The sequence below is a fragment of the Myceligenerans indicum genome (assembly GCF_016742955.1).
In the GTDB taxonomy this organism is placed as follows: Bacteria; Actinomycetota; Actinomycetes; order Actinomycetales; family Cellulomonadaceae; genus Myceligenerans; species Myceligenerans indicum.
This window is the reverse complement of record NZ_JABBYC010000004.1, coordinates 1-56264: the sequence shown is the minus strand read 5'-3', so window position 1 is coordinate 56264 and position 56264 is coordinate 1. Positions and strand designations below refer to the sequence as shown.

Below are 56264 nucleotides of genomic sequence, written 5' to 3'. Positions count from 1 at the left end.
TCGGGCCGAGGTCGCCGCCGCCCTCCACCGGCGGCTGCCCGTCGTCGGTCAGGTGCACGGCGACCTCCCACAGGGACACGCCCCACTGCGTGGCGCGCTGCTCGCCCACGATCCGTACGTAGCGGCCCGAACCGGAGACGGCGTGGGACACGTCCCCGCCGGTCCCGTCCTCCACCCGCACAAGGGTGCTCCAGTCCGCGCCGTTGTCGGACACCTGGATCTCGTAGACGCTCGCGTATGCGGCCTCCCAGTTCAGGTCGACGCCGCAGACCTGCTGCGACGACCCGAGGTCGACCTGGACCCACTGCCCGTCGTCGAACGACGACGACCAGCGGGTTCCCGCGTCCCCGTCGAACGCGGCGGATGCCGCGAGGGCCGGGTTCTCGACGGACGACGCGGACGCGGGCCGGGACTCGGCCGCGTTCGTCCCGGAGCAGACGGCCGCTGCGGCACCGGTGGCTCCCGGGACCAGGAGAGCGGGTGCGGAGACCAGCGCGGCCGCCAGGGCGAGCGCGATCCCCCGTGATCTGTACCTCATGGCAACTCCTCGAGCCCGCAGCGCTGCGGGCCATTAGGTTACTTACCTGTCAGTTTGCAAACTGTAACGGAACTGCTCCACGAGCAACACCCCTGGTCGGAAACCTGACACCCGGTGCCCGCGCGACGATCCGGCAACGGTCGGCTCCCGTGGCTTGACCACAGGCCTGCAGGTTCCTACAGTTGCCTCGTTCTTGAAACGATTCATGGCCGTCATGCTCGGCCTGGCTCACCTCGATGAGGAGGTACCCACGTGCAGCCGGACACCCCATCGGCACCCCCGGCCCTGGAACTGGCCGGGGTCGCGAAGTCGTTCGGTTCCGTCGTCGCCCTGAAGTCGGCGGACCTGCGCGTCGAGAAGGGCTCGATCCACGCGTTGATCGGTGAGAACGGCGCGGGCAAGTCCACGCTCGTCAAGATCGTCGCGGGGCTCTACCGGCGCGACGACGGCACGCTGGCCCTCGACGGCGAGCCCGTCGACTTCCACACCACCGCGGAGTCCAAGGCCGCCGGCATCGCCGTCATCTACCAGGAGCCCACGCTCTTCCCCGACCTGTCGGTCACCGAGAACATCTTCATGGGCCGTCAGCCCACCCGCCGGTTCGGGCGGATCGACCGCCGGGCCATGCGGGAGGAAGCCTGCGCGCTCTTCGACCGGCTCGGCGTGCGGATCGACCCGGACCGGCCCACCGACGGCCTGTCGATCGCGGACCAGCAGATCATCGAGATCGCCAAGGCGATCTCCCTGGACGCCCGCGTCCTCATCATGGACGAGCCGACGGCGGCGCTCAGCGGCGTCGAGGTGGACCGGCTCTTCGCCGTCGCCCGCGCCCTGCGTGACGAGGGCCGCGCGCTGGTGTTCATCTCGCACCGCTTCGACGAGATCTTCGACCTGTGCGACACGGTCACGGTCATGCGCGACGGCGCCTACGTCGACACCCTGCCCGTCGCCGACACGACGGTGGACGGCCTCGTGCGGATGATGGTCGGCCGCGACGTGGCCGAACTGTTCCCCAAGCTCCCCGCCGAGATCGGCGACGACGTGCTCGTCGTCGACGGGCTCAGCCAGCCGGGCGTGTTCCACGACGTGTCGTTCACGGTCCGCGCCGGGGAGATCGTGGGCCTGGCGGGCCTGGTCGGCGCGGGACGGAGCGAGGTCGCACGCGCCGTGTTCGGCGTCGACCCCTACGCCTCCGGGTCGGTCCGGGTCGACGGCGAACCGCTGCCCCCGGGCAGCCCCCGCGCGGCGATCGGCCGCGGCCTCGCCCTCGTCCCCGAGGACCGGCGCAAGCAGGGCCTCGTGCTGGACCAGACCGTCGCGCGCAACGTCACCCTCGCCATCCGCGAGCGCCTGTCCCGCTGGGGGCTGGTCTGGGACGGCCTGGAGAACGCGGCGGCGCGCACGTGGGCGAGCCGGCTCGAGGTGAAGACCGCCGCGCTGGACGCGGAGACCGGGACCCTCAGCGGTGGCAACCAGCAGAAGGTGGTGCTCGGCAAGTGGCTGGCGTCCGATCCGAAGGTGCTGATCGTGGACGAGCCGACGCGCGGGATCGACGTCGGCACCAAGGCGGAGGTGCACCGGCTGCTGTCGCGGCTGGCGCAGCAAGGAGTGGCTGTCCTGATGATCTCGTCCGAACTGCCCGAGGTGCTCGGGATGGCCGATCGGGTACTCGTCATGCGTGAGGGGCGCCTGACCGGCGAGCTGGACCGCGCCGATGCCACGCCCGAGGCCGTGATGCACGCCGCGACCGCCGAGGAGGCCCTCCGATGACCGCCGGTACCGCACCCGCTCCCTCTCTCGTGGCGGGCGCCGCGCATCTGCTCAAGGCACGCGAGACCGGTATCGGGATCGCCCTCGTGGCCGTCGTCGTCGTGGCCACGGTGCTCAACCCGGCGTTCGTGTTCTCCTCCGACGGGTTCCGGGACCTGCTGCTGACGCCGTCGATCCTCATGGTGGTCGCGGTGGGGCAGGCGGCCGTGATCGTGACCCGGAACGTCGACCTGTCGGTCGGCTCCGTGGTCGGGCTCGTCGCGTATCTCACGGGAACGCTGCTGCGCGACGTGCCGGGGATCCCGATCGTCGTCGTGGTTCTCGCGGGCATCGGGTTCGGCGCGGCGCTCGGCCTGGTCAACGGGGCGCTCGTCGCCTACGCCAAGGTTCCGGCGCTCGTCATCACGCTGGGCACGATGTACGTGTACCGGGGCATCAACGTGGCGTGGACCGGGTCGGACCGGATCAACGCGTCCGACCTGCCGGGGGCCTTCCGGGCCCTGGGGACGGGGAAGCTGCTCGGCATACCGCTCCTGACGATCCTCGCGGTCGCCGTCCTGGTGGCCGCCGCCTGGTATCTGCGCAACCTGCGCGGCGGGCGGGAGCTGTACGCGATCGGGTCCGACCCCGCGGCGGCGCAGCTCTACGGCCTGCGCGTCACGCGGCGCGTGCTCGCGGCGTTCGTCGCCTGCGGAGCCCTCGCCGGGCTGGCGGGCGTGCTGTTCGCGGCACGGTACGGGACGGTCAGCTCGAACGCCGGGTTCGGCTGGGAGCTCCAGGCGATCGGCGCGGCGGTCATCGGCGGCGTCGCGATCTCGGGCGGCGTCGGCACCGTGTGGGGCGCGGCCCTCGGGGCCTATCTGCTGCTCACCATCAACCGCGCGCTGCCGATCATCGGCGTGGACGACTTCTGGCAGCGCGCCGTCGTCGGTGCGCTCATCATCGGCGCGATCGTGCTGGACCGGGTCCTCGCGGTGCGGCAGCACCGCCGGCTCGTCGGCCAGCGGGAAGCAGAACGGGAGGTTACGGCATGACCAGGGTCTCGACAGGCTCGACCGGCGAGGTCGCGGCCGGCACGGCCGGACAGTCGGCAGCCGGACAGGCGGCAGCCGGGCAGGGCATGGCCGCCGACGCCGCCGGCCGCGTGTACACGGCTCACTCCCGACCGCTGTGGCGGCGGGTTCTCCTGACGCGGGAGGCGTCGATCATCGGGCTGCTGCTCGCGGTCCTCGCGGTCGCCACGCTGACGGTGCCCAACTTCGACAGTCCCCTGACCACGACGTTCCTCCTGCGGGAGATCACACCCATTCTCCTGGTGGCGCTCCCGATGACGCTGGTCATCATCACCGAGGAGATCGACCTCTCGGTCGCCAGCGTCATCGGCCTGTCCAGCGTCGTCGTCGGCCTGTGCGTGCAGGCCGGGTGGCCGTTCCCGTCGGCGATGGCTCTGGCCGTGGCGGTCGGTGCCGTCGCGGGGGCGGTCAACGGCGCGCTGGTGACGTTCGTCGGGCTGCCGTCGCTCGCGGTCACGATCGGGACGCTGGCCCTGTTCCGCGGGATCGCGGTGGGCCTGCTGGGGACGACGGCGATCAGCGACCTGCCGGAGTTCTGGACCGGGCTGACCCGCCAGAACATCCCGGGGACACCGGTCCCGCTGGTCATGATCCTGTTCGTGGTGCTGGCACTGGCCTGCGCGGTGGTGCTGCACTTCACGCCCGTGGGCCGGTCGCTGTACGCGATCGGGCTCAACAAGGAGGCGGCGGCCTTCTCGGGGATCGACGTGGGGCTGACGAAGTTCTGGCTCTTCGTCACCTCCGGAGCGGTGTCCGGGTTCGCGGGCGTCTACTTCACCCTGCTGTACAGCAACGCCCGCGGAGACAACGCGATCGGGATGGAGCTGCAGGTCATCGCGGCAGTGCTGCTCGGCGGCGTGTCCATCTTCGGCGGCCGGGGCGCCCTGCACGGCGTGATCGCCGGCGTGCTGCTCATCGGCGTGCTGGGCAGCGCACTGCGGCTGTCGGGCGTGACGAGCGACCTCATCACGATCGTGACGGGCCTGCTGCTCATCGCGTCGGTCACGTCGGCGAGGGCGCTGACCTGGCTGCATCAACGGCGGGCCCGGCCCGGGCGCCGCTGAAGAACCTGAACCACCGGACCGGGCGGACCGCCGTCGTCGGCCGACGCCCGGAGACAGAAGTACTGCGAAAGGAAACGATGATGTTCTCCATGAGAAGGAATGCCCGCATCGGCGCGGTGGCGACGGCGGCGGCTACCGCCCTGCTGCTGGCCGCCTGTGGTGGCGGGAGCGGCGGGGGTGAGGACACCGCCGACGGTGGCGACCTGTCCGTCACCTTCCTGCCCAAGAACCTGGGCAACCCCTACTTCGACACGTCGAACGCGGGTGGGGAGGCGGCCGTCGGCGAGTTCGGCGGCACGTTCGCCGAGGTCGGTCCGACGGAGGCGAGCCCGACGTCGCAGGTCAGCTTCATCGAGACGGCCGCCCAGCAGGCCGTGGACGCGCTCGTCGTCTCCGCCAACGACCCGGAGGCGATCTGCGACGCGCTGAACGAGGCCTCGGGTGTCGGCGTCAAGATCGTCACGTTCGACTCCGACACGAACCCCGACTGCCGCGACGTCTTCGTCAACCAGGCCACGGCCGAAGGCATCGCCACGGCGCAGGTCGACCTCATCACCGAGCAGATCGGCGACGAGGGGCAGATCGCGGTGCTGTCGGCGTCGGCCAACGCGACCAACCAGAACGCGTGGATCGAGCTGATGAAGGCCGACCTCGCGGCGAACCACCCGGACGTCGAGCTGGTCGAGGTCGCCTACGGGGACGACGACGACCAGACGTCGTTCGACAAGACCGCCGCGCTGCTGCAGACCTATCCCGACCTGAAGGGGATCGTGTCGCCGACCACGGTCGGCATCGCCGCCGCGGCGCGCTACCTGTCCACGTCGGAGTACCAGGGCAAGGTCGCGCTGACCGGCCTGGGCACTCCCAACCAGATGCGCGAGTACGTCAAGGACGGCACCGTCGAGGCGTTCGCGCTGTGGAACCCGGAGGACCTCGGCTACCTGGCCGCGTACGCCGCGAACGCGCTGGCCACCGGTGAGGCGTCCGGCCCGGGCGACTCGTTCGAGGCGGGCAAGCTCGGCACGTTCGAGATCGACGACGACGGCGTGGTCCTGCTGGGCGACCCGTACGTGTTCGACGCCGACAACATCGACAACTTCGACTTCTGACATCAGACCGCGCACGACGCCGGAGCCCCGCGAGGATCTGCCCTCGCGGGGCTCCGGCATGTCCGGCGTGCGACGCGATCGAGTTCAGTAGACTGACGTTTAAGAGCTTAAGAGTCATTACACTGAGCGTCTGGGGGATGGATGTCACGACGACCGCACACCCTGTCACCGACAACCCGCGATGCGCTCGCGACGCTTGGCCTGCAGATCGCCGCTGGACGCCGAGAACGAGGGTGGACGGTAGCAGAGTGCGCGGAACGGGCCGGGCTTTCACCGAACACGCTTCGGAATGTCGAGCGCGGTGTCCCGACCGTGGCCGTCGGCACGGTTCTGGAACTCGCGGTGCTCACGGGCGTGCGCCTCTTCGGCGTGCCGCCGCAGGACCTTCCTGCGGTGAGGGCGAGGACGCGCGACCGTTTGGCCCTCCTCCCGTCCAGGGTTCGCAGGCGCACGGAGCCGGCCGATGACAACTTCTGACACATCACCAGACCACGCTTTCGTCTGGATCTGGCTCCCTGCCGCGGACGAGCCGGTGGTCGCGGGTCGCATCGACGCTCGCGGTCCGGTCCACGAATTCACCTACGGTCGGTCCTACCTGGAGCGGACGGACGCGATTTCACTGTATGAGCCGGAGCTCCCACTGATTCGTGGCAGACAGGTACCCGGCGCCGGGCTGGACATCGCGGGCTGTCTGGCGGACGCGGGCCCGGATTCATGGGGACAGCGGGTCATTCTGGCTCGACATCTGGGCAGGTTGAACAGAACGAGCGATACGGCAGATCTGACACCGATGACGTATTTCCTCGAGTCTGGTTCGGACCGGATCGGCGGTCTCGACTTCCAGGCGTCGGCGACGGAGTACCAGCCACGAAGCGCCGGGCACGCGGCGACGCTCGACGAGCTCGTACGGGCGGTGGACCGGCTGCAGTCCGGCGAAGTCCTCCCGCCGGCTCTGGCCGATGCGCTGGTCCGCGGAACGTCGATCGGAGGCGCACGGCCCAAGGCACTCCTGGACGACGGTGACCGGCGGCTCATCGCCAAGTTCTCGTCCACCACCGATCCGTACCCTGTCGTGAAAGCTGAGGCCGTGGCGATGAACCTGGCGAGAAGAGTCGGGATCGATGTGCCCGGCTCGTGGGTCGTCAGCGCGGCGGGGAAGGACGTCCTGGTGGTCGAGCGCTTCGACCGACCCGGCGGTGGACGGCGTCGGCTGATGGTCTCCCTGCTGACGATGCTTGGGCTCAGCGAGATGACGGGGCGGTATGCGACATATCCTCAGCTAGCTGACTTGGTGAGAGAACGGTTCGAACGACCGGGGGCGACTCTGCACGAGATCTTCCGGAGGATCGTCTTCAACATCGCGACGGGGAACACGGACGATCACGCCCGGAACCATGCCGCGTTCTGGGATGGGTCGTCGCTTGCCCTCACGCCCGCCTATGACCTGTGTCCCCAGGTGCGTAGCGGGAACGAGACGTCACAAGCGCTGGCGATCGGGCGCGATGGTGACCGCAGATCCCGCTTCGCGACGTGCATCGCCGCTGCCGAGATCTACCACCTGACGCGGGCCGAGGCCCAGGACATCGTCGAGAAGCAGGTCACGGTGATCGAGGAGGACTGGGAGACGGCGGCCGACGAGGAACACCTGACCGAACTCGACCGGAAGCAGCTCTGGCACCGCCAGATTCTGAACGAGTCGGTCTTCTACCGCGACTGATCACGCGTGCCACAGCTCATGCATGCTCGTCATGAGACATCCTGCCTGCGGGGTGGGCCGTGTTCGACGCCGACAACATCGACGACTTCGACTTCTGACATCAGACCGCGCACGACGCCGGAGCCCCGCGAGGATCTGCCCTCGCGGGGCTCCGGCATGTCCGGAGCGGTCGTCACGCCACCGCGGCCTGCTCGCGCGGCCCTTCGTACGCCCCGGGGTCGAACCCCCTGACGAGCAGCCACCCGGCCAGTCCGATCTCGAAGAGGCCGCCGGGGATCAGGAGCACGAGGCTGATCGGGACGCCGAAGAGCTCCGCGGCGGCGCCGGCCGCGTGCGCGACATAGCCGAGCAGGCCGAGACCGGCAAGCGGGCGCGGCACCAGACGGGTTCGGTAGAGCAGCGCCACCAGGACGAAGGCGCCGACGGCCAGGGCCAGCTGACCTGCCTGGTAGCCGAGCGCGTTGGCGTCGAGAGCCAGGCTCCCGAGGGCGGCCGCCCAGCCGTCGGCCACGTCTCCGGCGGCCGCGGTCTCCCGCGCCAGGGGGATCAGCATCAGCACGGCGAGAGCGCCCACCGCCATGAGGATCACCTGGATGATCATCGCCGCGAGGTAGGCCAGCGCGGTCCTCCGGCCGTGCTGCTCCACCACCGGGAAGAACAGGATCGCCTTGCCGATGTCGACCGCGGTGTTGAGCAGCATCAGGAAGGCGCCGAGCGTCAGCACCGTGGCGTGCGCGGCCACCGAGACGAGGAGGTCCTCCCCGCTCGCGACCGAGTTCACGAGCGCGTTGCCCGTCCCGTAGGTGAGGAACCCGGCGAGGAACAAGCCCCCGATCAGCCGGGAAACGAGCATGCGCCCGTCCAGGCGCGGTGGTGTGGTCAGGGTCGTCATGTCTGAGTCCTTCTCCGGGTGGACGGCGGGCCCGCGCGCGTCGTCGTACCCGAGCGCGCGCAGGTTTCGTACTTAGTACGACTGCTACCGTACACAGTACGAACACCTGCGTGAAGCCCTGAGAGAAGGACGATGACGGAATCACCGAGCTCCTCGGCGCCCGCGGCACCGACCCGGAAGCGGCTGACCCGCGAGCGCGTTCTGAACGCGGCGCTGGACATCGCCGACCGCGGGGGGCTCCAGCGGCTCACCATCCGCTCCCTCGCGAGCGAGCTGGGCGCCCGGCCGATGTCCGTGTACCACTACGTCTCCGGCAAGGACGAGCTGCTCGACGCCCTGGTCGACGCCGTCTTCGACGCGATCGACTCCCCGGACCCCGACGGCGACTGGCGCGAGGAGATCCGCCGGAGCGCGCACTCGGCCCGCGCCGTCCTACGGAAGCACAGCTGGGCGATCGGCCTGCTGGAGTCCCGTACGTCCCCCGGGCCCGCGACCCTGCGACACCACGACCGCGTCCTCGCATGCCTGCTGCGCTCGGGATTCTCCGCCGAGCTGACCGCACACGCCTACGCCCTCGTCGACAGCTACGTCTACGGCTTCGCCCTGCAGGAGGCGTCGCTCCCGTTCGAGGGCCCCGACGCCGTCGGCGGCGTCGCCGAGCCGATCCTGGAGCGAATGGGAGCCGGCGAGTACCCGGCGATGGTGGAGATGGCCACGAACCACTACCTCCAGCCCGGCTACGACTGGGCGGACGAGTTCGGCTTCGGGCTCGACCTCATCCTCGACGGCCTGGAGCAGCGGCGAGGGTGAAGGCACCAGCGACTCGGCCAGCGGCGCAGGCGCCGCCCGCGGGGTCAGCGGCGCAGGCGCCGCTCCCGGTGTCAGCGGCGCAGGCGCCGCTCCAGGCCGTCGAGGACGACGTCGAGCCCGAACTCGAACTCGGCCTGGTCGTCGCACCAGCCGAGGGTCGTGGACGCCTCGTGGGAGAGATGCTGCGCCATCCGCGCGAGGAAGGGCAGCGTCTCGGAGAGCGCGGTCAGGTCGGAGAGCGCCGCCTGCTCGTCCACGCCGGCCTCGGTCACCGCCGGGGCCCCCGGCTCGAAGAGTTCGGGTGAGAAGCCCAGCGCGCGCGGCCCGAACGTGTGCAGGGCGTGGTGCGCGAGGTCGAGGCTGAACCCGCCGTCGACCAGGATCGAGCCGAACTCGTCGAAGTAGCGCAGCATCGCGGGCCCGATCGTGCCGTGCGAGGCGATGAGGGCGGGCGCCCAGCGATGCCGCAACAGCGTGGCGCGGGCGGTGAGGACGCGTCGGCGCAGGTTGGTGCGCCAGTCGGCCGGGTCCCGAGGCGCGGGGAGCGCGTCGCAGGCGTCGTTGACCTCGGCGACGACGACCTCCACGAGGGAGTCGAGCAGGTCGTTCTTGCCGGAGACATGCCGGTACAGCGCCATCGCCTCGACCCCGAGCAGGTCGGCGACGGACCGCATGGTGACGCCCTTCAAGCCTTCGCGGTCCGCGACCTCCACGGCGGCCGCCCGCACGCGGTCGCGGTTCAGGGGACGACGCCGGTTCCGTGTCTCGGTCACGACCGCATTCTCTCCGATCGTTCACCCTTCCCCAGGGTTGTCACACTCACGCTTACAAGGTAAACATGTTTACAAGATAAACTTCGAGGTGAGGATCGATCACGATGGCCACATCCGTCTTGTCCCTGCTCGCGGTTCTCGCCGGGGTGGTGGTTCTCGTCCCCGCGGTGGCGCTGGCGCTCCTGGTGACAGGCATCCGCACGCAGAACCCGCGGATCCTGGGAGCGGTGCGGCGCTTCAACCGGTCCTACGGCAACCGCGCGCCGCTGCGTGTCGCCGGCAAGGAGGGCTCCGCGACGGGACTGCTGTACCACCGCGGCCGCACGAGCGGCCGCGAGTACGCCACGCCCATCGGCCCCGGTGCCGAGCCCGGCGGCTTCGCCGTCATGCTCCCCTACGGCCCCGGCACCGACTGGCTGCGGAACCTCCGCGCGGCAGGGTCCGCCGTCCTGCGGTTCGACGGCCGCACCTACCGCGTGGACCGGCCGGAGGTGGTACCGGTCGCGAACACCGTCCTCGCCGAGCGGGAGGCGACGATGATCCGGATCTTCGGGGCCAGGACCGCCCTGCGCCTGCGCGCCACCGAGATCAGCAGCGAGGAGACCACGCAGGGACCCGCGCGACCCACCACCTCCTGACACCCTGCGATGGCAGGGAGACCGTGGCGCCAGCATGCTGAGGGCAGGCGGACGGGGGGAACCGGTGGACGAACAGAGCTTGATGATGCTGACGCTGATCACGCTTGCCGCCGTCACCGCTCCTTTTCTGGCGGATCGCATCGAGCCGTGGCTGAAGGTCCCGTCGGTGGTCTTCGAGATCCTCCTGGGCGTCCTGCTGGGGCCCGCGCTTCTCGGCCTCGTGGAGAGGACGGACGTCGTCGACGCGCTGAGCGATCTCGGACTCGCGTTCCTGATGTTCCTGGCCGGGTACGAGATCGAGGTCGGGCGCATCGCCGGAGGGCCTCTACGGCGCGCGACGTGGAGCTGGCTGACCTCGCTCGGGATCGGCCTCGCCCTCGGGCTCGCCGTGGGCGGGACGGACACGGGTCTCGTGGTGGGGCTCGCACTGACCACCACCGCGCTCGGCGTGGTCCTTCCGCTCGTGAAGGACGCCGGCCTCGACGGCACGCGATTCGGTGGCCGCGTCCTCGCGGTCGGGACCATCGGCGAGTTCGGCCCGATCCTCGCCATCGCCTTCGTCCTCAGCGGTCGCCGGCCGGCACACACGCTCGCCGTGCTCGTCCTGTTCACCGCGCTCGCCCTGGCCGGGGCCTGGATCGCCCGGAAGCCCCGGCGCCCCCGGCTGGGCCGTCTCGTCACCGCCACGCTGGGGACGAGCTCCCAGGTGGCGGTGCGGCTGTGCGTCTTCCTGGTGATCCTGCTGTTCGCGATCGCGGAGTGGCTGGGGCTCGATCCGGTGCTCGGCGCGTTCACGGCGGGACTGCTCGTGCACATCTTCCTCGAGTCGAGCGACGCCACGGAGACGCGGATCGTGGGGTCCCGGCTGGAGGGGATCGGGTTCGGTTTCCTCATCCCGATCTTCTACGTCGTCACCGGAGTCGGTCTGGACGTCAGGTCGCTGTTCTCCGACCCGCGGGTCCTGGTCACGATTCCCGTCTTCCTCGTGCTCCTCCTGGTGGTCAGAGGCGTTCCCACCTACCTGTTCCACCGGCAGGTCCTTCCGCGCCGTGAGGTGCTGGCCCTGTCCACCATGGCCGCCACCGGGCTCCCGCTCATCGTGGTCATCACGACGGCGGGCGTCGCGGGCGGCGCTCTCGAGAAGGCGCAGGCCGCCGCGCTGGTCTTCTCGGGGGTGCTGTCGGTGCTGGTCTTCCCGGTCCTCGCGCAGCGGATCGGTGAGACCGCCCGCCGTGGCACGACGGCGGGCGAACGTTCGGAGGAGCCGGACGACCGCCTCTAGGGCACCCGGCGTGATCCCGGCCCGGCCCGCGAACCTGTGTCCGTTCCTCCGGCCGAGCGCTTAGTGTGTCTGACCATGGACGACGAGATCGTGGCCGAGACCCCCGCAGCCCCGACACCACGGCAGACCAGCCGCGCCCTCGCACGCGCCGAGAGGGGCGTCGCGCTGGACGTGGAGGAGACCGCCGCGCTGCTTGCCGCCACGGGCGAGGAGCTGGACCGGCTGTGCACGGTCGCGGCCCGCGTCCGGGACGCCGGCCTCGTGGAGGCAGGGCGCCCCGGAACGACCACCTACTCGCCGAAGGTCTTCATCCCCGTCACCCGCCTGTGCCGCGACCGCTGCCACTACTGCACCTTCGTGGAGACGCCCGGCCAGGCCGCCCGCGAGGGACGCGAACCGTACCTGTCGCCGGACGAGATCCTGGCCATCGCCGCGCAGGGCGCGGAGCTGGGCTGTCTGGAGGCGCTCTTCACGCTCGGCGACCGCCCGGAGGACCGCTGGCCCGAGGCCCGGCAGTGGCTCGACTCGCGGGGCTACGACTCCACGCTGGCCTACGTCCGCGCGATGGCCGTGCGGGTCCTGGAGGAGACCGGCCTGCTCCCCCATCTCAACCCCGGGGTGATGAGCTGGGAGGAGCTGAACCGGCTCAAGCCGGTGGCGCCGTCCATGGGAATGATGCTGGAGACCACCTCCCGGCGGCTGCACGAGACCAAGGGCCTGGCGCACTACGGCTCACCGGACAAGGACCCGCAGGTGCGGCTCCGCGTCCTGGAGGACGCCGGGCGGCTCTCGATCCCGTTCACGTCCGGCCTGCTGGTCGGCATCGGCGAGACCCTCACCGAGCGCGCCGAGACGATCTTCGCGCTGCGTACGAACCTGCGCCGCTACGGCGCGCTCCAGGAGACCATCGTCCAGAACTTCCGGGCCAAGCCGGACACGGCGATGCGGCACACCGACGACCTCCCGCTCGACGAGTACCGCGCCGCCATCGCGGTCACCCGCGTCGTGCTCGGCCCCAAGGCGCGCATCCAGGCGCCGCCGAACCTCGTCGACCTGGCCGAGTGCACCGCCCTGCTGGACGCCGGCATCGACGACTGGGGCGGCGTCTCGCCGCTCACCCCCGATCACGTCAACCCGGAACGCCCCTGGCCCTCGCTGGACCGCCTGCGCGAGACGGTCGAGGCGCACGGCTTCACCCTGCGCCCGCGCCTCACGGTCCACCCGCAGTACGTGCTCCAGGGCGAGCCGTGGCTGGACCCGCGGGTCAGCGCCCACGTCGCAGCCCTGGCCGACGACGACGGCCTGGCGCGGCCGGGCGTCAAGCCGTCCGGCATCCCCTGGCAGGAGCCCGACGACGGCTTCACCGCTGCGGGCCGCACGGACCTGCACGAGACGGTCGACACGGAGGGCCGGACAGCGGACCGCCGCACGGACTTCGACGCGGTCTACGGCGACTGGCAGGGCCTCCGCGACGAGGTGGCCCACCGCAACGAGGCACCCCCGGCCGTCGACCACGACGTCTTGGATGATGGAAACGCGACCACCATCGAGGACGTCGTGGCCGGCACCGAGGCGACGGCGGAGCCGGCCGCGGGCGGCGCCGCGATCGGTGCCGAGGGGAGGGCCGCACTGGCAGCGGCCGAGCGGGATCCGGGTGGGCTGTCCGACGAGCACGCGCTGACCCTCATGACCGCCGAGGGCGAGCTGCTGGACCGCGTGTGCGAGCTCGCCGACCACCTGCGGCACGAGACCGTCGGCGACGACGTCACCTATGTGGTGAACCGGAACATCAACTTCACCAACGTCTGCTACGTGGGGTGCCGGTTCTGCGCGTTCGCCCAGCGCCGCAGCGACGCCGACGCGTACTCGCTGTCGCTGGACCAGGTCGCGGAGCGGGCCGAGGAGGCCTGGAACCTCGGCGCCACCGAGGTGTGCATGCAGGGCGGCATCGACCCGCAGCTGCCCGCCACGGGGTACTTCGACCTGGTGAGTGCGATCAAGAAGCGGGTGCCTGGCATGCACGTGCACGCGTTCAGCCCCATGGAGATCGTCAACGGCGCCTCGCGCACCGGGCTGAGCTTCGAGGACTTCCTGATCAAGGCCCGCGAGTCGGGCCTGGACACCGTCCCGGGCACGGCCGCGGAGATCCTGGACGACGACGTGCGGTGGATCCTCACGAAGGGGAAGCTGCCCACGAGCACGTGGATCGACGTCATCTCCACGGCGCACCGGGTCGGGCTGCGGTCCAGCTCGACGATGATGTACGGGCACGTCGACCACCCGCGGCACTGGGTGAAGCACCTGCGCGTGATCTCCCGCCTCCAGGACGAGACCGGCGGGTTCACCGAGTTCGTACCGCTGCCGTTCGTGCACAACAGCTCGCCGATCTACCTCGCGGGCGTGGCACGCCCCGGGCCGAGCGCTCGCGACAACCTGGCGGTCCACGCGATGGCCCGGATCATGCTGCACGGACGCATCGACAACATCCAGACGAGCTGGGTGAAGCTCGGGGTGGACGGCACGCGCCGCATGCTGCGGGCCGGGGTGAACGACCTGGGCGGCACCCTGATGGAGGAGACGATCTCCCGCATGGCCGGCTCGGAGCACGGATCGGCCAAGACGGTCGCGGAGCTGGAGGAGATCGCCGCGGGGATCGGCCGGCCGGTCCGTCAGCGCACGACGACGTACGGCCGGCCCTGACAGGGGCCTTCCCCGGTCCTGGGGACGGCCCCCCGTGCGCACGCCCGTCCTAGGGACGGCCCGTGCGCACGCCGTCGACGTACAGCTCCAGGTCGCTGCTCTTCTCCGGCCAGAAGCAGAGCAGGCCGGCGATCCGCATCGACTCCGCCAGCGGCGTCTCGTACGTCCAGACCGTGTCGGTGAGTTCCGCGTCTGCGGCATCGATGGTCCAGTACGACGCCGCCCCCTTGTAGGGGCAGTGGGTCGTGGTACCGGTGGGGGTGAGCAGATCCATGCGCACGTCGACCCGCGGCAGGTAGTAGCGGGGCTCCAGGCCGGTCTCCGTCAGGACGACCGGCCGCCGCGACTCGGCGACCACCTGGCCACCCACGACGACACGGACGTGGCGGCTGGACGCCAGCGCGTCCACCCGCACGTACGGGCTGCGGGGATGGGTGTGCAGGACCTCGTCCTCCTCGAGCCAGGTGTCGAAGGACGACCAGGTCAGGGTGTACCGGTCGCGCATGGCCTCGACCGGGGCCTCGGGGTAGCGCTGCGCGGCACCCGGCAGCGTGCGGTCGCCGACGACGACGTCGAACAGCTCGCTGCGCCCGAGCACCTTCGACCGTGGCGCCCGGGCTGCGGCCGGGCGCGGCACGGCCCGGAGATCCTCGGGGGCGAAGAACAGCCGGGGGTAGTAGGGATGCTCCCAGACGAGCAGCGGGGCGTCGGAGTCGACGACGACGTCCCCCTCACTGAGAGCGCGGATCCTGGTCCGGCCTCGCTGCACCGTCCCCGGCGTGATCATGAACGGGTTGTCGACGACGTCGGGCATCTCAGGCACCTCTCGCTGCGGGTCACGGACCGGGCGGGGCGCACGGAGCCGCTGGACGACCCTTCCTCCGGACAACCGGAGGAGCCCGCACCGTTGTTCCCACCACGGGCCGGGAAATGCCCGGTTCGTCAGCCGCGCGCCGCCGCCGGCAGCATGGCGGGGTCGTGGGCGCAGACCACGTCGACCGAGCCGCGATGGCTCCGGGCGAGGTCCGCGAGCCGGATGTGCTGGGCACGAGCCCGGGCGGCGTCGGCCGTGACGAAGCGCTGGTGGAAGCGGAACAGCGGCGGGACGAAGCCCCCGGTCAGGTAGGCGTGATGGTTGAAGGCGTCACCCGCGTGCAGGATCCAGCGCTTCCCCACGTCCGCAGCCGCGCCGTCCGCAGCCCCGCCGCCCGTCGCCCCGCCGTCCGTCGTCGCGTCGACGGCGACGCCCGCGTGCCCGCGGGTGTGTCCCGCCAGGGGAACCAGCAGCACCCCGGGCACGATCTCGGAGACGCCCGGAAGCCCCCTCCACGTGGCCCGTCCGGGCGGGTGCGCCACGACGTCCGGCCGGTGCGCCCATTGCGCGGCCAGGTACCGCCGTCGTTCCATCCGATCCGGGCGCCGCAGGGCATCCGCCTCCGCCGCGGTGAGGTGCACGCGGGCGCGCGGGAAGTCGGCGATGCCGCCCGCGTGGTCGAGATCGGCGTGGGTCAGTACCACGTGCCGGACATCGGCGGCCGAGAATCCCAGGGCCTCCACCTGGCGCAGCGCGGTCCGGGCCTCGTCGAGCACGGGCCGCATCACGAAGCGCACCGGGCCGAGCCGTGCCGGGTCGCGGACGTCTGCCAGGCCGAACCCCGAGTCGACCAGGACCAGCCCGTCGTCGGACTCGCACACGAGCACGTGCGAGACGATCGGCGCGCCGGGAATGCGCATCGTTCCTGCGTCGAGGTGGTGTACCCGCATGCCGGGACCGTACCCCGGCCGGGCTCGTCACCCCAGGCCCCCGAGGTCTCGGACGCGGCGGCGGAATACGCCAGAATGAGTGTTCTACGCCATATGGCCAGTAGGAGGTAGTGGTGGAGGAGTCACGGACCGAACGACTCGCGGGCGCCGTGGCCATGATCGGCCGCGGCGCGTCACCGGAGGTCCCGGCGTCGCTCGGCGACTGGAGCACCGAGCACTGGCGTGACGCGCTGCTCGGGATCCCCGTCGACGAACGCACCTACGAGGACCGTTTCGGCAGAACGCGGCGGCACGACGTCGAGCGGCTCTGGTCCTGGTGGACGAGCCGGGGAACCACGCGAGGCCCGGCGGCGCGAACCACCGGCCGCCTCGGCTTCCTCCTCCTGACCCTGGCCTCGATGTACTGCTCGGACCGCGTCCGCTTCCACGGGGAGCAGGGTGAGGAGGTGCGGGTCGCGGGCACGACGTCCGCCGAGATCTGCCGCCGGATGGTCGACGACCCCCAGGTCCGCGCGTCGCTGCTGGACCTGTACGCCCCGGGCCTGGCGGTCCCGTCCGGTGACCGCCCGAGCCCTGCCGCGCGGTCCGAGTGGGCGACGGTGGAAGGAGCACGGCTGCAGTTCCACCACCACGGCACGACGTCGTTCATCCTGCGCGGAAGGGCAGCGCACTCCTCGCAGGGGCGGACCCCGACCTTCGCGCTGAAGTGCGTCATCTACCCATATCTCACGATCCCCGCGATCGCCGCGGCGACGCGCGACTATCTCGAGGACTACGGCACGCTCGACGAGGACTCGGCACCCGTGCCGCACGTGTGGGCGAGCCACGGCAGCTGGATCCTCATGGACTTCCTCCCGGGCCGGACGCTCGCCGAGCACCTGAGGGGTCGCGCGGCGGAGCGGCCCGCCCCGCGGCGCGAGATCCTGCGGGAGCTCGACGTCGAGGCGCTCGAGACGTACGGCGCGGCCGTGGTCCGCGCACTGGCGGAGCTGCAGCGGCTCGGGCGACGGCACAACGACCTCACGCCGTCGAACGTCATCGTGCAGGAGGACGAGGTCACGGGCGTGCGGGCTCGGTTCGTCGATCTGGGGGTCAACCACCTGCACACCCGCTCGGTCCCGGGGGTGCCGCCGGGCGAGACCGTCTACGTGGCGCCCGAGGTGCGGCGCGAGGGCGCCGGCGACGGCAACCTGTCGGACCTGTACTCGCTGGGCATGCTGCTCGTCGCCGTCGCCGGTGCACCGCACACGCCCGACGGGACGGTGCCGGACGCGTTCTACGTCGCCTCGACCGGCATGGCCCGGCTGCTGGAGGATCTGGTCGACGCCGAACCCGGCCGCCGGCTGGCCGTGTGCGGCGCGCACCGGTCGCGGGAGGGTGCCGGGTCACCGGCGGGCATGCTGCGGAGGCTGTACGACGACGAGGTCGAGGTGCTGTCGGCGAACAGGAGCGTCGACGCGGAACGCGACCTGCTCGACCGGGTCAGGGAGCGCGTTCCCGGCGCCGAGGCGGTGGCACGCCAGCGGCGGATCCTGAAGGTCCTCGCCCGGCAGGCGGGAAGCGGCCGCGCGGCTCGGGGACGGATGCGCCCGGGAAGCACGGCACCCCTGGGCGGCGCGGCGCTCCCGCCGTTGCACGCGAGCCAGCTCCGGCGGTCTCGCTACCTGCGGCGCTGGTCGCTGGTGTGCACGGTCGCGCTCTGGGCGGCGACGGCGCTGCTGCTCACGCTGTGGAGCCGCGATGCCGGTATCGGCTGGCAGGCCCGCTGGCTGGACGTGGCGACACGCCTCCCGGGCGTCGTCACCGACCCGCTCTCGGTACTCGACGGCCTGCGGCTGGACGGCCATCACGGCGCGGACTTCTGGGGAAACCTCCCCTCACGTCTGGTCGCCTTCACGTTCGCCCTGGTGGGCCTCCGGATGTATCTGGAGATCTTCGCCGCGCTGACTCCGCTTCCCCTCGGATCACGGCGCGGGATGCTGCGTGCGCGGACGGTGACCGCCGAGGTGGCGCTCCGCGTGCTCGCCGTCTCCCCCGCCGTGTACGTCCTGGCGCCCACGCTCCTGTCGCGGGAGTGGTGGCCGGCCCTGACGGCGATCGGGCTGTGGACGTTCTGCCTCGCCTTCTGGGCCTGTCTCTGGTTCGCGCGGGACGCGCTCCGGCGTGCCCGCCGGATCGGCCTCTCGACGGTGCCGGCCGGTGAGATCCCCACCCTCGGCAGGTTCGAGCAGTGGATACCGACGCTCCTGCTGTACGCGTCGGCAGTTCTGGTCATCGGCACGCTCCTGATGACCGGAGTGCTGCACGACGAACTGGCGTACGCCGCGTTCGCGAGCGTCATAAACATCGCCATCTTCTACGTGAAGAACGCGGGGACGGACGCGCCGCTGGTGCGCGTCGGGCTGAGCAGGGCGGTCCTCGCGGCCGAACGGCTGGACCGGACGGCTGCGACGACACCCGCCGGAGACACCCCGGCCCGAGGCGCGGGCGCGGTGGACGGCACCGGCCGGCCCGAACGGTGAGACGCACTCCCTACGATGGGCCCATGTCTGACACCCCCATCGCCGTCGTCGGCCCCGGCGCGATCGGCGGCCTGGTCGCCGCCATGCTCCAGCAGGCCGGGCACGACGTGACCGTGATCGCCCGCGAGAGGACCGCGGCCCAGATCACCGACCACGGTCTCGACATCGAGACCGACGAGTACGGCACCTGGCACGCGCCGTTGCCCGCGACCACGACCGTCCCGCCGGGCGCTCGGGTGATCGTGGCGGTGAAGGCCGAGGGCGTCTCGGCCGCTGCCGAGCTGCTCGCCGACGCCCGCCCGGTCGAGGTCCTCTCCCTGCTGAACGGCCTGGACCACCTGGACGTGCTGCGTACGGCCCTGCCCGGTGCGCGTGTCGTCGGCGGCACGATCGCCGGCGAAGCACTCCGCACGGGAGCCGGAGAGCCCCGCGCGCCCCGGGTCCGGCACCGCGGCGCGCTGCTGCGCGTGGTCGTGCCCGACGACGCGTGGGGGCTGGGCGTCGTGACCGCGCTGCGCGACACGCCGATCGACGTGCTCACCGGCGGCACGGACGGCGAGGTGCTGTGGAAGAAGCTGCGCTTCCTCGCCCCGCTCGCGCTGCTGACCTCCGCCTGGGGAACGAGCATCGGGGAGGCCCTGGCGAGCGACCCCGGGCTGACGGCCGGCCTGCTCGGCGAGGTCGCAGCCGTCGCCACCGCCGAGGGTGTCCCGACCACCGGGGAACAGCTGCGCGAGGTTCTCGCCGGCTTCCCCGCGACGATGCGCTCCTCCCTCCAGGCCGACATCGAGACCGGCAGGCCGGGCGAGCTCGACGCCATCGGCGGGGCCGTGCGGCGCCGGGCCGTGTTCCACGGCATCGGGACCCCGGCGCTGGACGACCTGGTGGCCCGCATCGGCGCGCGGCTCCCGGCGACCGCCTGATCACACCCGTGACCCGGGTCGGCGACGGTCCCGGGTCACGGTCCCGGGTCACGGTCACGGGTCACGGGTCACGGGTCACGCAGCGGGCAGCACCGGCCCGGAGCTCGATCCGGCCCCTGCGCGGAACGTCACCGGCCTCCACACGGGATCATCCGCACAGCACCTCGGTGCACAGTTCGTCGACGACGTCCCGCACCGCCTCCCGCGCGGGCGCCAGGTACTTGCGCGGGTCGGTCACCGACCCGTCGGCGTCGAGGAACCGACGCACCTGGGCCGTGTACCCGAGATTGAGCGCGGTCCCGACGTTGATCTTGCGGATGCCGTTCGCGACGGCGGCCCGGAGGGCAGGGAGGGGCACGCCGGACGAGCCGTGCAGCACCAGCGGCACCGGGACCAGATCGGTGAGACGGGCGATCAGCCCCAGGTCGAGCTCCGCGGTCGCGGTGGTCATCGCGTGCGAGCTGCCGACCGCGACGGCGAGACCGTCGACACCCGTACGGGCCACGAACGACGCCGCCTCACCGGGATCGGTGCGCACTCCGGGCGCGTGCGCACCGTCCTTGCCGCCGATCTCACCCAGTTCGGCCTCGATCCACAGGGACGCGCGGTGCCCCGCCTCGGCGATGTCACCCGTGGTCACGACGTTCTCCTCGTACTCCAGGTGCGCGGCATCCACCATGAGGGAGGAGATGCCGAGTCGCTCCGCGTCCCCGACGACCGTGCGGGCCAGGCCAAGATCCTGCACGTGGTCGAGGTGCACGGAGACCGGGACACCGGCCGACGCCGCGATCTCGCGGCACGCCGCGACCACGGGCGGCATCCGCCCGCCGTGGAACCGCACGGCGTTCTCGCTCACCTGGAGGATTCCCGACAGCCCGGCGGCCTCGAGTCCCAGGACGATGCCCTCGGCATGCTCCAGCGTGATGACGTTGAACGCGAGGACCGCACCTCCGGATCGCGCGGCGTCCGCGACAAGGGTGCCCGTCTCCGTGAGGCTCACAGCGCACCCGCCGGGACGGCGGCGCGCAGCGCCTCGGGCAGCAGGTCACCGTGGGCGGCCGTCAGCTCGTCGCAGACGGCCCAGATCTGCTCGGGTGTCAGGGTGGAGGCCGTGTTGGGGTCCATGAGCGCGGCCTGCCGGACCAGGAGCGGATCACCCGTGCGTGCCGCCTCCACGGTCAGCCGGCCGACGGAGACGTACGCCTGGTTGACCGCCGCGCACTGGACGGGCAGCGCACCCATCGCCAGCGGTGTGACGCCCGAGCCGTCCACGACGGCCGGAACCTCGACGACCGCGTCCTGCGCCAGGTTGTCGATCAGCCCGAGGTTGGGCACGTTGACGTGCACCTCGCGCCGGGCGCCGGTGACGATCGAGTGGATGATCTGCGGCGCGTACTCGCTCGCTCCCTCCTCGAGTTCGAGCTCGCCGCCGGCGGCCAGGGTCCGCTTCGCCCGGTCGAGCTCGGCCAGGTTCTCCCGGCTGATGCCGATGTACTCCAGCGGCTCGATCCGGTAGCGCGCGATCTGCGCGTCGGACCGCAGGAACCACGACAGGTACTCCGAGGAGTGCTCGCTGGTCTCCGTGGGGTAGTAGCCGATGCGGCGGAAGATCTCCACGCGCACCCGGCGCGCGAGCTCGGGATCGTCGCGGATGCGGTCCCGCAGCGCCGGGTAGAGATCCTGGCCGTGGTGCTCCCACCGCAACAGCCAGGCCTGATGGTTGACGCCGGCCGCGCGGAACCGGGTCTCCTCCACCGGCACGCCCACGAGCTCCGCCAGGTCGTGTGCCGTCCAGTACACGCTGTGGCAGAGCCCGGCGGCCTTGAGCCCGGGGGCAACGGCCGACAGCCACCAGACGTTCATCGCCATGGGGTTGGTGTAGTTGAGGAGCCACGCGTCGGGGCACAGCTCGCGCAGGTCCGCGGCCAGCTCCGTGAGCACCGGGAAGGTCCGCAGCGCGCGGAAGATCCCGCCCACCCCGGTCGTGTCGCCGATCGTCTGGCGCAGGCCGTGGCGTGCCGGGATCTCCAGGTCGGCGATCGTCGCGTCGACACCGCCGACCTGGATCATGTTGACGACGAAGTCCGCGCCGTCGAGCGCGGCCCGGCGGTCCGTCGTGGCCACGATCGCCGCCCGGCCTCCGAGCCGGCCGTCGACGTGGCGGGCGGTCGCCTCGGCGACGGCCAGGCGTTCGGGGTCGATGTCGTGGAGCACGAGGCGGGCGTCCACGAGCTCGGGGAAGCGGAGGATGTCGGCGACGAGCTGCCGGGTGAAGACGACGCTCCCGGCGCCGATGAACGCGATGCTGACCATGGCCCGATCATCGACCGGCTCGCGCAAGATGTGCAAGAATACGATCAGAATCCGCGATAATCAATCAGTCTGTATGAGCGGTTCGGGAAGGCCGGGACACCGGACAGCCATCCCCGCACCCGGAAGGACCTCATGGCGACCACCACCGAGGCGACACCGCGCGCCATCTCGCACAAGCGCACCGACCGCATGATGCGGACCCTGACATACGTCAACGAGCACGGCACCGCCCGCCTCACAGACCTTGTCCGGGAGCTCGGCGTCTCCTCGGCGACCATGCGACGCGACCTCGCCGCCATGGAGGACCAGGGCCTGCTCGTCCGCACGCACGGAGGCGTCCGCGCGCTCGACCCCACCACCGAGGTACCCGTGCTGCTGCGGGACAACCGGTTCCGGGACGCCAAGTCGCGGATCGCCGAGCACGCGGCCGGCCTCCTGCCGGCCGGGCGGTACTCGGTCGCCATCAGCGGCGGCACCACCGCGGCCGCCGTCGCCCGGGCGCTCGCCACCCGTCCCGACCTCGCGATCGTCACCAACGCGCTGACCACCGCCACGGAGCTGGCGTCCCGGAGCAACCTGAAGGTGATCATGACCGGCGGGTTCGTCCGGTCCAGCTCGTTCGAGGCCGTCGGGGCACTGGCCGAGAACACGTTCAACGCCATCAACGTCGGCACGGCGTTCCTCGGCACGGACGGCATCAGCGCCCGCGGCGGCGCGACGACCCACGACGAGACCGAGGCACGCACCAACCACGCGATGCTCGCCCACGCCGAACACGTGGTCGTCGTGGCGGACGGCTCCAAGGTGGGCCGGGTGACCCTCGCCAAGGTGGCCGATCTCCCGGAGATCGACGTGCTGGTGACCGACACCTCGGCCGACCCCGAGGCGCTTGCCGCGATCGCGGCCGACGGCGTCGACGTCCACGTGGTCCCTGACTGAGCCACGGCTCCCGGGGCAGCGACGCCACCCTGGTTCCCGCGCGTCGGCCGGACCTAGACGGCGCTCACCTCGACCTCTCGCGCGAGGCGGCGTGCCAGCTCCGGGTCCACCACCGCCGCGCCTGGGACCTGCGCGTTCGCGGTACCGGTTGCCGTCGCGAGCGCCAGCGCCGCGGCGAGATCGCCGCCGCCGTCGAGCACGAGGAGCAGGCCGCCCAGGAACGAGTCGCCGCTGCCCACCGGGAACGTCCCGGTGTGCCCGGCCAGCCGGGCGCGCAGTACCCCGTCGCCGTCGGTCGCCCAGGCCCCGGCCGCGCCGTCCGTCACGACGACGAGCCCGCGGGTCAGCGCGTGCACGGCGGTGAGCAGTTCCGGGACGGTGGTGCCGGCGTCGCCGCCGACCAGTTCCTGCGCCTCCGCCCGGTTGATCTTGACCAGGTCCGGGCCGGCTTCGACGGCGCTCCGCAGCGCCGCTCCGTGCGTGTCGACGGCGACCCGGACCCCGGCGTCGTGCAGCCTGCGCACGGCGTCGGCGAGCAGGCCGGCGGGGATCGAGTCCGGGAGGCCGCCCGAGACGAACCACCATCCCGGCCGGGAGGCCGCCAGGCCGACGGCGGTGTCCACGGCGGCGGACGCGGTGCGCGCGGAAACGGGAACGGAGCGCTCGTAGATCTCGGTGAGTCGTTCCGTGTCGCGGGCGAAGATCGAGACACAGCTCCGGGTCGGCTCCGTGCCGGGTACGACGTGCACCTCGACGCCGTGGGCCTGGGCGCCGTCGGCGACGTCCTGCCCGACGCCCGCGCCGAGAACGGCGACGGCGGACACGGGCGCGCCGAGCGCGGCGGCCGCGCGGGCCGCGTTGAGCGCCTTGCCGCCGGGCACGCGGTGGATGGAGTGCGGGCGCTGGATTCCGGCGAGCCGGTCGACGACGTAGGTGACGTCGAGCGAGGGGCTGAGCGCGATCGCCGAGATCACGGCGCGAGCACCCGTTCCAGCTCGTCGAGCGTGGCCTGGCGCCCGGTCCCGCCCGCGCCCAGGGTGGACAACGAGCCCGCGACGGCCGCCCATCGCACCCGCTCCCGCTCGCGGGGGACCCCGTGTGCGACGGCGCTCAGGTAGCCCGCGTCGAAGCTGTCCCCCGCGCCCGTGGTGTCGACGACGTCCACGGCGAGCCCCGGGGCCCTCGCGACGTCGCCGTCGGCCCCCACGGACCATCCGCCGGCGGCGCCGTCCTTGACCACCACGCGGGGGCCGCGGCGGGCGATCCGGACCGCGAGGGCCGTGTCGTCCAGATCTGCGGGCTCGCCGAGCGCGCCCGCGACGGCGCGCAGCTCGTTGCGGTTGGGCAGGAGGAGGTTCAGGTGGGGCAGGACGTCGCCGAGCCCGGTCCACCGCTCACCGGGGTCCCAGTTGGTGTCCAGGCTCGTGGTCCAGCCCTGGGCCCTGGCGCGCGCGAGCACGCCGGGCAGCGCCGCGGACAGGCCGGGCTGGAGGAAGTAGGAGGCGACGTGCAGGATGCCGGGGTGCGCCGCGCGCGCGTCCAGTTCCTGGGTGACACGCGCTCCGGTGAGCGTGGGGATGGTTCCCGGTACGGTCAGGATCGCCCGGTCCGCCGGGGTCGAGAGGATCACCGAGAGCCCGGTGGGCTCGTCGGGGGCCGTCTCGACGCTCGCGACGTCGACGCCGTAGCCGCGCAGCGCGTCGAGCGTGAACGCGCCGAACGTGTCGGCGCCGACCCTTGCGACGAGGGACGTCGGCACCCCCAGCCGCGCGAGGCCGGACGCCGCGATGCAGGCCGATCCGCCGAGCACGAGGTCGCCCGAGTCGGCGAGCTGCTCGGCCTGGCCGAACCGGGGAACGACGTCCCCGCGCAGGACGAGGTCGACGTTCGCGTCGCCGGCCACGACGACGGGCAGCGGGGCGCGGGGCACGGGCCGGGTGGCGGTCATCCCTTGACTCCTGTGAAGGTCATGGTGGCGATGAACTGCTTCTGCGCGAACACGAAGAAGAGGATCAGGGGCAGTGTCGCCACGACGTTGCTCGCCATGAGGAGCGACCAGTCGGTGCGCCGGGCGCCCTGGAAGTTGGTGATACCGAGCTGCAGGGTGAAGGCGTTCGGGTCGTTGATCGCGATCAGCGGCCAGACCAGGTCGTTCCAGGAACTCAGCAGAGTGAAGATCGCCAGGGTGGCGAGGGCCGGCCGGGCGAGGGGCAGGATGATCCGCCAGAACGTGCCCCAGCGGGAGCAGCCGTCCAGCACGGCGGCCTCCTCCAGCTCCGCGGGCAGCGACAGGAAGAACTGGCGCATCAGGAAGATCCCGAACACCGAGGCGAGCCAGGGCACCATGGCCGCGGCGAGGGTGTCGATGAGTCCGACCCTCGCGAACATGACATAGGTGGGCACCATGAGGAGCTGCGTCGGGATCATGATCGTCGCGAGGATCAGGCCGAATCCGACGTGGCGTCCCGGGAACTTCAGCCGTGCGAACCCGTAGCCGGCGAGCGAGCACAGGATCAGGTGCGAGCCCACCGCGACCACGCTGACCAGGATCGTGTTGCCGGTCCACAGCAGGATGTCGGTCTCGCCGAACAGCTTGGCGTACCCGTCCAGGGTGATCGACGACGGGACGAAGCGCGGCGGAAACCGGTTGATCTCCGACTCCGGCGTCAGGGAGGTGAGGAGCATCTGCACGAACGGCGTCGCGAACAGGACGGCGACGGGCACGAGCACGAGATGCCACCAGGCCGTGCGGCGCCGGCGGCGCGGTGGCCGCTCCTCGGGCCGATGCGCGGGGCGGGCGGGTGTGGCAAGCAGTGTCATCGGGGTCCACCTACCGTGCTGCGGCGCGAGTAGACCGTCACGCCGATGGTGATCGCGAGGGTGACGGCGAACAGCCCGTAGGCGACCGCCGACGCATAGCCGAACTCGAGCTCCCGGAAGGCCAGGGTCCACAGGTAGTAGACGATCGTCTCCGTGGCCTGGAGCGGCCCGCCTCGCGTGGTCGTGTACACCAGGTCGAAGAGCTGAATCGCCTGGATCGACTGCCAGATCGCGACGAACACGGTCACGGGTGCGAGCTGCGGGAAGGTGACGTGCCAGAAGGACTGCCAGGGGTTGGCGCCGTCGACGCGGGCCGCCTCGGACAGCTCGGCCGGGATGTCCTGGAGCGCGGCGAGATAGATGACGGTCGTGAACGCCGCCTGGCCCCACAGCGACATGATCGCGATGACCACCATCGCCTGGTGCGGGTCCTCCAGCCAGCCCTGCTGCGGCAGGCCGACGACGCGCAGCACGTTGTTGACCAGACCGAACTGCGGGTTGAACAGGTAGGTCGTCAGGATGCCCGTGGCCGCTGCCGACACGACGAACGGCAGGAAGATCAAGGTCCGGTACACCCCGACCAGGACGATGCGCCGGTTGAGCGTGACGGCGAGGCCAAGGCCGAGCAGGACGGAGGCCGGCACGAACAAGGCCGTGTAGAGCAGGGTGTGCAGCGCGGCGGCGGCAAGGTCCGGGTCGGCCGCCATCTCGCGGTAGTTGTCGAGCCCGACCGGCTCGGCCGCCGAGAACCCGTTCCAGTCCTGCAGGGAGAGCAGGAACGCCCAGACGGCGGGGAAGATCGACAGGCCCAGCACGATGAGGGTCGCCGGGGCGACGAACCCCCACCCGGTGAGCCCGTCGGGCACCCGGCCGCCCCTGCGGGCCCGGACGGCCCGGACGGGCGGCCGGGCCCGCACGCGTTGTCGCGCCTCGACGGCGGTCCCGGTCACTTCTCCGCCAGGCTGGCCGTGGCCTCGTCCGCGGCGCGCGACAGGGCCTCGCCGGGGTCGCCCTCGCCCTGCAGCACCTCGGAGATCGCGGTGCCGATCGCCTCGGAGAGGTTCACGTAGCCGGGGACGGTCGGGCGGGGAATGGTCGCGTTCGCGCTGTTCTCGGCCATGACGTCGAGGCCGGGCATCTGCGTCACCTGCTCCTGGAACTCGGGCGAGTCGATCTCGCTCTCCCGCAGCGGCAGGTTGCCGTAGGCGACGTTCCAGCGCAGGTCCTGCTCGGGGTCGGTGAGCCACCTGGTGAACTCGTACGACCAGTACTCACGGTTCGCGTCCTGGTGGTCGAACAGCACCCACAGGTCCGCGCCGGAGATCGTCGTGTGCCTGCCGTCGGTCCCCGGCAGCGGCACGACGCCGTAGTCGGTGCCCGCCACCTGGAGGTCGTACAACGACCACGGGCCGGAGGTGATCATCCCGATCTGGTCGCTCGCGAAGATCTGGCCGAACTTGGTGTCGGTCTGGTCGAGGTACACGGACTTGTCCTCGACGGCCATGTCTCGCAGCAGCGTCAGCGCGTCGATCCCGGCCTGGGAGTCGAACGTCGCCTCCGTGCCGGAGTCGTCGAGGATCTCCCCGCCGTTCTGCCACAGGTGCGGCCAGAACTGCCACGTCGTCTCCTCCGACCCGGACACCGAGTAGCCGTACCCGTAGGTGCTGGTGTCGGGGTCCGCGAGCTCGGCGGCCGCCGTGCGGAAGTCGTCCCAGGTCCAGTCGGCCGTGGGGTGGTCGATCCCGGCGGCGTCGAAGACCGTCTTGTTGTAGATGAGAGACAGGTTGTCGACGACGGCGGGGAACCCGATGACGGCGTCGCCGGTGGGTTGCGCGGTCTGCCGTGCTGCCCCGGAGAACTCGTCCCAGCCGACGGCGGGGTCGGAGACCTGGTCGGTGATGTCGAGCGTCCGTTCGGAGTCGGCCAGCTCGCTCGCCCACGATCCGAACGCGTAGGAGATGTCCGGGTAGGTTCCGCCGGCGAACGACGACGACAGCTTCTGCAGCAGGTCCTCGGTCGACGGCGCACCCGAGGAGACCTCGATGGTGACGTTGGGGTGGTCCTTCTCGAACTCCTCGGCGAGTCCGGTGAGGATGGTCTGGGCCTGGTCCGCCTGGCCCGTCCACCACGTGAGGGTCACGTCGGCGTCCTTGTCGAGCGTCGTCGCTCCCTGGACGCCGGACGAGCACGAGGCGAGCAGTGCCGTCGTGACGAGGAGGGTGGCGGCGCCCAGGGCGCCCCGTCCACGGGCGGTTCGGAGATGGTGCGGCATGATGTCCTCGTCTTTCCTGCGTGTTTCTCGGGGGGGTTCAGGCGGGTGGTGCCGTCTGAGGTTCGTCCGGGGCCTCGGGGGACCGGGTGGTCTCGGTCAGTTGAGCACGACCGAGCGGGTGAGATGGCGGGGCGCGTCCGGGTCGAGTTCCCGCGCCACGGCGAGCTCGACGGCGAGGCGCTGGGCCTGCACGAGCTGGACCAGGGGGTCGAGGTCCTGGTGGTGCACCGTCGCCCCCGTGGCCCCGATGTCGGCCGCGAGTACCGGATCGGCCGCGCCGAAGAGCGTCACCAGGCTGGTTTCCCGAGCCACGGCGACGGGACCATGCCGGTAGTCGAGGGCCGGGTAGGACTCCGACCATGCCTGCGCGGCCTCGCGGATCTTGAGCGCGGCCTCCTGCGCCAGGCCGTAGCTCCATGCCCTGCCGAGGAACACGAAGTGGTCGAACCGCGACGGGTCGACGGGCAGCGGGGCGTCGAGCACCCCGGCGGCCTGTTCCAGGACGCTCGTGAGGTCCTCCCCCAGGCCGGCACGGGCCAGCGCCAGAACCGACGTGGGAAACCGCGTCTGGACGACGGATTCCTCGTCCGCGAAGTCCAGCACGAGGGTCTCGTCCGCCGCCTCGGCGACCGGCGTGCCGGCCACGCCCACCACGGCCGCCTTCACCGTTCCCTCAGGAACCGAACTGAGCGCTTCGAGCACCTCACTCGTGGTGCCCGAGCGGCTGATCGCGACGACACGGTCGTACGGGCGTCCCGGCGTCCACTCCGACGCATAGGCGGCATCGGTCCTGCCGTGCCCGGCACGCTCCCGCAGGACCGCCAGCGATTCGGCGACGAACGCGCTGGTACCGCAGCCGAGCACCACAACCTGCTCGCCCGGGCGCCCGAGCACCGAGGCGCCGTCGGCGGCTGCGCCGATGGCACGTGCCCACACCTCGGGCTGGCTGCGGATCTCATGCTCGGTGGTGGTGCTGATGCTCACAGTGCGACTTCCTGTCGTCGTCCGGTGCGCCCTCGGTCGGGCGCTGGGTGCCTGGCGGCTTCTGGCTGCTGGCCGGTCGCCGCTGCCGCCCATCGTGCTCGACAGTTGCGCACGAGTCACCAAGACTGGTGGATTCACTCACTCTGACTGATTGAATCGCGTAACAAGTCGGCAATCTGCTCACGCTTGCTCGATCCTCGGCGAGAACACGCATACGTCGAGCGCTTCGCGCTCCATCGCCGAGGAGGCCGTCATGAGCCAGACCCCCGATCCCCTGGGAGCCGCGGGCTCCACACCCACGACGGCCCCGGACCTCCGGCTGGTGGACTGGGCTCCACGGCCCCGCATCTCGGTGTCCGCGACCCGGGTCACCCGGGCGGCGGTCCCCGCGGTCGACGTGCACAACCACCTCGGGCGGTGGCTCACTCGCGACTGGTGCGCGCCTGACGTGCCGGAGCTGCTCGCGATGATGGACGACGCCGGCATCGAGACCGTCGTCAACCTCGACGGCCTGTGGGGCGAAGAGCTGACGGCCAATCTGGATCGGTACGACCGCGCCCATCCGGGCCGCTTCGTCACGTTCTGCCAGGTCGACTGGTCCCTGCTGCACCGCCCGGGCGGCGAACGCGAGATCCGGGAACAACTCCGCGAGAGCGCCGCCCGCGGCGCCCGCGGCATCAAGGTGTGGAAGAACCTCGGCCTCGCGGTGACGGACCACGACGACGAACTCGTGCTGCCGGACGATCCGCGTGTGGTCGGCGTGCTCGCCCTGGCCGGAGAACTCGGTCTACCCGCTCTGGTCCACGTCGCCGACCCGAAGGCGTTCTTCGATCCCATGGATCCGCACAACGAGCGGTTCGACGAGCTCGCCGGACGGCCCGACTGGTCGTTCGCCGACCGGAACCGCTACCCGTCCTTCGAGCGACTGCTCGGCGCGTTCGAACGGCTGCTCGTGGCGACGCCGGGCACCCGCTACATCGGAGCACACGTCGGCTGCGTCGCCGAGGACCTCGACCATGTCGAACGCCTGCTGCGCACGGCGCCCCACCTCGTGATCGACATCGCCGGCCGGCTCGGAGAACTGGGCCGCCAGCCGCGCCGGTTCCGCCGGCTCGTGGAGAGCTACCCGGACCGCGTGCTCTTCGGCACGGACGCCTTCCCCGCTTCCCGTGCACAGTTCGAGGCCCATTTCCGCTTCCTGGAGACCGACGACGAGTGCTTCGACTACGCACCGGGCGAGCCCGTGCCGCCCCAGGGCAGGTGGCAGATCGCCGGCGCCGCGCTACCCGCTCACCTGCTGCCCGCCCTGTACAGGGACAACGCCCGTCGGGTGCTGGGGCTCACCGGCGACGAGTAGCCGCTCGCCCTCGCACCGCGACACCATCATCCGTCGAGCCCGCTCGTCACGCCGCCGTCGGTGCTCAGCGCCCTGTACGTCGCCCAGGCCACCGCACCGACCAGGGCGAGGAGGGCTGTCACGATCACCGCGGCGAGAGCGGTCGTGCCCTTCTCCCTCCCGGTCCGCCTCCGACGCGTCACGGAGGTGGACATGAGCCGGGCCAGCCCCCACACGGCGACCGCGATCAGCACGATCCAGACGGCCACCATGATGATCCATCCGGACCCGAAACCCATCATTGCTCTGGTCCCCTCGGACGACGGATCGGAGACACTCCGAGTCACCTCTCCCGCTGGTGTCAAGCCTCGTCACCCGCACCGCACGGAGGGCAGGGGCTTTGGTCCCGAGCCCCCGGGCCCTGCGTCGGCGAGCGCCGGGGAGCATTTGAGGTGACACTGATCCTGGGCCGTAGATGTCCTGAACTTTGATGATCCGGATCCAATCGGAGATATGGCATGGCCACTGAACGAACGATCGTCCGCGCACTGGCCGCGTTCACCGGCAGCCTCGCGCTCCTGCTCGTCGGGCTCGTCACACCCGCGTCGGCCGAACCGGAGACGCCGGTGGCGTATCCCTCCGGCTCGACGGCGACCCGAGCCAATCGGCTCGGCTTCGACGCCTGTACCGCGCCGTCGCTCACGGCGTTGAAGGCATGGAAGGGGACCTCGCCGTACACGGCGGTGAACGTCTACTTCGGCGGCAGGAACCGCGCCTGCGCGCAGCCGAACCTGAGCAAGTCATGGGTGCGTGGCGCCACCAAGGCGGGCTGGAAGCTGCTGCCCACCTATGTCGGGTACCAGCCGTACTGCATACTCGGCGGCAAGCACTACCACTTCCGGGCGTCCAACGCGACCTCACGAGGCACTTCGGACGCCACGGACGCGGTCGCGCGCGCCAAGGCCCTGAGCCTGCGTCCGGGGAGCGCGCTGTACGCGGACATCGAGCACTACGACCGCTCCAAGTCCTCGTGCCGTACGGCCGTGCGCCGGTACGTCTCCGCCTGGACCAAGACCCTGCACGCGAAGGGGTACCTGGCCGGCGTGTACGTCCATCAGAACTCCGGACTGCGAGACCTGTCCGACGTCTACAACTCGACCAAGGTCGCCCGGCCGGACGCGGTGTGGATGGCCCGTTGGGACGGGTCGGAGTCGCTCACCGGCTGGCCGACCGCGCCGAACTGGCAGTGGTCGGTCTACCAGCGGGCGAAGCAGTACCGCGGTGGCCACCGGGAGACATGGGGCGGGGTCACGATCAACATCGACTCCGACAGGATCAAGGCGCCGGTCGCCACGGTCACCCGCACCTACAAGGTGACCAGTACCGTGTCGCTGAACGCGCGCAAGGGCCCCTCCACCTCCTACCCCGTGGTACGCAAGTACGCGCCGGGCGCCTCGCTGCGGGTGGTGTGCCAGTCCCGCGGAAAGAAGATCGGCTCCACGCGGGTGTGGGACCGGCTGAGCAACGGGGCGTGGGTCACCGACCGCTACGTCTCGACCCCGTCTCGCACAGGTTTCACCCGCGCCGTTCCGCGTTGCACCTACCCCGGGCAGGTGACGGCCAGCGCGCTCAACACCCGCACCGGCCCCGGGACGTCGTACCCGACCACGGGAAGCCCCCTGCCTCGAGGCTCGCTGGCCTTGGTGATCTGCCAGAAGAAGGGCAGCAACGTCCGGACCACCTCCGTGTGGAACAAGCTGCGTGACGGACGCTGGGTCAGCGACTACTACGTCTCGAACCGGTCCAACACGACATGGAGCCGGCCGGTTCCCCGCTGCCGGTGAGCCCGTCCGGGCGGAGGGGCGCGTCGCGTGCGCGCCCCTCCTCGGTCAGGACCCCTGACCGTCCGCTCCTGCCGGTGTGACCGCGAGCCGGGTGCCCCAGGGGTCGGCGAACCGGAGCGCCCGCCCGTCGTCGGCCGCCTCGATCCTGTGATGGCGCAGGCGGTCGGCGAGCGCTTCGACGTCCTCGCGGGTGGGCACGAGAATGCGGACGTCGCCGAGGCCGAGGGTCGCGGCCCGGGGCCCCGCACCGGCGCTGTGCCACGTGTTCAGACCGATGTGGTGGTGGTATCCGCCCGCGGACAGGAACAGGGCGCTGTCCATGGCCCAGGTGACGTCGAAGCCCAGGACTCCCTCGTAGAAGCGGCGCGCCGTGGGGATGTCGCCCACCTGGAGATGGATGTGGCCGATCGCCGCGGACGCGCCGTCGTCAGGGGCGGACGGGTCGTACCACCGGGACAGGAACCGTTGGGGGTCGAGGAGTTCGGCACCCATGCGGATGGTTCCGTTCGAGCCGATCTGCCACTGTTCCCGTGGCCGGTCCCGGTAGAGCTCGAGGCCGTTGCCCTCGGGGTCGGCGAAGTAGAACGCCTCGCTGACCAGGTGGTCGGCGCTGCCCTGGTACAGGTGTCCGGCCCGTTGCGCCATCGACGCGAGCGCGCCCGCCAGCCGGCGCTCGTCCTGGAACAGGATCGCCGTGTGGTACAGGCCCGCACCGTGGCGGTCCTGTCCTGGCAGTTCCTTCTCCTGGCGCAGCACCATGGACGCCACGCCGCCGCGGCCGAGGGTCGTGGTCGGTCCGGACTGGTCGAGCACGTCCAGGGTGACCGCCTGCTGGTAGAAGGCGGTCATCGCGTCCAGGTCGTGCACCAGCAGCTGCACGGTGTCCATGCGTGTGCCGTCGGGTGCCGCCCCCGAGGTGGGGACGGCGGCCGGCGTCCAGGTGGGTACGGTCATGAGACTCTCCTCCGCGTGCGGCCCGGCGTCAGTCGGCGAGGACGAAGCCGCCGGTCCACGTGGTCTTCTCGCCCGCGGCGAGGGTGATGGCGAGGAATCCGAGAGCCTCCAGCTCCCGGGCCCGCTTCAGTGCGCCGGCGTCCACGGCCCGGAGACCGGCACCCTTGGCGAGGTCGGCGACGGTCTGCTTGGCGTCCGCGTCGTCACCCGCGATCAGGACGGTGGCGGTCTGCGAACCCGCGGTCCCGGTGGCCAGGGTCGCGCCGAAGTTCGTGTTGAACGCCTTGACGACGCGGGCCTCGGGCGCCGCGTCCTGGATGACCTGGGCGGCGGAGGAGTCGGCCGGGACGACCAGGTCGTCGAAGGTGGCGAAGTCGACCGGGTTGGTGACATCCACCACGGCCTTGCCCGCCAGGCCTCCGGCGTAGGCGTCGAGGATCTCCGCCACGGCCGGGTAGGGCACCGCGAGGACCACGAGGTCACCCGTGATCGGCTCGCCCAGGCTGCCCGACGCCGCACCCAGCGGCGCGGCCACGGCGTTCGCCTTCCCGGCGTCGCGCGCCAGGATCTGCACTCCCGCGCCGGCCTTCGTCGCCAGGGCCGCGACGGCGCCTGCCTGGTTGCCCGCACCGATGATCGTCACTGTCGTCATGTCGTCCACTCCTTGTTGGTTGTTGCGACAACTGAGTGATCTCAGCATGCCACGCTTTGGTTGTCGCTACAAGTAACGTACGGTAGTGCCATGACATTCCAGGTTGCTCGGATGAACGAGCAGGAGTCCGCGGCATGGCTCGGCCTGATCACGGTGTGCCAGCTGCTGCCGGCCGCCCTGGACTCACAGCTCAAGCAGGACTCGGGCATGACCCACTTCGAGTTCTTCGTGCTCAGCGTGCTGCGGTTCGCGCCGGAGCAGACGATGCGCATGACGGCGCTGGCGGAGACCACGAGCTCCACGCTGCCGCGCCTGTCGCACGTGTGCTCACGGCTGGAGAAGCGCGGGCTGGCGGACCGCTTCCCGTGCCCGGAGGACGGGCGTGCGACGAACGTGCGCCTGACACCGGAGGGCAGGAGCGCCCTGGTGCGCGCCATGCCGGGACACCTGGCCACCGCCCGCCGGCTCGTGATCGACGCGCTCAGCCCGGAGCAGCTCGACGCCCTGGCTCAGGTGACGGAGGTCATCCGGGGCCGGCTGGACGGTGACGGGCAGCCCGCGCGCGCCACCCCCTTCGGATAACGCCCGGTCCACCCCCCGGCGCATCCGCGGACGCGCCAGGCGGGAGGACGAGCGCGGCGCGGCTCAGAGCGCGGTCAGCCGCAGCCGCATCAGCACGGGCGCCGCGTGAAGCTGCGCGTTCGGCAGGACACCGGGCCCGCAGGCGGCGCTGCCGACGCCGTGCTGGGCGGCGTCGAGGTGCAGCCGGAGCAGGCCGTCGGGCATGAGCTCGTGCGGGTGCGCCGCGCGGTCCAGCGCGTCGTCGGACCACGGGCGCAGCGACAGCTCGACCCCGTCCTGAGGCCGTGCGCCGACGGTCACCTCTCCGGCGTCGACCCGCAGTCCGGAGCCGTCCGCGAAGGACAGGACGGCGCTCGTGACGCCGCGCCGCGCGCCGTTCTCCTGCGGGTGGGTGTAGCGGGTCTGCCAGTCCGCGACGGTGTGTCGCCAGGCGCCCCCGAGGGCGGCCGTGCGGGAGTCCGCGTACGACTCGTCGGGACCGAGCCCGGTCCAGCGCACCCCCGCGTCCATGGCCCGCGGCTCGTCGAGGACCAGCACCACCCCGAGACGGGCGACGCTCTGCGGCCACCGGCCCTCCGGCCGGACGTCGATCAGCAGGTCGACGGCGTCAGGCGTGTCGGTGACCGGCTGCCAGCGGTACCGGGCGGCGAAGCCCGCACGCGTCGTCGGGCCGGCGACACGTGCGTCGATCTCGAGCGCCCCGTCCTCGCCGACGTGGACTCCGGCCTTGCGCTCGGCGAGCAGGTGCAGGCCCGCGTGGCGCCAGTTCTCCAGGTCGGAGCGCTCCTGCCCGCCGCCCGCGGCACGGTCGTTGTCGGTGGGTGCCCGCCAGGCGTCCACCCGGAAGGTGTGCACCGCGCGGCCCGCGAGGGCGACGAGGTCGCCCCGCGCGTCGAAGCGGGCCGGGCCGGCCTGGTAGCCGCCCTCGGGGTGGGCGGTGACCCGGCCTGCCGGGGCAGGCAGCGGCGCCCGATCCACCACCCGGAGCTGCCCGGCACCGAGCACGAACCCGGGCTCGAGCCAGGACTCCTCGAACGTGTCCGGGCTCTGCTGGACGGCGCGCAGGGTCCACCAGACGGGAGCTTCGCCCGGCTCCGGCAGCGGCAGGTCCGCGGGCGGACGCACCACCGCCTCGTCGCCGGCGTCGAGCACCAGGTCGAGTTTTCCGGTGGCGAGCTCGTCCTCGCCGCGGTGCAGCGTCCAGCGCAGCTCGGCGTGGCTCGTGTCCCGGAAGGCGTACCGGTTGCGCACCAGCAGGGTGCCGTCGGGCCGGGCGTCGATGCGCACCGGCGCGAACACCGCCGCCGTCTCGCGCAGCCCCGGCGAGGGCGTGCGGTCCGGGAGAAGCAGGCCGTCGGCGATGAACGTGCCGTCGTGGATCCGCTCGCCGAAGTCGCCGCCGTACGCCGCGAACAGCGTGCCGTCGGCGTCGGCCCGCGTCAGGCCGTGGTCGATCCACTCCCAGACGAACCCGCCGAGCAGCCGCGGGTACCGGTCGAAGAGCGCGTCGTAGTCGGCGAGGCCACCCGGGCCGTTGCCCATCGCGTGCGCGTACTCGCACAGGACGAACGGCATGGCCCGACGCCGGGCGTCCGCGTTCGCCCGTTCGAGCGGAGGCTCGACGCCCTGGCCGATGAGGGCCACCTCCTCGGTGGGGGCGTACATCCGCGAGTACACGTCGACGTGGTCGCTCGACCAGTCGCCCTCGTAGTGGACGGGACGGCTCGGGTCGAGCCCGCGGACGGCGTCGGCCATCGCGCGGACGTTGCGCCCGCCGCCCGCCTCGTTGCCGAGCGACCACAGGATGATGCTCGCGTGGTGGCCGTCGCGGCGCACCATCCTGGTGACGCGGTCGACGAGCACGTCGGTCCACTCCGGGTCGTCCACCGGGTTGCCGGACCAGCCCTCGTCGAGGAAGCCGTGCGTCTCCAGGTCGTTCTCGTCGACGACGTAGAGGCCGTACCGGTCGCACAGGTCCAGGAAGTGCGGGTGCGGCGGGTAGTGGCTGGTGCGGACCGCGTTGAGGTGATGCCGCTTCATGAGCAGCACGTCCTCGAGCATCCGCTCCGGGGTCACCGCGCGCCCCCGAAGCGGGTCGAACTCGTGCCGGTTGGCACCCCGCAGCTTCACCGGACGGCCGTTGACGAGGAACACCCCGTCGGTGATCGAGACCGTGCGGAACCCGACGGCGAGGGTCACCGTCTCCGTACCGGTCTCCACGACGACGTCGTAGAGCCGTGGCCGCTCGGCACTCCACGGCTCGACGGGCACCCGCAGCTCCTCGCCGGCCACTGCCTCGACGCCCAGCTCCGGCACCGCCACGCGCGCCGCGACCGCGCCCGGTGCGGCCACGACCGCCGCGGTGTCCACCCGCAGGGTGCCGACGCCGGTGGTGTGGTCGTAGTCCGCGCGGACCCGGACGTCGTCGATGCCGCCGTCCGGACGGTGCTCCAGCGTCACGCCGCGGAAGATGCCCGAGAGCCACCACTGGTCCTGGTCCTCGACGTACGACATCGCCGACCACTTGGTGACGCGGACCGCCAGGAGGTGGTCACCCGGGCCGAGGCGTCCCGTGAGGTCCACCTCGGTGGGCAGACGGGAGCCGTGCGACGTGGCCAGGAGCTCGCCGTCGAGCGCCACCTGGAACCAGGAGTCCACCCCCTCGAAGCGCAGCACGGTGCGGCCGCCGTCCGGCCATTCCGCGGGCAGGCTGAACGTCGTGCGGTACTCGCCCGTGGGGTTGTCGTCGGGCACATGGGGCGGCTCGACCGGGAACGGGTACAACACGTTGGTGTACTCGGGTACGCCGTACGGCCAGGAGTGCGGGGCTCCCGCGAGCTGCCAGTGGCCTGGCACCGCCAGACGGTCCCAGCCGTCGCCGGGCTCCGCACGGTCCACCCCGGTGTCGGGGTGCGGGAACAGGCGGAACCGCCACTCGCCGTCGAGGGACACCGCGGCGGCGCTGGAGGCGCCGGCGGGCGGACGGAAGCGCGGGGCGACGACACCGTCCGGCGGGGCGACGGACTCGTGGTCGAGGGGCATGACTCCTCCAGGTGGCGGGCGGACGGCGAGGCGGGCGCGGCCACGGACGGGACGCACCAGTCGAGACCGTACACCGGCCGTTCAACGTTGAACGAAGGGAATTCGACCACTGGATGGTCGATCGGCCCGTGCCTCGCGGCCGGGCGGCGCCGGGCGAGGGCCCGGGCAAGAATGGCCGGATGGCCAGGCTCCTGCACGCAGCCCGCTCCGCGATCGCCCCGCTGACGCACACGCGGGCGTTCCGCTCCGCCGGTCCCGTGCTGCTGCCGCCCGCCGAGCGGCTGACCGCGTGGCTCTCCGGCGGCCGCCTCCAGCTCAGCGCGCTGCTGGTGCCGTCGCTCGTCCTGTACTCGACGGGCGCCAGGTCGGACGAGCCACGCACGACGTACCTGATGTACACGCCCGACGGGCACGGCCGCGCGATCGTGGCCGGCACAGCGTTCGCCCAGCGCAGGCACCCCGCATGGACCTACAACCTCCTGGCCCACCCGGACGCAACGATCAGCGTGCGCGGCCGGCGGATGCCGGTCCGAGCCACGCTCGTCGAGGACGACGAGCGGGACGCCGTCTGGGCCCGCATCGAGTCGCAGTGGCCCGGCTACCGGTCCTACGAACGGGAGTCGGGGCGGGTGGTGCGCCTCTTCCGGTTGCAGCCCCTCACCGACACGGCCGCACCGGACCGCCGTCGTCCCGCGGCAGGTCAGCGGTGACGACTGCCGTGTCAGTACCGTGTCAGCGCCGTGTTCGCCGGCCCGGCCAGCATCTGCGGCATGACGAACACACCGAGCCCCCTGACCACCACCGCAGGCCGCCGGATCCACCCGGTCGCCGAGCTACTGCTCCGTGAACGCCACCCGCTGGTGCTGTCCCTCGCGCTGCACCTCGTCCCCGGCGCCCTGATCACCGCCGTCTACCTGCTCTTCGCCGAGCCGTTCGTCCTGTCCGTCGGCTATCCGCCGTTCCTGGCGTGGGCCATCGCGCTCACGGCCGTGCTCGGCCCTCTCCTGCTCGGCCTGTACTGGCTGGGCCACCAGCGCAACGGCCGCCTCTCGCTGCGCGGGGTCCTGCACTACACGGGCAGGCCGATCTCCCGAGGCAAGCTCACCGCCCTGATCGCCGCGCTCATCGTCTGGATGACCGTGGTGTCGCTGGCCCTGGTCCCGATGGACAACTGGTTCTACGACCAGTTCTTCACGTGGATCCAGTACAAGGGCGCCGGCGGCAGCGCCACCACCTACCTCGACGGCTACTCCCGGACCGCCGTCCTCGTGACCCTGGTGGTGTGCCTGCCGTTCACCGGATTCTCCCTGCCGCTCGTCGAGGAGCTCTACTTCCGCGGCTTCCTGCTCCCCCGCCTTCCGCAGCTCGGCAGGTGGGCGCCGCTGGTCAACACGGTCCTGTTCACCGTGTACCACTTCTGGTCGCCCTGGACGTACCTGTCGAAGGTGATCTTCCTGTTCCCGGCGGTCTGGCTCGTCTGGCGCAAGCACGACCTCCGGATCTCGATCGGCATGCACCCCGGCACGGCCCTGCTGATGGCCTCCGCCGGCATCATCGCCCTGGCACTGGGCGTGATCTAGCGTCGATCCCGAACCCCGACCAGGGCGCCGTCCACCCGGGCGGCGCCCTTCGTCGTCGGCGCTCGCCCGCCCGCTCGGCCGGCTCTGCCGCCTCCGCTCCGACACCGTCCTGACCTGCCACGAGACCGCAGCCCGCCCGGCGTCAGCACCGTGTCAGGGGCGTGTCAGCGCCCCCGCCGACAGTGGTCGCATGACAACCTCAGCGATCGCGGTCACGGGACTGCGCAAGACGTTCAAGGACAGGACCGTGCTCGACGGCGTCGATCTCGACGTCGGCTCGGGCACCGTCTTCTCCCTCCTCGGCCCCAACGGAGCGGGCAAGACGACGACGGTCAACCTGCTCACCACGCTGTTGCGGGCCGACGGCGGGACGGCACGTGTCGCCGGGCACGACCTCGAGACCGAGGCGAAGGCGGTGCGCGCCGCGATCGGCGTGACAGGCCAGTTCGCGGCGGTGGACGAGCTGCTCACCGGGCAGGAGAACCTCCAGCTCATGGTGGATCTGCACGGGGCGTCCGCGGGCGACGGCCGTCGGCGCGTCACCGAGCTCCTGGAGCGCTTCGAGCTGACGGAGTTCGCGCAGAAGCCGGCCTCGACCTATTCGGGCGGCATGCGCCGCAAGCTCGACCTGGCGATGACGCTTGTCGGTGACCCGCGGATCGTCTTCCTCGACGAGCCGACGACGGGGCTGGACCCGCGCAGCCGGCGCACGATGTGGTCGATCATCCGCGAACTGGTGGCGGACGGCGTCACCATCTTCCTCACCACCCAGTACCTGGAGGAGGCCGACCAGCTCGCCGACCGGATCGCGGTGCTCGACCAGGGCCGCATCGTCGCCCAAGGCACCCCGGACGAGCTCAAGCGGCAGCTTCCCGGAACCCACATCAGGCTCCGGTTCGCCGGCACGGCCGAGCTCGACGCCGCCGCACAGGTGCTCGCCGACGCCACGCGGGACGACGACGGCCTGACCCTGCGGGTTCCCGGCGACGGCGGCACCGCATCGCTGCGAGCCCTGCTGGACCGGCTCGACGAGTACTCCCTGACCGCGGACGAGCTCTCCGTCCACACCCCCGACCTCGACGACGTCTTCCTCGCCCTGACGGGCCACACCACGGAGGCCACGAAGTGAACACCACACCGCACGCGATCGTGATGCTGCGCCGCAACTTCAAGCACATCGCCCGGAACCCGACGACGGTCTTCAACGCCGTCCTGATGCCGGTCATCATCATGCTGATGTTCGTGTACATGTTCGGCGACGCCTTCGACGTCGGCGTCGACTACATCGACTACGCGACGCCGGGGCTCGTCCTGCTGGCCGTCTGCTACGGGCTGGGCTCCACGGCCACCGCGGTGAACTCCGACATGACCACGGGAATCATCAACCGGTTCAAGGTCATGGACGTCTCCCGCAGCGCGGTCCTGACCGGGCACGTCGTCGCCAGCCTGCTCACCAACGTGATCGCCGTCGCCGTACTGCTCGGCGTGGCCTTCCTGCTCGGGTTCGGCCCGTCGGCGAGCGCGCTGGACTGGCTCGGCGTGGCGGGCATGGTCGTCCTGCTCGGGTTCTCGACCGGCTGGCTCACGATCGCCCTGGGCCTGGCGGCCAAGTCTCCGGAGACCGCTGGGCTGGCCTCCGTGCCGCTGGTCATGCTGCCGTTCTTCAGCAGCGCGATCGTGCCGGCGGACACCATGGGGCCGGGCCTGGCGCAGTTCGCGCAATACCAGCCCTTCACCCCGATCATCGAGACCATGCGCGGGCTGCTCGCCGGCACGCCGTCGGCCGGCGACGCGATCCTCGCCGTCGGCTGGTGCGTCGCGATCGCCCTGGCCGGTTACCTGTGGGCGGCAGCGACGTTCACAAAGCGAGCGTGACCGCGACGACCTGATCCGGGGCGGTCTCCCGGCCCTCGCGGACGGCCTCGGCGAACCCTGTGTCGCCGAGGCTGTCCCGTGCCGTCCGCTCGATCCGGGCGACGTCCGCGAGGCGCTGGAGGTCCGGCCGCTCGTGCACCCCGGCACTCGCCCCGAGCAGGCGCGCGGCCTGCTCCGGGTCGCCCCGGCGCAGGGCCAGGTCCGCGACACCGACGAGCGCGACCGCGACCGCAGGCGGATACCCCGTCTCGCACGCGGCGTGGTAGGCCGCCGCGTGGTGCCCGGCGGCCTCGCCGAGATCGTCCGCGAGGTACCCGAGCAGGTCGTTCCGTACCGCGCGGAGGTAGGTCCCGTCGGCGTCGCCGCCCCACAGGGTGGTGGCTGCCTCCAGGTGCCGGGTCGCTTCGCCGACGTCCCCGCGCCACCTCGCCAGCTCCGCGGTGACGAGGGCGAGCGAGGCCAGCGTGCCCGGCCACGTGACCCGTTCCGCGAGGCGGCGGGCCTCCGCCAGGGCTGCCGCGCTCGCCTCCTCGTCACCCAGGAGCCAGTGGAGCTGGGCCTGCCGCGAGCGCAGCTGGATCAGGTCGTCGGCGGCGCCGACCTCGGTGACGACCGCGACCGCCTGATCGTAGTGCTCGCAGGCGGCGGCCAGCTCACCGCGCGAGGCGATCAGGCCGCCGAGCTCGGACAGGGCGAACGAGATCCCGAACCGTTCGCCGAGCGCCTGGAACTCCGCCAGTGCGCGCTGCAGATCCGCCTCCCCTTCGGCCTCGTCCGTGCCGGCGGTCAGGCGCGTCCTGCCGAGGTGCAGCCGGGCGAGCGCGTGCACCCACGGGTCCTCGGCGTCCAGCAGCGACTCCCACGCGGCCACCGCCTCGCCGGGCGCCTCGAGCATGCGCACCAGCGGGACGGTCAGCGAGAGCGCCGGGTGCGGGTGCTCGCTGCGCCCCCTGAACCGGTAGGCCTGCCGGATCCAGTCGGAGGCCGTGTGCTCGTCGCCCATCCCCGAGGTCACGAACATCGACACGAGGGCGTACACCCAGGCGCGGGTCTCGTCGGTCACGTCGCCGGGCGTCCGGGTGGCGGCCACGATCAGGTCCATGCCCTCGGACTTGTGGCCGCTGAGCCACCAGTACCAGCCGGCGCCGGCGGCGAGCCGCATCGCCGCCTGGGCGTCACCGGCCGCGATCGCGCCGCGCATCGCGGCGCCGAGGTTGTCGTGCTCGGCGGCGAGCACGGCGAGCCAGGTGAGCTGCTCGGCCCGCCGCAGGTGCGGCTCCGCGGTCTCGGCGAGCTCGGTGAAGCAGGCCAGGTGGGCCTGCCGAGCCGGTTCCGTCTCCCCGGCGTCGGCGAGGCGTTGCGTCGCGTACTCCTTGATCGTGCCGAGCAGCCGGTAGCGCGGTGCGCCGTCGCCGCCGGCGACCACCAGTGACTTGTCGGTCAGCGCGGTGAGCAGGTCGAGCACCTGGTCCGGTTCGACGTCGGTTCCGGCGCAGACCTGCTCGGCTGCCTCCAGGCTCGCTCCGCCCCAGAAGACGGAGAGCCTGCGCAGCACGGTCCGCTCGGGCTCGGTCAGCAGCTCCCAGCTCCAGTCGACCATCGCGCGGAGCGTCCGGTGCCGCGGCAGCGCGGTCCGGCTGCCGCTGGTCAACAGCCGGAACCGGTCGTCGAGCCGCGCGGCGAGCTGATCGACGGACAGGGTGCGCAGCCGGGCGGCGGCAAGCTCGATCGCCAGCGGCATCCCGTCCAGCACGCGGCAGATCCGTGCCATGGTCGCCGCGGTGCGCGCATCGGCCGGGAGATCCTGGCGCACGGCACCTGCCCGTTCCCGCAGCAGCCTGACGGACGGCGCGGAGTCGATCTCGGCCGGGCCGGCCGTTTCCGGCGGCAGCGCGAGCGGCAGGACGGGCCGGATCGCCTCGCCGGTGATGCCGAGCGGTTCCCTGCTGGTCGCCAGGATCCTCAGCCGCCGGCACTCCCCGAGCAGCCGGTCCGCCAGGGCAGCCGCCGCGTCGATCACGTGCTCGCAGTTGTCCAGGATCAGCAGGACGTCCCGCTCGCGGACCGCGGCGACGATCCGGTCGGCCGCTCCCAGGTTCGACGCGTCACCGAGCAGGGTGTCCCGGAGCCCGAGGGCGGAGAGCGTCGCCTGCGCGACGTCGCCGTCGGCGCTGACGGCCGCGAGGTCGACCAGCCAGGCGCCGTCGGGCAGGTCGGCGAGCAGGGTGCGCGCGGTCTCCGTGGCGAGCCTGGTCTTGCCCGCGCCTCCGGGGCCGATCAGCGTGGTCAGGCGGTGCCGGGCGACCAGGTCGCGGACGGTGGCGACGTCGGCGTCCCGGCCGACGAAGCTGGTCAGCTCGGCCCGCAGGTTCGTCCTCCGCTCCTGCTGCGGCGGTGTCAGCTCGCCGCGCAGCAGCGCGACGTGCACGGCGGACAGTTCCGGCGAGGGGTCGGCGCCCAGCGTGTCGGCGAGGGCTTCGCGGGTGCGCTCGTAGACGAGCAGCGCCTCGTTGCCCTGGCCGGCAGCGGCGAGGGCACGCATCAGGGCGGCGACGAGGCGCTCTCGCACCGGGTCGGCCGCCACCAGGTCGGTCAGCTCCGGCACCAGGTCCGCACCGTGCCCCAGACCGATCTCGGCGTCGAACCGGTCCTCCGTCGCGGCCAGTCGGAGTCTCTCGAGCCGGGTGACCGCCGCGTCGAACGCGGCACCGTCCCGCAGGCCGACGTCGTGCATGGCCGCGCCCCGCCACAGGGCGAGGGCCTCGCGCAGCAGCCGCACGCGCCCGAGGCCCTCCTCGTCGCGGGCCCTGCCCGCGAGCCGTTCGAACCGCACGGCGTCCACGGCGTCGGGATCCACATCAAGCCGGTAGCCGGCCGCGTGTCCCTCGACCGACCCTGCCGGCAGCACCTTTCGCAGCCGCGACACCAGGCGCTGCAAGGCGTTCGCGGCGTCCGACGGCGGGTTCTCGTCCCAGATCCAGTCGACCAGCACCGCCTTCGGGATCACCCGGCCGGGTTCGAGCGCGAGAGCGACCAGGAGGGCACGCAACCGCGCGCCGGGCACGTCGACGGCGACGCCGTCGTCCAGACGAACCTCGAACGGACCAAGCATGCTGATCTGCACGGGGCCGATCTTGCCACGGCGTCGGACCGCTCAGCGGCTGCTGACCTTGCCGAAGAGGGACGCGATCGGAGCGACGACGAGCGGCCTGGCCGCGACGACCGCCGCCACGGCGACGGCGAGACCCCCCGTGAACCAGGCGAAGCCCTCCCAGCTCACCGTGTCGGAGGCCGCGAACATGTGGTTCAGATTGCGCAGCGCCCCCGTGGCGAACACCAGGGTGACGTGCACGATCACGAACAGCACGAAGAAGAGCATCGTCGGGAAGTGGACCGCCCGGGCCACCGGAGCCGGGTAGAACCTGTTCAGGCGCTCCGCGTCCTTGGGCCACCACTCGCTCATGCGCACCCCGGTGATCGCGGCCAGCGGGGCGGCGACGAACACCACCACGAAGTACATGAGCTGCTGCAGGCTGTTGTAGTTCACCCAGCCGTGCTCGGTGGGCCAGTCCAGCGTGAGGTACTGCAGCGCAGCCGACGCCGCGTTCGGGAACACCTCCCACGAGGTGGGCACGATGCGCATCCAGTGACCGGACGCGAACAGGAGCACCACGAACACGACCCCGTTGGCCAGCCACAGCAGGTCGATGCCGGTGTGCAGCCACAGGTTGATGCTGATCTTCTTGCCGCCCTTCGCGGGCGTCCACGAGGCGGGCGGGACCTTCTGGTAGCGCACCTGCAGGCCCGTGCGCACGATCAGCAGCATGAAGAAGAAGTTGAGGTAGTGCGCCCAGTTCGCCCAGGCGGGGAAGCCGACCGGGGCGGCGTCCGGCAGGTCGTAGGACCCGGGGTAGCGTTCCAGGAACTCCGGCACACCTGGCAGCGTGGTGACGCCGCGTGCGGCCAGCACGATGATTCCCGCCGCGGCGACGACGGCGGCCAGCCGCCACCCGAGTACTCGCGCCCACTCGCCCAGGGTGCGCGAGCCGATCCTGCGCGGTTCCCGTGCGGGCACGGTCGGTCGTGCGGGCTCGGTGGGCGGCGCAGGCTCCGCGGGCGGCGCCGGCTCGGTCGTGCCCGCCGGCTCGGCCTTCGGGACCGGTTCGACGGCGGCGGTGGTGGGGGAACCGACGGCCGCGGTGCTCTCGACCTGGTCGGCGGGAGTGATCGGTGCCGTGGCCGCCCGGGGTGGTTCGGGTGCGGATGGCACGCCGTCGGCCGCCTCGGCACGGGAAGAATCGGCCGTGACCGGTGCGGTGGCCGTCTCGGGAGCGACCGGGAGCCGGCGCCGGACCGTGACCGTCTCCGCCGGAGGCCAGGGCTCGCCACCGGCGACGCGCGGCAGGCCACGACGCAGCGTGACCTCCTCCGCGACGGTCTCGGCGGCCGGTCCGGGCGGCCCGGGAACGGCGGGGGTGCCCGCGGACGCCGACGCGAGGCCGGCCGGAACGTCCGCGGCGACCGGTCGGTCAGTGGCCGCGGTGGCCGCTCCGTCGTCGACGACGGTCCCGCCCGACACGGCGGGAAGGCCGGTGGACGAGGTCGCCGCCGCGGCCGGCGGGCCGTCCACCCGAACGGCTCCGGCGGGCGGCCAGGGCTCGCCGCCGGGGACGCGTGGCAGGCCGCGACGCAGCCTGACCTCGACGGCGCCGGTCTGAGCGGGCGCGGCACCGGGCGCGGGCTCGGCAGCAACCGCGGGCGAGGCGGGTGCCGCAGGAGAAGCCGCGGCGAGCGCGGGCTCGGCCGCTGCCACAGGAGGAGCCGCGTCGAGCGCGGGCTCGGCCGGCTCCTGCGCGGCGGCGCCGCCCACCGGAGCCGCCGTGGCCTCGTCGGCCGGCGGCCAGGCAGGCCCACCGGGACGACGGGGCAGCCCCTGACGAAGACCCTGGGAGAACGTCGCCACGGTGGTTACGCCTTCGCCTTCTCGATCTCGGCGATGAGTTGCGGCACGACGGTGAACACGTCTCCCACGATCCCGAAGTCGGCGATCTCGAAGATCGGGGCGTCCTCGTCCTTGTTGACCGCGACGATCGTCTTCGCGGTCTGCATGCCGGCCAGGTGCTGGATCGCCCCGGAGATGCCCAGGGCGATGTAGAGCTGCGGCGAGACCTGCACGCCCGTCTGGCCCACCTGGGCCGACGACGGCACGAACCCGGCGTCCACCGCGGCACGCGACGCGCCGAGCGCGGCGCCGAGCGCGTCGGCGAGCTGCTCGACGAGCGCGAAGTCCTCCTTCGAGCCGAGGCCCCAGCCGCCCGAGACGACCTTCGCGGCGCCTCGCAGCTCCGGACGCCCGGCGGTCTTCTCGGCGACCTCGACCGCACCGGTCGCGGCGGCGGCCACGCCACTCGCCGTGACCTCCAGCGTGACCTCGTCCAGCGGCTGCGCCTCCGCGCGGGCCTCGACGGCGCCCTGGCGCACCGTGATGACCGGGGCCCCGTGCGTCACCGCCGACGTGACCGTGTAGGCGCCGCCGTAGGCGGAGCTGCGGGCGATGACTCCCTGGTCGTCGCGGTCCACCGCGATCGCGTCGAGGGCCAGCGCGGAGCGGGCGCGCACCGCGAAGCGGGCGGCGGCCTCCCGGCCGTCGACCGAGTGGGACGCCAGGACGGCGTCGGGCAGGGCCAGCGCCGCCGCGGCGGCCACGGCGTCGACCACGCCCACCTGGCCGTCGGCCGGCGCGGGAGCGCGCAGCACCGTGGCGGCCCCGAGCTCGGCAGCCGCCGTGGCGGCTGCCTCGTCGCCGAGAACGAGTGCGACCGGAGTCCCCACGGTCGAGGCCGCACCCAGCAGCGCGGCCGAGGACTTCGCCAGGCCCCCGTCGGGAGTCGTGTCGAGCAGCACCAGGATCGAGTCAGCAGCAATAGTCATCGTCGTCCTCCTCAGATCAGGTGGTTCTCGGCCAGGAAGGCCGCCAGCCGCACGCCGGCTTCGCCGTCGTCGTCGGTGATCTTCACGCCCGCACCCCGCGGGGGACGGGCGTCGACCGCGAGCATGATCGAACGCGACGTGGTCAGGTCGTCCGCGTCGATGCCGAGGTCGGCGAGCGAGATCACCTCCAGCGGCTTCTTCTTCGCCGCCATGATCCCCTTGAAGCCCGGGAACCGGGGGTCGGGGAGCGCCTCCGTCACCGACACGACGGCGGGTAGCGGCGCGCTCAGGCTCACCGCCGCGTCGTCCGCCACCCGCGTGCCGCTGACCTCGGCGTCCGCGATGTCCACCGCCGCGAGGTTCGTCAGACTCGGAAGGCCGAGGTGCTCGGCCACCATCGCGGGCAGCACCCCACCCATGCCGTCGGTCGACTGGTTGCCGGCGACCACCAGGTCGTACCCGACCCGGCCCAGTGCCGCCGCGACCACCTCGGCCGTCAGCCCGAGGTCCGCGCCGACGAGCCCGTCGTCGACGACGTGGGTGGCGCTCGCCGCCCCCATCGCGAGGCACTTGCGGATCGACGCCGTCGCCTCCGCGGGGCCGACGGTCAGCACGTGCACCTCGGTGCCCTCGTGCGCGTCGGCGTAGGTGAGCGCGGCCTCCAGGGCGCGCTCCCCGATCTCGTCGGCGACAAGGCCGGTCGCACGCTCGGTGAGCCCCGTCTCCAGGCTGAGCGTCCGCTCAGCATTGGTGTCGGGCACGACTTTCACCAGGACGACGATCCTCATGGGCGGACTCTGCTCTCTCTCCTCGGACGGCTGACGTGGAGGTTACTTGCGACCGGTGATGCTGCGCGCCACGATCTCACGCATCACTTCGTTGGTGCCGCCGTAGATGCGGTGCACGCGGGCATCGAGGAAGGCCCGTGCGATCGGGTACTCCAGGATGTAGCCGTACCCGCCGTGCAGCTGGACGCCCTGGTCGAGGATCTCCCACTCGCGCTCGGTGCACCAGAACTTCACCTTCGCGGCCTCGTCCGCGCTGAGCTCGCCCTTTCGGTAGAGGTTCATCGCGCGGTCGATGTAGGCCCACATGACGTCGACCGTGGTGGCCATCTCCGCCAGGCGGAACCGGGTGTTCTGGAAGTCGACGACCTGCTTGCCGAACGCCTCGCGGTTCGTCGTGTAGTCGAGCGTCCACTCCAGCGCGGCCTCGCCCACCGCCGCGGCGACGGCGCCGATCGAGAGGCGCTCCAGCGGCAGGTTCATCATGAGGTGTACGAACCCGCGTCCCTCGACTCCGCCGATGAGGTTCTCGTCCGGCACGAAGACGTCGCTGAAGCTCAGCTCCGCCGTGTCGTGGCCGGGGAAGCCCATCTTGTGCAGCTTCTTGCCGTGCTCGAAGCCCTCCATGCCGTCCTCGAGGATCAGCAGGCTGAAGGCGTCCGGGCGGTTGCCCTCGCCGGTCTTGACGAACGTGACCACGATGTCCGCGGTCTTGCCGCTGGAGATGAACGTCTTGGCACCGTTGACGACGTAGCCGCCGTCCACCTTCTTGGCCGTGGTCCGCACGCCGCGCAGGTCGCTGCCCGCGCCCGGCTCGGTCATCGCGAGCGCGCCGAGCACCTCGGCCGTGGCCATCTTCGGGAGCCACTTCGCCTTCTGGGCGTCGGTGCCGAAGTGGGCGAGGTACGGGACCGCGAGGTCGTCCTGGATCCCGGCGGCCCCGGCCAGTGCCGAGCCGTGGCCGCTGCGGATGAGCTCCTCGTTCACCACGCTGCGGAAGCGGTAGTCCATCAGCATCCCGGCGCCGCCGAACTCCTCGGGCACCGAGAGCCCGACGATGCCGTGCTCCGCCGCGGCCTTCATCGTGGCGCGGTCGACCTCGCCGTCGGCGTCCCACTGCCGCGCCTTCTCGGGGGTCACGTAACGCTTGACGAACTCCTTCACGACCTCGCGGAACGCCTCGTGGTCCTCGTCGTAGATGTCACGCTGCATGGCTTCACCTTTCGTTGAGCCGGGCGGCTGTGGTGCCCGGCGCGTGGAGGGGAACTGCGGTGTTCCGGTCAGCCGGCCTCGACGTGACCCGGGGGCGCGTCGAGGCGACCGTCGTCATGTCGCCAGTTCGCATCGTGGGTCCCGTCCACTCGTCGTCGAGAGTCTCCTGCGTCGGCGCTGCGCCGCCCACCCGGGTGTTCGCGAGTATGCCTGAGACCTAGTCTCATTTCAAGCGACATCTCCCGACGATATCCCTGCCCGGAAGGCAGGCCCGAACCAGCGCCTGAAACGGCGTCTCCCGGCTACGCGGATCGCGTCCGACGACGGCCGACGCGGGGCCGACGCGCGGGGACAGAGTCCGAGCATTTTCTCCGGTGAACTCCGGCGCCCGCGCGACGAGCTCTCGCTACCGTGAGCGCCGTGCAGGCCACCGCGGCGGCTGCGACCGCCTTCCTCCCGTCACTTTCGGCACCCCGGACGCGGGCGCGGGCCTGGCTCTTCGGCGAGATGCTCGCCGGCGCGGTCGTCGGCCTGATCGCGGCGTTCGTCCTGAGCGTGGACGCCGTCGAGCTGGCCGCACGACCGGACGCCACGCTGACCTGCGACGTGAACGCCGTCCTGAGCTGCGGCACCGTCGCACGTGCATGGCAGGCGTCCGTGTTCGGCTTCCCCAACGCGTTCCTCGGACTCGTCGCCGAGCCGGTCGTCATCACGGTGGCCCTGGCCGGGCTGGCCGGAGTCACGTTCCCGCGCTGGTTCATGACCGCCGCGCAGACCATCTACCTGCTGGGCTTCCTCTTCGCCTACTGGCTCTTCTGGGAGTCGCTCACACGGATCGGCGCGCTGTGCCCGTGGTGCCTCACCGTGACTGTGTCGACGACGCTCGTCTTCGCGTCGATGCTGCACTGGAACATCCTCCAGGAAAACCTCTACTGGCCGCCGCGCCTCCAGGCGCACGCCCTCACGGTGGTGCGGTCCGGAGCCTTCGCGATCCTCGTGCTCGCCTGGCTCGTCGCGCTCGCGACCGTCGTCGTGCTCAAGTACGGGTCGGCGCTGGTGGCCTGAGCCTGCGCCGCCGGGGCGGGCCGTTGAAGCCGGCACCACCGGGGCGGGCAACGTCCGTGCGCCGGTCCCCGGCGGCCGAGCCGTGGCTATTCGCGGGCAGTGCCGGGTGATGACACGTCGCAACGCCGTCGCAGCTGGACGCGGCACTCCTGCGGGGTCACGTAGGGCATGACGCTGTCGAGCTCCAGAGGCCCCCCGGCGCGCACGAGAACGTCGCGGACGAGCGTCTCGTGGACGCGGCATGCGGTCTCGCGGACGCCGCTCGCGGGCGAGTCGAACGGGCAGGGCACGAGGTGTGCGGTGAGCTCGGCCTCGTCCAGCTCGGGCTGCAGACCCAGGCCGTCCAGGTGCCAGTAGAGGGCGTCGAGCTGGTGCAGCTCCGCGGTATCGGCCTCCGAGCCGACGTCGTGTTCGCCGGACAGGAGCCGGCGGTGCAGGTCCCCGTACCGCATCGCGTCGAGCACGCTCTGGTCGGCCGCCTCGTCGGGCTCGTCGCCGCGGACGGCGGTGAGCACGGTACGGGGCCGCCCGCGGGTCCCACGATGCTCGGACCGCGAGCGCAGGAGCCCTGTCGACTCCAGCACTCGCACGTGATCACGGAGCGTGTTCTGGTGCAGCCCGGTCAGGTCGGCCAGCTCGGCGAACCCGATGCCGGGCCGTGCCATCACGATGTCCAGCACCTTCAGCCGGGATGCCTGGGCCAGTCCTCGGTACCTCTTCGCGCGGCGGGGCATGCGTTCATCATGGCGCGGCCGGAACGGCGCGCAGGGCTCCGGCGCGTACTGCGGGACGTACGTCTCGGCAGGTCGGGACCAAGGTCCCGGCGGGTTCGTCGAGCTGGATGTCAGGGAGGGCGGGTACCGTTCGGCCCGATGACGACGGCGGGACACACACAGGTCGACGCGCTGCTGGCAGTGATGCCGGCCGAGCACGGACATGACGAGGGCTTCGACTGGGACGTCGTGGAGGCCACGCTCGGACATCGGCTGCCGGCGGACTACAAGGCCTTCATGGGCACGTACGGCTCAGGCGCGATCCCTGGGCTCAGCATCGAGCCTCCCGTGCGACCGGACGGGTATCCGTACCGGAACGGCGGCATGGGCGAGGGGACGGCGAACCTCCGCGACACATTCGAGGAGGACCCACCGGGCTACGACCCGATGCCAGAAGGTCTGGAGGCCGAAGAGCAACTCGTGGCCTGGGGTTTCGGACATGACGACCCGGATCTGTACGGGTGGATCATGACGGGCGACGACCCCGATGCCTGGCCGGTGGTGGTCTGGCGCCGACACTGCATGCCGGGTCTGGTGCGCTTCGACCTCAGGATGGCCGAGTTTCTCCGCCGCCTCGTCACGGCGGACCTGGACGAGATCCCGGGAAGCAACGACGCGGCGTGGGGCAATCGCGGGCCGTTCGTCGGATGGCGTGAGGCGCGTCGCCGCTGGGAGGCGGGTCTGGCCTGTGCCCGAAGCTCGTGCGCGCCATCGAAGTCGACGTTCAGGAACAGGTCGAGGACCTCGCGCTCATGATCGGTCAGCGGACGCGGGAGACCACCGTCAGAGCCCGTCGTCATGGGGAATCGCTCCGCTCTCCACCGGTCCGCCGCGCGGGACCATCGGCTCGGACGCTCAGCAGTCGCGTGAGGTCCTCGGGGCCGGCAAGCCCGTCGTCGTGCGCCAACAGGGTCAGAAGCGTGAGGGGTGTCCCGGTGCGGGCAGCGGCCTGAAGCTTGTGGTGGCCGTCGAGCAAGACGTGAGTCAGGCCCCAGTGGGTGTAATAGTCGGTCGATTCGTCGTCCGTCGCGGGCTGCAGGACGTCCAGAAACGAGAGCGCCACCGCGGTCGGCACCGCACCGGCGGCCATCGCTTCGGCGTACCGGTCGACCCTGTCGGGGGCGTTCCAGGTGGGCGGGACCATCGGAACGACGAACTCATACAAGTGCTGGTCATCGTCGATTCTGGTCTCGAAGGTCCGGTAGTACGGCGTGCCCGGCGACTCCGGCACGCCCGAGAAGCCGTCGATACCCCAGGTCGCGACCTGCTCATGAGTGAAATAGTCATCCGAACCGGCAGGCGTCACCAGGCGTGGCGCAATCTTCAGGAGCAGCGGCTGATACGACCCGTTGGGCAGAAGTCCTCCGTAGCGCTCGACGACACCGTCGTCGAGCGTCGTGAGACCTGCGGCAAGCCGCCCGTCGGGATCGTCCAGCGACACCTGCGTGTTCGCGCCGCCCTTCCGCTCGAACAGCAGCGGACAGGTCCCACATGGGAAGGCCAACTCGAATGCCGGACGATCGGCCAGCCGCAGGAAACGACCGGCTACCGCTCTGTCGGCCGACCGGACGTCTACCGCGATCCGTACCATCGCCTCCGCCTCCGGAACGCCCAGCGGACGCGCGGGGCCGACATCGAAGAGCACGACGTCACCGTAGCGCCTCCGCCGTAGCCTCTCTCCGTGGCCGCTACCTTCACGGACTGGCACGACCGCGATATCGCAGAGCGGAAGGTCCTCATCAACGCCAGCGAAGAGGCCTACGTCAGCGAGATCCTGCCTGAGGAGTGTTCTCATCAGGCCGCTTTCGGTGATCGGCGCCACGGCGCGGCGACCTGCAGGTTCGCCTGGTGGCGGGTTGGCGCCAGCAAGGCGTTGGTCGGGACAGAGGTGCCGCCGAGACGGAAAGAGGGCCGGTCCTCGACACAGGCCGTGGCCAGAGGAGCACGTCGGCGCGGAGCTCCGATGCTCGAGCAAGCAGCGCCGCCACGGGGAGCATCCAGGTCGTGTGCGACCCGACCGGAAATCGGTGTGGGGCTTGTCGGTCTCGCCGGGCTCGACGCACGACATCATCGCAGCACGTGCCCTCGCGTTGCTCCGCGGTCGCGCGCCGGGCGCCCTCGCATCCGGCGGGGCTTGGCTGTCGTAGGTCGGGCGGTGGCGGGCCGTGATCTTGGGAGGCAGCCGTTTTGCGCGTGGCTTGCGCTTGTATCGACCGCCCCGTAGCCTCCGGGCGCCTTTCGGGCGAGTCGCGTCCGACAGGGTGGATCGGAGGCCTGACGTGGGTGTGACAGTTCAGATCGGAGAGGTGCTGGTGCACCCGCATCACGGAGTCGTGACGGTCAAGGGTTTCGAGACGCGAGACCTGCGAGGCGAGCCTGCGCGGTACCTGGTGCTCGCCGCCTCGCAGAACTCCCTCACGATCAAGATCCCTGCGTCGTCTTTCGAGGATCTAGGGATGCGTCGTCTCATGGATCCCGCGATGCTCGAGCGCCTCTCCGAGACGCTCTCCGGTGTCGCGGACGAAGGTCCCGCGAACTGGTCGCGCCGGTTCAAGTCGTATGAGCACAAGATGGCTAGCGGCAACCTGTTCCAGGTCGCCGAGGTCGTGCGAGACCTGCTGCGCGGTCGGCACGAGCGGGGTATCTCGCCGGGGGAGCGTCGCATGCTCGACCGCGCACGCTCGCTCATCGCCGGTGAGATGGCTGCTATGCCTCAGTTCAGTAGTGAGGAGGCGGCGGTGGACTACATCGACGCCCGGGTGCTCGGCTGACACCGACTGCCGTAGTGCGTGGGCCGCCACGCCTCGGGGGCGCTTGTCGTCAGGGCTCTGGCCGCTCTCGGTGCGGCGCGGGTGTGCGCCTAGGTGTTGCGGGGAGGGGTGGCGAGCGGCCTCGCACCCTCAGGTCTCAGTCCGTCGACGATGATGGCGAGGTAGCGTCGCCAAAGTTCTGGGTCGGCGCGGGGCGCGAATCCGGCGACGTGGCCGGGGGCGCAGATCAGCAGGGCGACGTCCTCGCCGGTGACGTCGTCGCGAAGGGCCCCAGCGATCTGCGCCTGCAGGGCGAGGCGTTCCATGAGTCCGAACAGTCGCGCCTGGGCACCTTCGAGCAGGTCATTGACGCCGTCAACGTTCGTGAGCACGGACAGCTCGTCCTGCTGCTGGCTCGCCGCCAGGGACATGAAGTCGAACAGTGCGCTCTCGGCCGGGCTCGTCTCGGCGAGCCGCTCGCCGTCGGCGATCAGCACATCGAGGCGGCTGAGCACGACCGCGGCGAGCAACTCCTCCTTGGTGGCGAAGTGTCGGAACACCGTTCCCTTGCCCACCCTCGCACGGGCGGCGATGTCCGCGACGGACACGTCCATACCGTGCTGCGCGAACTCCGCCTCGGCGGCTTCGAGCAGGCGCGCACGGTTGCGCACCGCATCTGCCCGGGGAGCCTTTGCGTCTGTCACGCAGGCCACTCTACCAACATGTTGACCGCGCGGTCCGCTTAGCGTAGCCTCCCGGGACAACATGACCACACGGTCCGTTTGAAATGGAGTGAAGAGATGAAGATGAAGGCACTGGTGGCCCGCGACTACGGCCACCCCGACACCTACGTCGTGACGACCGTCGATGCTCCGGAGCCTGCCGCCGGCGAGATCCTGGTGCGGGTGGCGGCGTCGGCGGTGAACATGGCGGACCTGCGCGTGGCGCGCGGAGACCTGTCCGAGTTCGTGCAGATGCCGATGCCTTACGTCCTTGGTGCGGACTTCGCAGGCACCGTCGTCGCACTGGGCGAGGGCGTCGGCAGCTACGCGGTCGGTGACGAAGTCTTCGGCTACACGACGGCAGCGGCGATGGCCGCGTTCGGCGGCCCGAGCTCGCCGACCGGCACCGGTGCCATGGCGCAGTACCTCACCGTGCGCGCCGACACGCCGTTCGTCGCACATCGTCCCGCTGTCCTGTCTGCCGAGGACGCGGCGACGCTCGCCACGACCGGACTGACGGCTCGCGCGCTCGCACTGACCGCAGATGTCCAGCCCGGCGAGACGGTGCTCGCCGTAGGAGCGACCGGTGCGGTCGGCACCTCGCTGATGACGATCCTGGCGGGCTCGGGGGCGGACATCACCGCGACCGCGAAGCCGGCCGACGCCGGGGCCATCACCACGCTGGGCGCGGACCACGTGATCGGCTTCGCCCCTTCGGAGTACCCCGCCGACGTGGACGTGGTCCTCAACGTCGCCCTGCCGGGCAACGCCCTGGACGACCTCATCGCGGTCGTCAAGCCCGGCGGTCGTCTGCTCACGATCGTCCCGCCGCCGCCCAACCCCGAGGAGATCTCCCGCCAGGACATCACGGTGACGTACGTCGCCGACGCCAACGGCGACCTCGGCGGCATGACCGAGCTCGCGCAGCTCGCGCTCGACGATGGCATGCGTCCCGTGATCGCGAAGACCTACACGCTCGACGACGCCGGCCAGGCCTACGTCGACTTCGTCGGCGAGCGGCCCGTCGGCAAGCTCGTCGTCACGATGCCCGCATGAGTATCGTCATGCAGGACCCGATCAAGGTCGATATCTGGACCGACGTCATCTGCGTGTGGTGCCACATCGGCAAGCGCAAGTTCGAGGCCGGCCGCGACGCGTTCCTCGCGGCCGGCGGCCCCCCGGTCGAGGTCGAGCTCCACTCGTTCCAGCTCGACCGGAACCCGCCCGTCGAGTACGGCGGACGCTATACCGAGTACCTCACCGACGTCGCCGGCCTGCCGGCGAAGCACGTGCGCGACAAGTTCACCCTGCTCAACAAGGTCGGGGCCGAGCTCGGGCTCACCTTCGACTGGGACAACCTCCAGCCAGCCCTGACCCTTCGCGCCCACCAAGCCACCCACTTCGCCAAGGCACACGGCAAGCAGGCCGAGATGAACGACCGACTGCTCGCTGCGTACTTCGAGCGCGGTGAGGACATCGACAGCCTCGACCAGATCATCGCCATCGCCAGTGAGATCGGGCTCGATGCCAAAGCGGTGCGGAGGTCCCTCATCAGCGAGGAGTACCTTCCCGCGATCGAGGCAGACATCGCCCGCGCCGAGCAGTTCGGGATCACGAGCGTCCCCTTCTTCGTCATCGATGGGAAGTATGGCGTCTCCGGCGCCCAGAGCCCCGGGATCTTTGAACGCGCGCTCGCGAGGGCAGCGGGCGACCGGCCATGAAGCGCGGCAACGACTCCGCGATCGCGGAGACCTCACCCGTCAGGAGCGCGGAACAACGACGGGTGCCATCAGGCGACGCGTTCCGAGACGAACCAGCGCCCCCAGCACCGTTCACACTGATCGGCGACACCGGCACCGTCTGCTGTGACGATACGTGCCTGGTGGCGTCCTTGGGCCTGGTCTCCAGAGTCCGGGTCACCAGCGCCGCGACCTGCTCGTCGGTCACCGACCGCGGGCCACCCGAGCGCGGCATGTCACCCAGGCCCGCGATCCGGTGCTCCACGAACCGCGCCGGCCACCGCCCCACCGCATGCAGCGTCGCCCCCACCTTCTCCGCCACAGCCATGTTCGTCGCGCCCGTCGAGCACTCCAGGATGATCCGGCACCGCAACGCCCACGACTGAGGCGTCGGGCCTTCGCCCCGAGAAGTGGACACGTCATCGTGTGGTCATGCGGCAGGCTGCAGCGTAGCTGTTTGAAGGTTCTTCTCGTAGTCGGCCGGGCTCTGGTTTCCCAGGCGTGAGTGGGGTCGTCGGG

Annotated in this window: 50 protein-coding genes and 2 pseudogenes (1 of these 52 running past the window's edge); 25 read left to right on the top strand and 27 right to left on the bottom strand. The window is 71.5% G+C overall.

Annotation, left to right across the window (positions count from 1 at the left end; all coding sequences use genetic code 11):
• On the bottom strand, window positions 1–538 hold the start of the coding sequence (locus HGK34_RS04430) for a discoidin domain-containing protein (protein WP_201845369.1). It extends 1616 nt beyond the left edge of the window; only the first 538 of its 2154 coding nucleotides appear in the window; its start codon is at window positions 536–538; the stop codon falls past the left edge of the window.
• Between the two features lie 252 nt (window positions 539–790).
• On the opposite strand from HGK34_RS04430, the gene HGK34_RS04425 reads away from it, so the two are divergent.
• The 6 genes from HGK34_RS04425 to HGK34_RS04400 all read left to right on the top strand — a co-directional run bounded on the left by HGK34_RS04425 (window position 791) and on the right by HGK34_RS04400 (window position 7271).
• A complete protein-coding gene (locus tag HGK34_RS04425; RefSeq protein ID WP_201845368.1) occupies window positions 791–2308 on the top strand; it encodes a sugar ABC transporter ATP-binding protein in 1518 nt (505 codons plus the stop codon).
• On the top strand, window positions 2305–3342 hold the full coding sequence (locus HGK34_RS04420; RefSeq protein ID WP_201845367.1) for an ABC transporter permease: 1038 nt from the start codon (window positions 2305–2307) through the stop codon (window positions 3340–3342). Before HGK34_RS04425 ends, HGK34_RS04420 begins: the two co-directional genes overlap by 4 nt.
• A gap of 86 nt (window positions 3343–3428) precedes the next feature.
• Window positions 3429–4445 carry an ABC transporter permease gene (locus HGK34_RS04415; protein ID WP_201845475.1) on the top strand — a complete coding sequence of 339 codons (1017 nt, stop codon included), beginning with the start codon at window positions 3429–3431 and terminating at the stop codon, window positions 4443–4445.
• A gap of 80 nt (window positions 4446–4525) precedes the next feature.
• Window positions 4526–5554 carry a rhamnose ABC transporter substrate-binding protein gene (gene rhaS, locus HGK34_RS04410; RefSeq protein WP_244666398.1) on the top strand — a complete coding sequence of 343 codons (1029 nt, stop codon included), beginning with the start codon at window positions 4526–4528 and terminating at the stop codon, window positions 5552–5554.
• Between the two features lie 141 nt (window positions 5555–5695).
• Complete coding sequence (locus HGK34_RS23720; protein ID WP_201845365.1) at window positions 5696–6031, top strand: helix-turn-helix domain-containing protein; 336 nt, start codon at window positions 5696–5698, stop codon at window positions 6029–6031.
• Window positions 6032–6344: 313 nt separating this feature from the next.
• Window positions 6345–7271, top strand: a complete 927-nt coding sequence (locus HGK34_RS04400; RefSeq protein ID WP_244666397.1) for a type II toxin-antitoxin system HipA family toxin — start codon at window positions 6345–6347, stop codon at window positions 7269–7271.
• 172 nt (window positions 7272–7443) lie between these two features.
• Here the strand turns inward: HGK34_RS04400 and HGK34_RS04395 are convergent, their stop codons facing one another.
• Complete coding sequence (locus tag HGK34_RS04395; protein WP_201845363.1) at window positions 7444–8163, bottom strand: DUF4386 domain-containing protein; 720 nt, start codon at window positions 8161–8163, stop codon at window positions 7444–7446.
• Window positions 8164–8295: 132 nt separating this feature from the next.
• Between HGK34_RS04395 and HGK34_RS04390 the strand changes: the two genes are divergently transcribed.
• Window positions 8296–8973, top strand: coding sequence for a TetR/AcrR family transcriptional regulator (locus HGK34_RS04390; protein ID WP_201845362.1), 678 nt, complete (start codon window positions 8296–8298; stop codon window positions 8971–8973).
• A 71-nt stretch (window positions 8974–9044) separates the two neighbouring features.
• Here HGK34_RS04390 and HGK34_RS04385 read toward each other — a convergent pair whose 3' ends face one another.
• The gene (locus HGK34_RS04385; RefSeq protein ID WP_307815746.1) at window positions 9045–9746 is read right to left on the bottom strand and encodes a TetR/AcrR family transcriptional regulator C-terminal domain-containing protein; all 702 of its coding nucleotides are present in this window, start codon (window positions 9744–9746) and stop codon (window positions 9045–9047) included.
• Window positions 9747–9850: 104 nt separating this feature from the next.
• Between HGK34_RS04385 and HGK34_RS04380 the strand changes: the two genes are divergently transcribed.
• From HGK34_RS04380 to HGK34_RS04370, 3 genes are all read left to right on the top strand, one after another.
• On the top strand, window positions 9851–10384 hold the full coding sequence (locus HGK34_RS04380; RefSeq protein WP_201845361.1) for a PNPOx family protein: 534 nt from the start codon (window positions 9851–9853) through the stop codon (window positions 10382–10384).
• A 64-nt stretch (window positions 10385–10448) separates the two neighbouring features.
• Complete coding sequence (locus tag HGK34_RS04375) at window positions 10449–11666, top strand: cation:proton antiporter (protein WP_201845360.1); 1218 nt, start codon at window positions 10449–10451, stop codon at window positions 11664–11666.
• Between the two features lie 75 nt (window positions 11667–11741).
• Window positions 11742–14366 (top strand): bifunctional FO biosynthesis protein CofGH, encoded by a 2625-nt coding sequence (locus tag HGK34_RS04370; protein ID WP_201845359.1) that lies wholly within the window; start codon window positions 11742–11744, stop codon window positions 14364–14366.
• A gap of 49 nt (window positions 14367–14415) precedes the next feature.
• Here the strand turns inward: HGK34_RS04370 and HGK34_RS04365 are convergent, their stop codons facing one another.
• Complete coding sequence (locus HGK34_RS04365; RefSeq protein WP_201845358.1) at window positions 14416–15180, bottom strand: DUF427 domain-containing protein; 765 nt, start codon at window positions 15178–15180, stop codon at window positions 14416–14418.
• Between the two features lie 128 nt (window positions 15181–15308).
• Entirely contained in the window at window positions 15309–16130 is an 822-nt protein-coding gene (locus HGK34_RS04360) for an MBL fold metallo-hydrolase (protein ID WP_201845357.1), read from the bottom strand.
• A gap of 113 nt (window positions 16131–16243) precedes the next feature.
• Between HGK34_RS04360 and HGK34_RS04355 the strand changes: the two genes are divergently transcribed.
• Window positions 16244–18652 carry a protein kinase domain-containing protein gene (locus HGK34_RS04355; RefSeq protein ID WP_201845356.1) on the top strand — a complete coding sequence of 803 codons (2409 nt, stop codon included), beginning with the start codon at window positions 16244–16246 and terminating at the stop codon, window positions 18650–18652.
• 23 nt (window positions 18653–18675) lie between these two features.
• Window positions 18676–19575, top strand: a complete 900-nt coding sequence (locus HGK34_RS04350) for a ketopantoate reductase family protein (protein ID WP_201845355.1) — start codon at window positions 18676–18678, stop codon at window positions 19573–19575.
• 148 nt (window positions 19576–19723) lie between these two features.
• Here HGK34_RS04350 and HGK34_RS04345 read toward each other — a convergent pair whose 3' ends face one another.
• Both HGK34_RS04345 and HGK34_RS04340 read right to left on the bottom strand, forming a co-directional pair.
• Window positions 19724–20575: a class II fructose-bisphosphate aldolase gene (locus tag HGK34_RS04345; protein WP_201845354.1), complete on the bottom strand. Its 852-nt coding sequence runs from the start codon at window positions 20573–20575 to the stop codon at window positions 19724–19726.
• Window positions 20572–21888, bottom strand: a complete 1317-nt coding sequence (locus HGK34_RS04340; RefSeq protein ID WP_201845353.1) for an alpha-glucosidase/alpha-galactosidase — start codon at window positions 21886–21888, stop codon at window positions 20572–20574. Before HGK34_RS04340 ends, HGK34_RS04345 begins: the two co-directional genes overlap by 4 nt.
• Window positions 21889–22020: 132 nt before the next feature.
• Here HGK34_RS04340 and HGK34_RS04335 point away from each other — a divergent pair, with 132 nt between their 5' ends.
• A complete protein-coding gene (locus tag HGK34_RS04335; protein WP_201845352.1) occupies window positions 22021–22827 on the top strand; it encodes a DeoR/GlpR family DNA-binding transcription regulator in 807 nt (268 codons plus the stop codon).
• A 53-nt stretch (window positions 22828–22880) separates the two neighbouring features.
• Here the strand turns inward: HGK34_RS04335 and HGK34_RS04330 are convergent, their stop codons facing one another.
• The 6 genes from HGK34_RS04330 to HGK34_RS04305 all read right to left on the bottom strand — a co-directional run bounded on the left by HGK34_RS04330 (window position 22881) and on the right by HGK34_RS04305 (window position 28903).
• Window positions 22881–23801, bottom strand: a complete 921-nt coding sequence (locus HGK34_RS04330; protein ID WP_201845351.1) for a 1-phosphofructokinase family hexose kinase — start codon at window positions 23799–23801, stop codon at window positions 22881–22883.
• A complete protein-coding gene (locus tag HGK34_RS04325) occupies window positions 23798–24775 on the bottom strand; it encodes a carbohydrate kinase family protein (RefSeq protein ID WP_201845350.1) in 978 nt (325 codons plus the stop codon). The genes HGK34_RS04330 and HGK34_RS04325 overlap by 4 nt, the downstream gene beginning before the upstream one ends.
• On the bottom strand, window positions 24772–25647 hold the full coding sequence (locus HGK34_RS04320; RefSeq protein ID WP_201845349.1) for a carbohydrate ABC transporter permease: 876 nt from the start codon (window positions 25645–25647) through the stop codon (window positions 24772–24774). The genes HGK34_RS04325 and HGK34_RS04320 overlap by 4 nt, the downstream gene beginning before the upstream one ends.
• Window positions 25644–26597: a carbohydrate ABC transporter permease gene (locus HGK34_RS04315; protein WP_307815744.1), complete on the bottom strand. Its 954-nt coding sequence runs from the start codon at window positions 26595–26597 to the stop codon at window positions 25644–25646. The genes HGK34_RS04320 and HGK34_RS04315 overlap by 4 nt, the downstream gene beginning before the upstream one ends.
• Window positions 26594–27919: an ABC transporter substrate-binding protein gene (locus tag HGK34_RS04310; protein WP_201845348.1), complete on the bottom strand. Its 1326-nt coding sequence runs from the start codon at window positions 27917–27919 to the stop codon at window positions 26594–26596. The genes HGK34_RS04315 and HGK34_RS04310 overlap by 4 nt, the downstream gene beginning before the upstream one ends.
• A 96-nt stretch (window positions 27920–28015) precedes the next feature.
• On the bottom strand, window positions 28016–28903 hold the full coding sequence (locus HGK34_RS04305) for an SIS domain-containing protein (protein WP_307815742.1): 888 nt from the start codon (window positions 28901–28903) through the stop codon (window positions 28016–28018).
• Between the two features lie 253 nt (window positions 28904–29156).
• Between HGK34_RS04305 and HGK34_RS04300 the strand changes: the two genes are divergently transcribed.
• Entirely contained in the window at window positions 29157–30260 is a 1104-nt protein-coding gene (locus HGK34_RS04300) for an amidohydrolase family protein (protein WP_201845347.1), read from the top strand.
• 26 nt (window positions 30261–30286) lie between these two features.
• Here the strand turns inward: HGK34_RS04300 and HGK34_RS04295 are convergent, their stop codons facing one another.
• A complete protein-coding gene (locus HGK34_RS04295) occupies window positions 30287–30541 on the bottom strand; it encodes a hypothetical protein (RefSeq protein WP_201845346.1) in 255 nt (84 codons plus the stop codon).
• A gap of 216 nt (window positions 30542–30757) precedes the next feature.
• Here HGK34_RS04295 and HGK34_RS04290 point away from each other — a divergent pair, with 216 nt between their 5' ends.
• The gene (locus HGK34_RS04290) at window positions 30758–32083 is read left to right on the top strand and encodes a glycoside hydrolase domain-containing protein (RefSeq protein WP_201845345.1); all 1326 of its coding nucleotides are present in this window, start codon (window positions 30758–30760) and stop codon (window positions 32081–32083) included.
• A gap of 45 nt (window positions 32084–32128) precedes the next feature.
• Here the strand turns inward: HGK34_RS04290 and HGK34_RS04285 are convergent, their stop codons facing one another.
• Together HGK34_RS04285 and HGK34_RS04280 are read right to left on the bottom strand one after the other, a co-directional pair.
• The gene (locus HGK34_RS04285) at window positions 32129–33037 is read right to left on the bottom strand and encodes a VOC family protein (protein WP_201845344.1); all 909 of its coding nucleotides are present in this window, start codon (window positions 33035–33037) and stop codon (window positions 32129–32131) included.
• Window positions 33038–33065: 28 nt separating this feature from the next.
• Window positions 33066–33689, bottom strand: coding sequence for an NADPH-dependent F420 reductase (locus HGK34_RS04280; protein WP_201845343.1), 624 nt, complete (start codon window positions 33687–33689; stop codon window positions 33066–33068).
• A gap of 90 nt (window positions 33690–33779) precedes the next feature.
• Between HGK34_RS04280 and HGK34_RS04275 the strand changes: the two genes are divergently transcribed.
• Entirely contained in the window at window positions 33780–34271 is a 492-nt protein-coding gene (locus tag HGK34_RS04275) for a MarR family winged helix-turn-helix transcriptional regulator (protein ID WP_244666395.1), read from the top strand.
• A gap of 63 nt (window positions 34272–34334) precedes the next feature.
• Here the strand turns inward: HGK34_RS04275 and HGK34_RS23715 are convergent.
• Window positions 34335–35513, bottom strand: a pseudogene (locus HGK34_RS23715) (beta-galactosidase small subunit-related protein); the annotation flags it as partial.
• Between the two features lie 99 nt (window positions 35514–35612).
• A pseudogene (locus HGK34_RS23710) lies at window positions 35613–37313 on the bottom strand (glycoside hydrolase family 2 TIM barrel-domain containing protein); the annotation flags it as partial.
• A 179-nt stretch (window positions 37314–37492) separates the two neighbouring features.
• Between HGK34_RS23710 and HGK34_RS04265 the strand changes: the two are divergent.
• From HGK34_RS04265 to HGK34_RS04250, 4 genes are all read left to right on the top strand, one after another.
• Window positions 37493–38023: a nitroreductase family deazaflavin-dependent oxidoreductase gene (locus tag HGK34_RS04265; RefSeq protein ID WP_201845341.1), complete on the top strand. Its 531-nt coding sequence runs from the start codon at window positions 37493–37495 to the stop codon at window positions 38021–38023.
• A gap of 60 nt (window positions 38024–38083) precedes the next feature.
• A complete protein-coding gene (locus HGK34_RS04260; protein WP_201845340.1) occupies window positions 38084–38893 on the top strand; it encodes a CPBP family intramembrane glutamic endopeptidase in 810 nt (269 codons plus the stop codon).
• A gap of 190 nt (window positions 38894–39083) precedes the next feature.
• Complete coding sequence (locus tag HGK34_RS04255) at window positions 39084–40022, top strand: ATP-binding cassette domain-containing protein (protein ID WP_201845339.1); 939 nt, start codon at window positions 39084–39086, stop codon at window positions 40020–40022.
• Window positions 40019–40768: an ABC transporter permease gene (locus tag HGK34_RS04250; RefSeq protein ID WP_201845338.1), complete on the top strand. Its 750-nt coding sequence runs from the start codon at window positions 40019–40021 to the stop codon at window positions 40766–40768. The genes HGK34_RS04255 and HGK34_RS04250 overlap by 4 nt, the downstream gene beginning before the upstream one ends.
• On the opposite strand, the gene HGK34_RS04245 is transcribed toward HGK34_RS04250, so the two are convergent.
• Genes HGK34_RS04245 through HGK34_RS04225 form a run of 5 tightly spaced genes read right to left on the bottom strand, consistent with a single transcriptional unit; the run spans window position 40752 to window position 48696 of the window.
• A complete protein-coding gene (locus HGK34_RS04245; RefSeq protein WP_201845337.1) occupies window positions 40752–43892 on the bottom strand; it encodes an AfsR/SARP family transcriptional regulator in 3141 nt (1046 codons plus the stop codon). The genes HGK34_RS04250 and HGK34_RS04245 overlap by 17 nt on opposite strands.
• Window positions 43893–43922: 30 nt before the next feature.
• Complete coding sequence (locus HGK34_RS04240) at window positions 43923–45731, bottom strand: cytochrome b/b6 domain-containing protein (protein ID WP_201845336.1); 1809 nt, start codon at window positions 45729–45731, stop codon at window positions 43923–43925.
• A 5-nt stretch (window positions 45732–45736) separates the two neighbouring features.
• Window positions 45737–46699 carry an electron transfer flavoprotein subunit alpha/FixB family protein gene (locus tag HGK34_RS04235; protein ID WP_201845335.1) on the bottom strand — a complete coding sequence of 321 codons (963 nt, stop codon included), beginning with the start codon at window positions 46697–46699 and terminating at the stop codon, window positions 45737–45739.
• A gap of 11 nt (window positions 46700–46710) precedes the next feature.
• Window positions 46711–47487, bottom strand: coding sequence for an electron transfer flavoprotein subunit beta/FixA family protein (locus tag HGK34_RS04230; RefSeq protein ID WP_201845334.1), 777 nt, complete (start codon window positions 47485–47487; stop codon window positions 46711–46713).
• A gap of 42 nt (window positions 47488–47529) precedes the next feature.
• Window positions 47530–48696 (bottom strand): acyl-CoA dehydrogenase family protein, encoded by a 1167-nt coding sequence (locus HGK34_RS04225; protein ID WP_201845333.1) that lies wholly within the window; start codon window positions 48694–48696, stop codon window positions 47530–47532.
• 411 nt (window positions 48697–49107) lie between these two features.
• Here HGK34_RS04225 and HGK34_RS04220 point away from each other — a divergent pair, with 411 nt between their 5' ends.
• Complete coding sequence (locus HGK34_RS04220) at window positions 49108–49761, top strand: vitamin K epoxide reductase family protein (protein ID WP_307815739.1); 654 nt, start codon at window positions 49108–49110, stop codon at window positions 49759–49761.
• An 86-nt stretch (window positions 49762–49847) separates the two neighbouring features.
• Here HGK34_RS04220 and HGK34_RS04215 read toward each other — a convergent pair whose 3' ends face one another.
• The gene (locus tag HGK34_RS04215) at window positions 49848–50495 is read right to left on the bottom strand and encodes a winged helix-turn-helix domain-containing protein (RefSeq protein ID WP_201845332.1); all 648 of its coding nucleotides are present in this window, start codon (window positions 50493–50495) and stop codon (window positions 49848–49850) included.
• 138 nt (window positions 50496–50633) lie between these two features.
• Here HGK34_RS04215 and HGK34_RS04210 point away from each other — a divergent pair, with 138 nt between their 5' ends.
• Complete coding sequence (locus HGK34_RS04210) at window positions 50634–51290, top strand: SMI1/KNR4 family protein (RefSeq protein WP_201845331.1); 657 nt, start codon at window positions 50634–50636, stop codon at window positions 51288–51290.
• A 40-nt stretch (window positions 51291–51330) separates the two neighbouring features.
• Here HGK34_RS04210 and HGK34_RS04205 read toward each other — a convergent pair whose 3' ends face one another.
• A complete protein-coding gene (locus HGK34_RS04205) occupies window positions 51331–52179 on the bottom strand; it encodes a hypothetical protein (protein WP_201845330.1) in 849 nt (282 codons plus the stop codon).
• A 640-nt stretch (window positions 52180–52819) separates the two neighbouring features.
• Here HGK34_RS04205 and HGK34_RS04200 point away from each other — a divergent pair.
• On the top strand, window positions 52820–53305 hold the full coding sequence (locus HGK34_RS04200) for a CarD family transcriptional regulator (RefSeq protein WP_201845329.1): 486 nt from the start codon (window positions 52820–52822) through the stop codon (window positions 53303–53305).
• 89 nt (window positions 53306–53394) lie between these two features.
• Here the strand turns inward: HGK34_RS04200 and HGK34_RS04195 are convergent, their stop codons facing one another.
• The gene (locus HGK34_RS04195) at window positions 53395–53988 is read right to left on the bottom strand and encodes a TetR/AcrR family transcriptional regulator (protein ID WP_201845328.1); all 594 of its coding nucleotides are present in this window, start codon (window positions 53986–53988) and stop codon (window positions 53395–53397) included.
• Between the two features lie 96 nt (window positions 53989–54084).
• On the opposite strand from HGK34_RS04195, the gene HGK34_RS04190 reads away from it, so the two are divergent.
• Both HGK34_RS04190 and HGK34_RS04185 read left to right on the top strand, forming a co-directional pair.
• Window positions 54085–55062 (top strand): NADP-dependent oxidoreductase, encoded by a 978-nt coding sequence (locus tag HGK34_RS04190; protein ID WP_201845327.1) that lies wholly within the window; start codon window positions 54085–54087, stop codon window positions 55060–55062.
• Window positions 55059–55727, top strand: coding sequence for a DsbA family oxidoreductase (locus tag HGK34_RS04185; RefSeq protein WP_201845326.1), 669 nt, complete (start codon window positions 55059–55061; stop codon window positions 55725–55727). Before HGK34_RS04190 ends, HGK34_RS04185 begins: the two co-directional genes overlap by 4 nt.
• On the opposite strand, the gene HGK34_RS23705 is transcribed toward HGK34_RS04185, so the two are convergent.
• Window positions 55639–56073, bottom strand: a complete 435-nt coding sequence (locus tag HGK34_RS23705) for a helix-turn-helix domain-containing protein (RefSeq protein ID WP_372433068.1) — start codon at window positions 56071–56073, stop codon at window positions 55639–55641. The two genes, HGK34_RS04185 and HGK34_RS23705, sit on opposite strands and share 89 nt — an antisense overlap.
• Window positions 56074–56264: the final 191 nt, after the last annotated feature.

What these genes read in the sequence shown, in the direction of transcription:
- HGK34_RS04420 (WP_201845367.1), top strand. Translation starts at nt 2,305, where the DNA reads ATGACCGCCGGTACCGCACCCGCTCCCTCTCTCGTGGCGGGCGCCGCG.
- HGK34_RS04415 (WP_201845475.1), top strand. Translation starts at nt 3,429, where the DNA reads ATGGCCGCCGACGCCGCCGGCCGCGTGTACACGGCTCACTCCCGACCG.
- rhaS (WP_244666398.1), top strand. Translation starts at nt 4,526, where the DNA reads ATGTTCTCCATGAGAAGGAATGCCCGCATCGGCGCGGTGGCGACGGCG.
- HGK34_RS23720 (WP_201845365.1), top strand. Translation starts at nt 5,696, where the DNA reads ATGTCACGACGACCGCACACCCTGTCACCGACAACCCGCGATGCGCTC.
- HGK34_RS04400 (WP_244666397.1), top strand. Translation starts at nt 6,345, where the DNA reads ATGACGTATTTCCTCGAGTCTGGTTCGGACCGGATCGGCGGTCTCGAC.
- HGK34_RS04395 (WP_201845363.1), bottom strand. Translation starts at nt 8,163, where the DNA reads ATGACGACCCTGACCACACCACCGCGCCTGGACGGGCGCATGCTCGTT.
- HGK34_RS04390 (WP_201845362.1), top strand. Translation starts at nt 8,296, where the DNA reads ATGACGGAATCACCGAGCTCCTCGGCGCCCGCGGCACCGACCCGGAAG.
- HGK34_RS04380 (WP_201845361.1), top strand. Translation starts at nt 9,851, where the DNA reads ATGGCCACATCCGTCTTGTCCCTGCTCGCGGTTCTCGCCGGGGTGGTG.
- HGK34_RS04370 (WP_201845359.1), top strand. Translation starts at nt 11,742, where the DNA reads ATGGACGACGAGATCGTGGCCGAGACCCCCGCAGCCCCGACACCACGG.
- HGK34_RS04365 (WP_201845358.1), bottom strand. Translation starts at nt 15,180, where the DNA reads ATGCCCGACGTCGTCGACAACCCGTTCATGATCACGCCGGGGACGGTG.
- HGK34_RS04360 (WP_201845357.1), bottom strand. Translation starts at nt 16,130, where the DNA reads ATGCGGGTACACCACCTCGACGCAGGAACGATGCGCATTCCCGGCGCG.
- HGK34_RS04350 (WP_201845355.1), top strand. Translation starts at nt 18,676, where the DNA reads ATGTCTGACACCCCCATCGCCGTCGTCGGCCCCGGCGCGATCGGCGGC.
- HGK34_RS04340 (WP_201845353.1), bottom strand. Translation starts at nt 21,888, where the DNA reads ATGGTCAGCATCGCGTTCATCGGCGCCGGGAGCGTCGTCTTCACCCGG.
- HGK34_RS04335 (WP_201845352.1), top strand. Translation starts at nt 22,021, where the DNA reads ATGGCGACCACCACCGAGGCGACACCGCGCGCCATCTCGCACAAGCGC.
- HGK34_RS04325 (WP_201845350.1), bottom strand. Translation starts at nt 24,775, where the DNA reads ATGACCGCCACCCGGCCCGTGCCCCGCGCCCCGCTGCCCGTCGTCGTG.
- HGK34_RS04320 (WP_201845349.1), bottom strand. Translation starts at nt 25,647, where the DNA reads ATGACACTGCTTGCCACACCCGCCCGCCCCGCGCATCGGCCCGAGGAG.
- HGK34_RS04310 (WP_201845348.1), bottom strand. Translation starts at nt 27,919, where the DNA reads ATGCCGCACCATCTCCGAACCGCCCGTGGACGGGGCGCCCTGGGCGCC.
- HGK34_RS04300 (WP_201845347.1), top strand. Translation starts at nt 29,157, where the DNA reads ATGAGCCAGACCCCCGATCCCCTGGGAGCCGCGGGCTCCACACCCACG.
- HGK34_RS04295 (WP_201845346.1), bottom strand. Translation starts at nt 30,541, where the DNA reads ATGATGGGTTTCGGGTCCGGATGGATCATCATGGTGGCCGTCTGGATC.
- HGK34_RS04290 (WP_201845345.1), top strand. Translation starts at nt 30,758, where the DNA reads ATGGCCACTGAACGAACGATCGTCCGCGCACTGGCCGCGTTCACCGGC.
- HGK34_RS04285 (WP_201845344.1), bottom strand. Translation starts at nt 33,037, where the DNA reads ATGACCGTACCCACCTGGACGCCGGCCGCCGTCCCCACCTCGGGGGCG.
- HGK34_RS04280 (WP_201845343.1), bottom strand. Translation starts at nt 33,689, where the DNA reads ATGACGACAGTGACGATCATCGGTGCGGGCAACCAGGCAGGCGCCGTC.
- HGK34_RS04275 (WP_244666395.1), top strand. Translation starts at nt 33,780, where the DNA reads ATGACATTCCAGGTTGCTCGGATGAACGAGCAGGAGTCCGCGGCATGG.
- HGK34_RS04265 (WP_201845341.1), top strand. Translation starts at nt 37,493, where the DNA reads ATGGCCAGGCTCCTGCACGCAGCCCGCTCCGCGATCGCCCCGCTGACG.
- HGK34_RS04260 (WP_201845340.1), top strand. Translation starts at nt 38,084, where the DNA reads ATGACGAACACACCGAGCCCCCTGACCACCACCGCAGGCCGCCGGATC.
- HGK34_RS04255 (WP_201845339.1), top strand. Translation starts at nt 39,084, where the DNA reads ATGACAACCTCAGCGATCGCGGTCACGGGACTGCGCAAGACGTTCAAG.
- HGK34_RS04235 (WP_201845335.1), bottom strand. Translation starts at nt 46,699, where the DNA reads ATGACTATTGCTGCTGACTCGATCCTGGTGCTGCTCGACACGACTCCC.
- HGK34_RS04230 (WP_201845334.1), bottom strand. Translation starts at nt 47,487, where the DNA reads ATGAGGATCGTCGTCCTGGTGAAAGTCGTGCCCGACACCAATGCTGAG.
- HGK34_RS04225 (WP_201845333.1), bottom strand. Translation starts at nt 48,696, where the DNA reads ATGCAGCGTGACATCTACGACGAGGACCACGAGGCGTTCCGCGAGGTC.
- HGK34_RS04215 (WP_201845332.1), bottom strand. Translation starts at nt 50,495, where the DNA reads ATGCCCCGCCGCGCGAAGAGGTACCGAGGACTGGCCCAGGCATCCCGG.
- HGK34_RS04210 (WP_201845331.1), top strand. Translation starts at nt 50,634, where the DNA reads ATGACGACGGCGGGACACACACAGGTCGACGCGCTGCTGGCAGTGATG.
- HGK34_RS04190 (WP_201845327.1), top strand. Translation starts at nt 54,085, where the DNA reads ATGAAGATGAAGGCACTGGTGGCCCGCGACTACGGCCACCCCGACACC.
- HGK34_RS04185 (WP_201845326.1), top strand. Translation starts at nt 55,059, where the DNA reads ATGAGTATCGTCATGCAGGACCCGATCAAGGTCGATATCTGGACCGAC.
- HGK34_RS23705 (WP_372433068.1), bottom strand. Translation starts at nt 56,073, where the DNA reads ATGGCTGTGGCGGAGAAGGTGGGGGCGACGCTGCATGCGGTGGGGCGG.